This window comes from Microbacterium sp. RURRCA19A, assembly GCF_900156455.1.
GTDB lineage: Bacteria > Actinomycetota > Actinomycetes > Actinomycetales > Microbacteriaceae > Microbacterium.
On sequence record NZ_FTNQ01000001.1, the window covers coordinates 227,743 to 283,311 of the forward strand.

Annotated in this window: 59 protein-coding genes and 2 tRNA genes (2 of these 61 cut by a window edge); 40 read left to right on the plus strand and 21 right to left on the minus strand. The window is 70.5% G+C overall.

The features are described from left to right. Together rimM and trmD are read left to right on the plus strand one after the other, a co-directional pair. Positions 1 to 334 carry the 3' portion of a ribosome maturation factor RimM gene (gene rimM / locus BW982_RS01080; RefSeq protein ID WP_076490267.1) on the plus strand. Its footprint begins 314 nt before the window's first position, so 334 of the gene's 648 nt are visible here — the last part of the coding sequence; its start codon lies beyond the left edge, outside the window; the stop codon is at positions 332 to 334. A 1-nt stretch (position 335) separates the two neighbouring features. Continuing rightward, entirely contained in the window at positions 336 to 1,025 is a 690-nt protein-coding gene (trmD, locus tag BW982_RS01085; RefSeq protein ID WP_076490268.1) for a tRNA (guanosine(37)-N1)-methyltransferase TrmD, read from the plus strand. 84 nt (positions 1,026 to 1,109) lie between these two features. Here the strand turns inward: trmD and map are convergent, their stop codons facing one another. After that, on the minus strand, positions 1,110 to 1,892 hold the full coding sequence (map, locus tag BW982_RS01090) for a type I methionyl aminopeptidase (protein WP_076490269.1): 783 nt from the start codon (positions 1,890 to 1,892) through the stop codon (positions 1,110 to 1,112). A 149-nt stretch (positions 1,893 to 2,041) separates the two neighbouring features. Here map and BW982_RS01095 point away from each other — a divergent pair, with 149 nt between their 5' ends. The 10 genes from BW982_RS01095 (at position 2,042) to BW982_RS01140 (ending at position 9,824) form a co-directional block, all read left to right on the plus strand. Next, positions 2,042 to 2,533, plus strand: coding sequence for an MFS transporter permease (locus tag BW982_RS01095; protein ID WP_076490270.1), 492 nt, complete (start codon positions 2,042 to 2,044; stop codon positions 2,531 to 2,533). 159 nt (positions 2,534 to 2,692) lie between these two features. After that, positions 2,693 to 3,040, plus strand: a complete 348-nt coding sequence (gene rplS / locus BW982_RS01100; protein ID WP_076491715.1) for a 50S ribosomal protein L19 — start codon at positions 2,693 to 2,695, stop codon at positions 3,038 to 3,040. A 192-nt stretch (positions 3,041 to 3,232) separates the two neighbouring features. Continuing rightward, positions 3,233 to 3,970, plus strand: a complete 738-nt coding sequence (gene lepB, locus BW982_RS01105; protein ID WP_076490271.1) for a signal peptidase I — start codon at positions 3,233 to 3,235, stop codon at positions 3,968 to 3,970. Beyond that, the gene (locus tag BW982_RS01110; RefSeq protein ID WP_076490272.1) at positions 3,967 to 4,620 is read left to right on the plus strand and encodes a ribonuclease HII; all 654 of its coding nucleotides are present in this window, start codon (positions 3,967 to 3,969) and stop codon (positions 4,618 to 4,620) included. The genes lepB and BW982_RS01110 overlap by 4 nt, the downstream gene beginning before the upstream one ends. 73 nt (positions 4,621 to 4,693) lie before the next feature. Then, positions 4,694 to 5,017 carry a DUF2469 family protein gene (locus BW982_RS01115; RefSeq protein ID WP_022878868.1) on the plus strand — a complete coding sequence of 108 codons (324 nt, stop codon included), beginning with the start codon at positions 4,694 to 4,696 and terminating at the stop codon, positions 5,015 to 5,017. A gap of 93 nt (positions 5,018 to 5,110) precedes the next feature. Next, a complete protein-coding gene (locus BW982_RS01120; protein ID WP_076490273.1) occupies positions 5,111 to 5,473 on the plus strand; it encodes a YraN family protein in 363 nt (120 codons plus the stop codon). Then, on the plus strand, positions 5,470 to 6,993 hold the full coding sequence (locus BW982_RS01125) for a YifB family Mg chelatase-like AAA ATPase (RefSeq protein WP_076490274.1): 1,524 nt from the start codon (positions 5,470 to 5,472) through the stop codon (positions 6,991 to 6,993). Before BW982_RS01120 ends, BW982_RS01125 begins: the two co-directional genes overlap by 4 nt. Next, positions 6,990 to 8,147 (plus strand): DNA-processing protein DprA, encoded by a 1,158-nt coding sequence (dprA, locus tag BW982_RS01130; RefSeq protein WP_254845504.1) that lies wholly within the window; start codon positions 6,990 to 6,992, stop codon positions 8,145 to 8,147. Before BW982_RS01125 ends, dprA begins: the two co-directional genes overlap by 4 nt. 94 nt (positions 8,148 to 8,241) lie before the next feature. Further along, positions 8,242 to 9,144 (plus strand): tyrosine recombinase XerC, encoded by a 903-nt coding sequence (locus BW982_RS01135; protein ID WP_076490275.1) that lies wholly within the window; start codon positions 8,242 to 8,244, stop codon positions 9,142 to 9,144. 59 nt (positions 9,145 to 9,203) lie between these two features. Then, complete coding sequence (locus BW982_RS01140) at positions 9,204 to 9,824, plus strand: DUF3060 domain-containing protein (protein WP_076490276.1); 621 nt, start codon at positions 9,204 to 9,206, stop codon at positions 9,822 to 9,824. A gap of 33 nt (positions 9,825 to 9,857) precedes the next feature. Here the strand turns inward: BW982_RS01140 and BW982_RS01145 are convergent, their stop codons facing one another. Further along, on the minus strand, positions 9,858 to 10,361 hold the full coding sequence (locus BW982_RS01145; RefSeq protein ID WP_076490277.1) for a murein hydrolase activator EnvC family protein: 504 nt from the start codon (positions 10,359 to 10,361) through the stop codon (positions 9,858 to 9,860). Positions 10,362 to 10,677: 316 nt separating this feature from the next. Between BW982_RS01145 and rpsB the strand changes: the two genes are divergently transcribed. From rpsB to BW982_RS01190, 9 genes are all read left to right on the plus strand, one after another. Continuing rightward, on the plus strand, positions 10,678 to 11,583 hold the full coding sequence (gene rpsB / locus BW982_RS01150) for a 30S ribosomal protein S2 (protein WP_076490278.1): 906 nt from the start codon (positions 10,678 to 10,680) through the stop codon (positions 11,581 to 11,583). Positions 11,584 to 11,715: 132 nt separating this feature from the next. Then, positions 11,716 to 12,543: a translation elongation factor Ts gene (gene tsf, locus BW982_RS01155; protein WP_076490279.1), complete on the plus strand. Its 828-nt coding sequence runs from the start codon at positions 11,716 to 11,718 to the stop codon at positions 12,541 to 12,543. Positions 12,544 to 12,658: 115 nt separating this feature from the next. Next, positions 12,659 to 13,378, plus strand: coding sequence for a UMP kinase (gene pyrH / locus BW982_RS01160; RefSeq protein ID WP_076490280.1), 720 nt, complete (start codon positions 12,659 to 12,661; stop codon positions 13,376 to 13,378). A 74-nt stretch (positions 13,379 to 13,452) separates the two neighbouring features. Continuing rightward, positions 13,453 to 14,007, plus strand: coding sequence for a ribosome recycling factor (frr, locus tag BW982_RS01165; protein WP_076490281.1), 555 nt, complete (start codon positions 13,453 to 13,455; stop codon positions 14,005 to 14,007). A gap of 3 nt (positions 14,008 to 14,010) precedes the next feature. Further along, positions 14,011 to 15,060 (plus strand): phosphatidate cytidylyltransferase, encoded by a 1,050-nt coding sequence (locus BW982_RS01170; protein ID WP_076490282.1) that lies wholly within the window; start codon positions 14,011 to 14,013, stop codon positions 15,058 to 15,060. Continuing rightward, positions 15,057 to 15,623 (plus strand): DivIVA domain-containing protein, encoded by a 567-nt coding sequence (locus BW982_RS01175; RefSeq protein ID WP_076490283.1) that lies wholly within the window; start codon positions 15,057 to 15,059, stop codon positions 15,621 to 15,623. Before BW982_RS01170 ends, BW982_RS01175 begins: the two co-directional genes overlap by 4 nt. Before the next feature lie 47 nt (positions 15,624 to 15,670). Further along, a complete protein-coding gene (locus BW982_RS01180; RefSeq protein ID WP_254845505.1) occupies positions 15,671 to 16,381 on the plus strand; it encodes an aggregation-promoting factor C-terminal-like domain-containing protein in 711 nt (236 codons plus the stop codon). Between the two features lie 7 nt (positions 16,382 to 16,388). Further along, positions 16,389 to 16,676 (plus strand): hypothetical protein, encoded by a 288-nt coding sequence (locus BW982_RS01185; RefSeq protein WP_076490284.1) that lies wholly within the window; start codon positions 16,389 to 16,391, stop codon positions 16,674 to 16,676. Continuing rightward, positions 16,676 to 17,398: an alpha/beta hydrolase gene (locus tag BW982_RS01190; RefSeq protein ID WP_076490285.1), complete on the plus strand. Its 723-nt coding sequence runs from the start codon at positions 16,676 to 16,678 to the stop codon at positions 17,396 to 17,398. Before BW982_RS01185 ends, BW982_RS01190 begins: the two co-directional genes overlap by 1 nt. Before the next feature lie 3 nt (positions 17,399 to 17,401). Here BW982_RS01190 and BW982_RS01195 read toward each other — a convergent pair whose 3' ends face one another. Then, positions 17,402 to 18,475, minus strand: coding sequence for an AI-2E family transporter (locus BW982_RS01195; RefSeq protein WP_076490286.1), 1,074 nt, complete (start codon positions 18,473 to 18,475; stop codon positions 17,402 to 17,404). A gap of 173 nt (positions 18,476 to 18,648) precedes the next feature. On the opposite strand from BW982_RS01195, the gene BW982_RS01200 reads away from it, so the two are divergent. Together BW982_RS01200 and BW982_RS01205 are read left to right on the plus strand one after the other, a co-directional pair. Then, on the plus strand, positions 18,649 to 20,451 hold the full coding sequence (locus tag BW982_RS01200; RefSeq protein ID WP_175611004.1) for a DUF8094 domain-containing protein: 1,803 nt from the start codon (positions 18,649 to 18,651) through the stop codon (positions 20,449 to 20,451). Then, a complete protein-coding gene (locus tag BW982_RS01205; RefSeq protein ID WP_076490288.1) occupies positions 20,448 to 21,395 on the plus strand; it encodes a tetratricopeptide repeat protein in 948 nt (315 codons plus the stop codon). Before BW982_RS01200 ends, BW982_RS01205 begins: the two co-directional genes overlap by 4 nt. 52 nt (positions 21,396 to 21,447) lie before the next feature. Here BW982_RS01205 and glgB read toward each other — a convergent pair whose 3' ends face one another. The 3 genes from glgB to glgX form a co-directional block, all read right to left on the minus strand. Then, entirely contained in the window at positions 21,448 to 23,586 is a 2,139-nt protein-coding gene (glgB, locus tag BW982_RS01210; RefSeq protein ID WP_076490289.1) for a 1,4-alpha-glucan branching protein GlgB, read from the minus strand. Continuing rightward, positions 23,583 to 25,550 carry an alpha-1,4-glucan--maltose-1-phosphate maltosyltransferase gene (locus BW982_RS01215; protein ID WP_076491721.1) on the minus strand — a complete coding sequence of 656 codons (1,968 nt, stop codon included), beginning with the start codon at positions 25,548 to 25,550 and terminating at the stop codon, positions 23,583 to 23,585. The genes glgB and BW982_RS01215 overlap by 4 nt, the downstream gene beginning before the upstream one ends. A 201-nt stretch (positions 25,551 to 25,751) precedes the next feature. After that, on the minus strand, positions 25,752 to 27,842 hold the full coding sequence (glgX, locus tag BW982_RS01220) for a glycogen debranching protein GlgX (RefSeq protein WP_076490290.1): 2,091 nt from the start codon (positions 27,840 to 27,842) through the stop codon (positions 25,752 to 25,754). A gap of 45 nt (positions 27,843 to 27,887) precedes the next feature. Between glgX and BW982_RS01225 the strand changes: the two genes are divergently transcribed. The 3 genes from BW982_RS01225 to ligA all read left to right on the plus strand — a co-directional run bounded on the left by BW982_RS01225 (position 27,888) and on the right by ligA (position 32,749). Next, the gene (locus BW982_RS01225) at positions 27,888 to 29,072 is read left to right on the plus strand and encodes a cysteine desulfurase family protein (RefSeq protein ID WP_076490291.1); all 1,185 of its coding nucleotides are present in this window, start codon (positions 27,888 to 27,890) and stop codon (positions 29,070 to 29,072) included. Positions 29,073 to 29,081: 9 nt separating this feature from the next. Next, entirely contained in the window at positions 29,082 to 30,179 is a 1,098-nt protein-coding gene (gene mnmA / locus BW982_RS01230; protein ID WP_076490292.1) for a tRNA 2-thiouridine(34) synthase MnmA, read from the plus strand. Positions 30,180 to 30,343: 164 nt separating this feature from the next. After that, positions 30,344 to 32,749, plus strand: coding sequence for an NAD-dependent DNA ligase LigA (gene ligA / locus BW982_RS01235; protein WP_076490293.1), 2,406 nt, complete (start codon positions 30,344 to 30,346; stop codon positions 32,747 to 32,749). A 71-nt stretch (positions 32,750 to 32,820) separates the two neighbouring features. On the opposite strand, the gene BW982_RS18060 is transcribed toward ligA, so the two are convergent. Continuing rightward, positions 32,821 to 33,300, minus strand: a complete 480-nt coding sequence (locus BW982_RS18060) for a hypothetical protein (RefSeq protein ID WP_175611005.1) — start codon at positions 33,298 to 33,300, stop codon at positions 32,821 to 32,823. A 123-nt stretch (positions 33,301 to 33,423) separates the two neighbouring features. After that, positions 33,424 to 35,112 carry a long-chain-fatty-acid--CoA ligase gene (locus tag BW982_RS01250; RefSeq protein WP_076490296.1) on the minus strand — a complete coding sequence of 563 codons (1,689 nt, stop codon included), beginning with the start codon at positions 35,110 to 35,112 and terminating at the stop codon, positions 33,424 to 33,426. 60 nt (positions 35,113 to 35,172) lie between these two features. Between BW982_RS01250 and gatC the strand changes: the two genes are divergently transcribed. The 6 genes from gatC (at position 35,173) to BW982_RS01280 (ending at position 41,053) form a co-directional block, all read left to right on the plus strand. Beyond that, a complete protein-coding gene (gene gatC / locus BW982_RS01255; RefSeq protein ID WP_076490297.1) occupies positions 35,173 to 35,472 on the plus strand; it encodes an Asp-tRNA(Asn)/Glu-tRNA(Gln) amidotransferase subunit GatC in 300 nt (99 codons plus the stop codon). Beyond that, complete coding sequence (gene gatA / locus BW982_RS01260; RefSeq protein WP_076490298.1) at positions 35,469 to 36,989, plus strand: Asp-tRNA(Asn)/Glu-tRNA(Gln) amidotransferase subunit GatA; 1,521 nt, start codon at positions 35,469 to 35,471, stop codon at positions 36,987 to 36,989. Before gatC ends, gatA begins: the two co-directional genes overlap by 4 nt. After that, positions 36,989 to 38,506, plus strand: coding sequence for an Asp-tRNA(Asn)/Glu-tRNA(Gln) amidotransferase subunit GatB (gene gatB / locus BW982_RS01265; RefSeq protein ID WP_076490299.1), 1,518 nt, complete (start codon positions 36,989 to 36,991; stop codon positions 38,504 to 38,506). Before gatA ends, gatB begins: the two co-directional genes overlap by 1 nt. A 338-nt stretch (positions 38,507 to 38,844) precedes the next feature. Then, positions 38,845 to 40,101, plus strand: a complete 1,257-nt coding sequence (locus BW982_RS01270; protein ID WP_076490300.1) for a DNA polymerase IV — start codon at positions 38,845 to 38,847, stop codon at positions 40,099 to 40,101. 63 nt (positions 40,102 to 40,164) lie between these two features. Beyond that, the gene (locus BW982_RS01275; protein WP_076490301.1) at positions 40,165 to 40,485 is read left to right on the plus strand and encodes a hypothetical protein; all 321 of its coding nucleotides are present in this window, start codon (positions 40,165 to 40,167) and stop codon (positions 40,483 to 40,485) included. Next, a complete protein-coding gene (locus BW982_RS01280; RefSeq protein WP_083696471.1) occupies positions 40,460 to 41,053 on the plus strand; it encodes a nucleoside/nucleotide kinase family protein in 594 nt (197 codons plus the stop codon). Before BW982_RS01275 ends, BW982_RS01280 begins: the two co-directional genes overlap by 26 nt. Positions 41,054 to 41,068: 15 nt before the next feature. Here BW982_RS01280 and BW982_RS01285 read toward each other — a convergent pair whose 3' ends face one another. The 6 genes from BW982_RS01285 to BW982_RS01310 all read right to left on the minus strand — a co-directional run bounded on the left by BW982_RS01285 (position 41,069) and on the right by BW982_RS01310 (position 43,212). Continuing rightward, positions 41,069 to 41,572, minus strand: a complete 504-nt coding sequence (locus BW982_RS01285) for a DUF2017 family protein (protein ID WP_076490302.1) — start codon at positions 41,570 to 41,572, stop codon at positions 41,069 to 41,071. After that, positions 41,569 to 41,862, minus strand: coding sequence for an ATP-dependent Clp protease adapter ClpS (gene clpS, locus BW982_RS01290; protein WP_083696569.1), 294 nt, complete (start codon positions 41,860 to 41,862; stop codon positions 41,569 to 41,571). The genes BW982_RS01285 and clpS overlap by 4 nt, the downstream gene beginning before the upstream one ends. Beyond that, positions 41,862 to 42,239, minus strand: a complete 378-nt coding sequence (locus tag BW982_RS01295; protein ID WP_076490304.1) for a metallopeptidase family protein — start codon at positions 42,237 to 42,239, stop codon at positions 41,862 to 41,864. Before BW982_RS01295 ends, clpS begins: the two co-directional genes overlap by 1 nt. 124 nt (positions 42,240 to 42,363) lie before the next feature. Continuing rightward, a tRNA-His gene (locus BW982_RS01300) sits at positions 42,364 to 42,439 on the minus strand. 36 nt (positions 42,440 to 42,475) lie between these two features. Then, entirely contained in the window at positions 42,476 to 43,102 is a 627-nt protein-coding gene (orn, locus tag BW982_RS01305) for an oligoribonuclease (protein ID WP_076490305.1), read from the minus strand. A gap of 37 nt (positions 43,103 to 43,139) precedes the next feature. Next, positions 43,140 to 43,212 (minus strand) — tRNA-Arg (locus BW982_RS01310). Between the two features lie 101 nt (positions 43,213 to 43,313). Between BW982_RS01310 and BW982_RS01315 the strand changes: the two genes are divergently transcribed. Next, positions 43,314 to 43,523 (plus strand): methyltransferase, encoded by a 210-nt coding sequence (locus tag BW982_RS01315; RefSeq protein WP_076490306.1) that lies wholly within the window; start codon positions 43,314 to 43,316, stop codon positions 43,521 to 43,523. Positions 43,524 to 43,573: 50 nt separating this feature from the next. Here BW982_RS01315 and BW982_RS01320 read toward each other — a convergent pair whose 3' ends face one another. Beyond that, the gene (locus BW982_RS01320; protein ID WP_076491725.1) at positions 43,574 to 44,182 is read right to left on the minus strand and encodes a membrane protein YczE; all 609 of its coding nucleotides are present in this window, start codon (positions 44,180 to 44,182) and stop codon (positions 43,574 to 43,576) included. Positions 44,183 to 44,243: 61 nt separating this feature from the next. Here BW982_RS01320 and BW982_RS01325 point away from each other — a divergent pair, with 61 nt between their 5' ends. Beyond that, positions 44,244 to 45,662, plus strand: a complete 1,419-nt coding sequence (locus BW982_RS01325) for a MocR-like transcription factor YczR (RefSeq protein WP_076490307.1) — start codon at positions 44,244 to 44,246, stop codon at positions 45,660 to 45,662. A 56-nt stretch (positions 45,663 to 45,718) separates the two neighbouring features. On the opposite strand, the gene BW982_RS01330 is transcribed toward BW982_RS01325, so the two are convergent. Then, on the minus strand, positions 45,719 to 45,976 hold the full coding sequence (locus BW982_RS01330) for a hypothetical protein (protein ID WP_139327295.1): 258 nt from the start codon (positions 45,974 to 45,976) through the stop codon (positions 45,719 to 45,721). A gap of 190 nt (positions 45,977 to 46,166) precedes the next feature. Between BW982_RS01330 and ssb the strand changes: the two genes are divergently transcribed. From ssb to BW982_RS01350, 4 genes are all read left to right on the plus strand, one after another. Next, a complete protein-coding gene (ssb, locus tag BW982_RS01335; protein ID WP_076490308.1) occupies positions 46,167 to 46,709 on the plus strand; it encodes a single-stranded DNA-binding protein in 543 nt (180 codons plus the stop codon). 43 nt (positions 46,710 to 46,752) lie between these two features. Beyond that, positions 46,753 to 47,247, plus strand: a complete 495-nt coding sequence (locus BW982_RS18065) for a DUF6993 domain-containing protein (protein WP_175611007.1) — start codon at positions 46,753 to 46,755, stop codon at positions 47,245 to 47,247. A gap of 156 nt (positions 47,248 to 47,403) precedes the next feature. Then, positions 47,404 to 49,083, plus strand: a complete 1,680-nt coding sequence (gene ettA / locus BW982_RS01345; RefSeq protein ID WP_076490309.1) for an energy-dependent translational throttle protein EttA — start codon at positions 47,404 to 47,406, stop codon at positions 49,081 to 49,083. After that, positions 49,076 to 49,609, plus strand: a complete 534-nt coding sequence (locus BW982_RS01350; RefSeq protein WP_076490310.1) for an acyl-CoA thioesterase — start codon at positions 49,076 to 49,078, stop codon at positions 49,607 to 49,609. Before ettA ends, BW982_RS01350 begins: the two co-directional genes overlap by 8 nt. 48 nt (positions 49,610 to 49,657) lie before the next feature. Here the strand turns inward: BW982_RS01350 and BW982_RS01355 are convergent, their stop codons facing one another. Then, on the minus strand, positions 49,658 to 50,536 hold the full coding sequence (locus BW982_RS01355) for an acyl-CoA thioesterase (RefSeq protein ID WP_076491731.1): 879 nt from the start codon (positions 50,534 to 50,536) through the stop codon (positions 49,658 to 49,660). Between the two features lie 52 nt (positions 50,537 to 50,588). Here BW982_RS01355 and BW982_RS01360 point away from each other — a divergent pair, with 52 nt between their 5' ends. After that, positions 50,589 to 51,257, plus strand: coding sequence for a DUF8185 domain-containing protein (locus tag BW982_RS01360; protein ID WP_076490311.1), 669 nt, complete (start codon positions 50,589 to 50,591; stop codon positions 51,255 to 51,257). A 169-nt stretch (positions 51,258 to 51,426) separates the two neighbouring features. Then, positions 51,427 to 52,245 (plus strand): cation-transporting ATPase, encoded by an 819-nt coding sequence (locus BW982_RS01365; protein WP_076490312.1) that lies wholly within the window; start codon positions 51,427 to 51,429, stop codon positions 52,243 to 52,245. A gap of 17 nt (positions 52,246 to 52,262) precedes the next feature. Here BW982_RS01365 and BW982_RS01370 read toward each other — a convergent pair whose 3' ends face one another. The 4 genes from BW982_RS01370 to BW982_RS01385 form a co-directional block, all read right to left on the minus strand. Beyond that, on the minus strand, positions 52,263 to 52,733 hold the full coding sequence (locus BW982_RS01370) for a globin (RefSeq protein WP_139327296.1): 471 nt from the start codon (positions 52,731 to 52,733) through the stop codon (positions 52,263 to 52,265). Continuing rightward, a complete protein-coding gene (locus tag BW982_RS01375) occupies positions 52,730 to 53,974 on the minus strand; it encodes a mechanosensitive ion channel family protein (RefSeq protein ID WP_076491735.1) in 1,245 nt (414 codons plus the stop codon). Before BW982_RS01375 ends, BW982_RS01370 begins: the two co-directional genes overlap by 4 nt. A 69-nt stretch (positions 53,975 to 54,043) precedes the next feature. Continuing rightward, positions 54,044 to 54,832, minus strand: coding sequence for an ABC transporter permease subunit (locus BW982_RS01380; protein WP_076490313.1), 789 nt, complete (start codon positions 54,830 to 54,832; stop codon positions 54,044 to 54,046). Continuing rightward, positions 54,829 to 55,569, minus strand: the 3' portion of a protein-coding gene (locus tag BW982_RS01385; RefSeq protein WP_076490314.1) for an ABC transporter ATP-binding protein. Its footprint extends 171 nt past the window's final position; 741 of the gene's 912 nt are visible here — the last part of the coding sequence; its start codon lies off the right edge, out of view; its stop codon occupies positions 54,829 to 54,831. Before BW982_RS01385 ends, BW982_RS01380 begins: the two co-directional genes overlap by 4 nt.

The following is a 55,569-nucleotide window of genomic DNA, read 5'->3' on the forward strand; positions in this document are numbered from 1 at the left end:
GACCGCCCCGGCCGAAGACGACGCCTGGTACGACCACCAGCTCATCGGCCTCGATGTGGTACGCGACGGTGAGGTCATCGGGCGCGTCGTGCGCGTCGATCACTTCCCCGCGCAGGACCTGCTGATCGTGCGTCCGACGGGTCGCGGCGAAGACGCCGACGTCCTGGTCCCCTTCGTGAGCGCGATCGTGCCCGAGGTCGACGTCGAGGCCGGCCGTGTCGTGGTGACGCCTCCCGCCGGTCTCTTCGAGGAACTCCCGGGCGACGACGACACCCCGCAGGAGGAGTCCGGTCCGGACGAGTCCGACGAGGTCGCCGACTCCCGCGAGGACTGACGTGCGCATCGACGTCGTCTCGATCTTCCCGACGATCTTCGACGCCCTCGAGGTGTCGCTCCTGGGCAAGGCCCGCCAGAGCGGGCTGCTCGACGTGCGCGTGCACGATCTCCGCGACTACACGCACGACCGTCACCGCACGGTCGATGACACGCCGTACGGCGGTGGCGCGGGCATGGTCATGAAGCCCGAGCCGTGGGGCGAGGCTCTCGACGACGTCACGCGGGACGCGGCCGCGGCGCCGGTGATCGTGTTCCCGTCGCCGGCGGGGGAGCGCTTCACGCAGAAGATCGCGCGCGAGCTCTCCGAGGAACAGCACCTCGTCTTCGGATGCGGTCGCTACGAGGGCATCGACGAGCGCGTTTTCGACTACGCCGCCGGCCTCGGACGTGTACGACTGCTCAGCCTCGGTGACTACGTGTTGAACGGCGGCGAGGTCGCCGTGATGGCGATGGTCGAAGCGATCGGGCGCCTGATCCCCGGCGTCGTCGGCAACCCGGAGAGCCTCGTCGAGGAGTCGCACGAGGACGGTCTGCTCGAATACCCGTCCTTCACCAAGCCCGCGTCCTGGCGCGGTCACGAGGTGCCGCCGGTCCTCCTGAGCGGCAACCACGGGGCCGTCGCCTCTTGGCGGCGCGAGCAGCAGATCGAGCGCACCCGCCAGCGCCGTCCGGATCTGCTCGCCGACTGAACGGCTCCCCAGCGGGGCGCGCAGCGCTGTCGCAGGCGAGGCGTGGGCCGTGGCATCCACAGTCGGATGCCACGAGCGCCACGGTCAGTCGACGCCGAGGAACCCCCGGTCGGTGAGGACGATCGGCCCGTCGGCCGTGATCGCGACCGTGTGCTCCGAGTGGGAGCCGCGCGAACCGTCCGCGCTGCGGAGGGTCCACCCGTCGGGGTCGGTGATGAGCTCATCGGTCGTCTGCAGGAACCACGGTTCGAGCGCGAGGACGAGACCCGCGCGCAACGGATAGCCCCGTCCGGCCTTGCCGTCGTTGGCGACGTGCGGGTCGCCGTGCATCGTGCGACCCACGCCGTGCCCGCCGAAGTCGGTGTTGATGCTGAGGCCTTCCGCGTGGGCCACGGCGGCGACGGCGGCGGAGATGTCGCCGATCCGGTGGCCGACCGTCGCGGCCTCGATCGCGGCGGCCAGAGCGCGCTGCGTGGTGTCGATGAGGGCGAGGTCTTCGTCGCGCGCGGTGCCCACGACGAACGACACCGCGGAGTCGGCGACCCACCCGTCGACGGACGCGGCGAAGTCGAGCGACACCAGGTCGCCGTCGCGCAACGCGGAGTCGTGGGGGAGTCCGTGGAGCACGGCGTCGTTGATCGACGTGCAGAGGACCTTGCCGAAGGGGCTCGCCCCGAACGACGGGTGGTAGTCGATGTAGCAGGACTCGGCACCTGCCGCACGGATCATGTCGTGCGCGCGACGGTCGAGGTGCAGGAGGTTGGTTCCGACCTTCGCCTCGTCGCGCAGCGTCGCCAGGACTTCCGCGACGAATCGGCCGGCCGGGCGCATGGCGTCGATCTCGGCCGGGGTGCGCAGTTCGATCATCGGGGGTTCCTTTCCTCGAACCTCCATTCTCTCCGATCGCCGCCGTGCTCCGTTCGCGACGTGCGGAGACGGCGGCCCGAGGACGCGTTGGCCGTCGGTCCGGTCGAGGTTCAAAGCGACCGCACAACTGCCGCCCCTACCATCGGTTCATGGTGCTGCGCCGACTCTTCCTCCGCTGGCTCTTCCCGGCCGCCTTCCTGCTGCCCCTGTGGCTGTTCGTCGGATGGATCGTGTTCGGCGGCGGGAGCGGCTGGGCCCTGCTCTGGTTGCTGATCGCGGCCCCCGCGGTCTTCGTGACGCAGATCCTCGTGGCGCTCATCGTCCGCGGGCGGGGCTCGGTCCGCCTCGAGCGAGCGGCGTCGTGGCGCGACGTCGTCGGCGTCGGGCTGTGGCAGGTGGTCGTGATCGCGCTCGGACTCTACGACTCGCGGACCTTCTTCCCGCTGCTGGTCCTGAGTGTCGTCGGCGCGTTCGTCCTGTTGTGGTCCTCGTTGGCGCAGATGTGGAACGAGGCGCGCGCCGGGGTGGCCCTTCTGCACACCTCCGACGGCACCGGCTACATCCCGCCGACGCAGGAGCGGCCGCGCCCGCAGGCCGCCGGTGAGGTCATCGTCATCTCGGAGAAGTCCGCCTCGTCCTGAGCCGGTTTGGTCGGTGTCTCCGTCCGTGGCAGAATGGGCGTTTGTGCCCTGACAGACTCTGCCTCAGGGGAGTCCGCCGCAACCGCGGCCTCGGGTACGCCACTCCTTTTCCCCTTTTATCGTGCGATCGACCTGTGGCGGTCGCAGGAAGTGACGATCATGCAGATCCTCGACTCCGTCGACGCGGCCTCGCTGCGCTCCGACATCCCCGTCTTCGGCCCCGGTGACACCGTCAAGGTGCACGTCAACATCACCGAGGGCAACCGCTCGCGTATCCAGGTCTTCCAGGGCGTCGTCATCGGCCGCTCGGGCGACGGCGTGCGCGAGACCTTCTGCGTCCGCAAGGTCAGCTTCCAGGTCGGTGTCGAGCGCACCTTCCCCGTGCACAGCCCCGTGATCGACCACATCGAGGTCGTCACCCGTGGTGACGTGCGTCGCGCGAAGCTCTACTACCTGCGCAACCTGCGTGGCAAGAAGGCCAAGATCAAGGAGAAGCGCGACCGCTGAGTCCGCCTCCTCGAACGCCCCGCGATCCGTCGCGGGGCGTTCGTCGTTTCCGCGCGTGCTCACCGGCATCGGGATGCCGGCCCCGGGCATTCATAGACGTTCGTTGCCGTGTGACGTTCGGCGGGTGCGGCGGAATGTGCGAGGCTTGTCCAGCGGTCTTCCGGTGTGCGGTGAGCCCGGCGAAGGATCAACATGAGCGACGAAACCGCATCCCCTCCGGCCCCGATCACCCGTCGTCGCCGCGGAGCACTGACGTTCCTGCGCGACGTGGTGGTGATCCTGCTCATCGCCCTGGCGGTGTCGTTCCTGGTCAAGACGTTCGTGGTGCGGTCGTTCTACATCCCGTCCGCGTCGATGAACGACACACTGCTCGTGAACGACCGGATCCTCGTCGACGAGCTGACCCCCCGCTTCGGCGACTACGCCCGCGGCGACGTCGTGGTGTTCCGCGACCCGGGCGGGTGGCTGCCGGCGACGGTCAAGCAGCAACGCCCGCCCCTCGTGGAGGCGACCGACTGGGTGCTGTCGCTCGTGGGCCTGTCGGCGCCCGACAGCGACGACCACCTGATCAAACGCGTCATCGGAATCCCCGGCGATCACGTGGTGTGCTGCAACGCGCTCGGTCAGACCGAGGTGAACGGCGTGCCGCTGGTCGAGCCCTACGTGAAGCTCGCGCCGGGGGCCGCAGCGCCCTCGCCGGTGCCCTACGACATCACGGTTCCGCAGGGCTCGCTGTGGGTGCTCGGAGACAACCGCAACAGCTCGAAGGACTCCCGTTTCAATCAGGATCAGCCCGGGAAGGGCTTCGTGCCGATCGACAACGTCGTGGGCCGCGCCTTCCTTATCACCTGGCCGTTCGACCGCTTCGGTGCGATCGACTTCCATCACGATGTGTTCGCGGGGGTCCCTCAGCCGGACAGCCTGCCGTGATCGAACCGACCCTCACCCTCGAGCGGCGCCTGCTCAAGGAGCACGCGCTGATCATCGCGTGCGATGAGGTCGGTCGTGGTGCTCTCGCCGGCCCGGTCGCGGTGGGCGCGGCGGTCATCGATCCCGTGCGATCCCGCAAGCGGATTCCGGCGGGTCTGCGGGACTCCAAGCTGGTTCCCGAGGCACGCCGGCCCGATGTCGCCGCACGCGCCGCCGCGTTCGTGCAGCACAGCGCGGTGGGTTGGGCCAGTGCCGACGAGATCGACGAGATCGGGATCATCCGCGCCCTGGGTCTCGCCGCCGTCCGCGCGATCGCGGATCTCCGCGCGCACGGCGTCGTCCCCGAGGAGGCACTCGTGATCCTCGACGGCAACCACGACTACATCACCCCGGCGGGGGAGAGCGGGCTGCGTGTGAAGCCGATCATCAAGGCCGATCGGGACTGCGCGAGCGCGGCCGCGGCATCCGTCATCGCCAAGGTCGCCCGCGATGCGGTGATGGTCGGCCTGCACGAAGAACTGCCGGCCTACGGGTGGGCACGCAACAAGGGCTACGCGAGCCTCGACCACCGCGAGGCCATCGGCGTGCACGGCATGAGCGTGCACCACCGTCGTTCCTGGGCGATCGCGCCGGCTCCGACACTGTTCTGACGCGCGAGCGAGGTGGGTTCCGCGCCGTCGCACGGTCGGCGCCGGTGCGCAACGCGCCTAGGATGGGAGAACCATGGATGACGACGTCTTCGAGGACTACGACCGCGAACTCGAGCTGGCCCTGTACCGCGAGTACCGCGACGTGGTCTCGCAGTTCCAGTACGTGATCGAGACCGAACGCCGGTTCTATCTCGCCAACGACGTGAACGTCGTCCGCCGCGACACCGAGCACGATTTCTACTTCGAGATCTCGATGACCGACGTGTGGGTGTGGGACATCTACCGCGCCGACCGCTTCGTGAAGTCGGTGCGCGTGCTGACGTTCAAGGACGTGAACGTCGAGGAACTCTCGCGCCGCGACTTCCAGCTGCCCGAAGAGCTCTCGCTCGACAGCTGACGGTTCCTCCCCAGACGCCCCTGTTTCCGATTCGTCCCCGGATCCCGGATCCGGCCCGTCGGAGCCTGATGACCGGATGCCACGCTCTCGGGCATGGCAGCGAAAGACGACTTCGGGCGAGCCGGTGAAGAACGGGCCGCCCGCCACCTGGCCGCGAACGGTTTCCGCATCCTCGACCGCAACTGGCGGTGTCCGCAGGGCGAACTCGACATCATCGCCGAGACGGCGGGCACCCTCGTCGTGGTCGAGGTGAAGAGCCGCACGAGTGAGGCCTTCGGCCACCCGTTCGAGGCGATCGATCGGCGCAAGGCCGGTCGGCTGTGGCGTCTGGCCATGGCCTGGATCGCGGTGCATCCCGACGAGGCCCGGGGGCGGAGCCTGCGTATCGACGCGATCGCCCTCATCGGCTCCGATCCGCGCACCGCGCGCCTCGAGCACCTCGAGGACGCGCTGTGACCGTCGCACGCACGTGGGCGGTGGCACTGACCGGGGTGCGCGGTGATCTCGTGGAGGTCGAGGCCGATCTGTCGCCCCAGACACCGGAGTTCGCGATCATCGGGCTGCCCGACAAAGCGCTGGGGGAGGCCGGACGCCGGGTGCGGAACGCCTGCACCAATCGCGGCCTCGAACTCCCGAAGCGGCGATTGACCGTCAACCTGTCTCCGGCGAGCCTCCCGAAACGGGGCTCGGCCTTCGACGTCGCGATCGCCGTCGCGGCCCTCGCGACGACGGGGATGATGGATGCCGCCCGCGTCGCCGACACCGTGCACATCGGGGAGCTCGGCCTCGACGGCCGTCTGCGGCCGGTCCCCGGCGTGCTGCCGTCGGTGCTCGCGGCGCGCCGCGCGGGGCGGTCGCGCGTGGTCGTGCCCGCTGCCAACGCCGCCGAGGCCGGGCTCGTCGAGGGGATCGAGGTGCGTGCCGCGACGTGCCTGGCGGAGGTCGTGCGCTGGCACGGCGGTGCGAGCGAGGCGCCGGACCTTCCGCCGGTCCTCACGGCGGAGGTGTCACCGGCGCGGAGCGAGAACCTCGACCTCGCGGACATCATCGGGCAGCCCGATGCCGTCGACGCTCTGATCGTGGCGGCCGCGGGCGGGCACCATCTCCTGATGAGTGGGCCGCCCGGTGCGGGCAAGACGATGCTGGCACGGCGGCTGCCCGGGATCCTGCCGGATCTCGACGACGACGCGGCACTGTCGGTCGCGTCGGTGCGGTCGCTGTCGGGCGAGATCGTCACGCGCTTGAGCCGGACTCCGCCGTTCGAGAGTCCGCACCATGGAGCGAGCGCCGCGGCGCTGATAGGTGGGGGATCGGGTGTGGTGCGGCCCGGGGCCATCGCCCGCGCGAGTGAGGGAGTCCTTTTCCTCGACGAGGGTGGGGAGTTTCCGGCATCCGTGCTCGACGCGCTGCGGCAGCCGTTGGAGAGCGGGGTCATACAGTTGCATCGATCGGGGGTCTCGGCGACCTTTCCGGCGAGGTTCCAACTGGTGATCGCGACGAACCCGTGTCCGTGCGGGCAGTACGGCGTCCCGGGGGGAGTCTGCGAGTGCGCCCCGCAGGCCATCCGGCGCTACACGCGACGTCTCTCGGGCCCGCTGCTCGACCGCATCGACCTCGACCTGCGGCTGCAGCGGGTCTCGAATGCCCGACGCGAGAACGCCGCCCCGGCCGTCACCACGGCCGCGGCGCGCGAGATGGTCCTCCGTGCCCGCGATCGCGCGGCCGCGCGCTGGGCCGCGACCCCGTGGCGTCGGAACGCCGATGTTCCGGGCACGTGGTTGCGGGGCGCGGCAGCTCCCGACGCCGACGTCCTGCGGCCGCTCGACATCGCGCTCCGTCGCGGCTCCCTCACTCTGCGCGGCTACGACCGCCTGCTCCGCGTCGCCTGGACCGTCGCCGACATCGCCGGACGCGATCGACTCCACCCCGACGACGTGGGGCGCGCGCTGTTCCTCCGGCAGGGGAGTGTCGCGTGAAGATCCCCGACCTGAGTCCGGATGCGGCCGGCGCGGCGCTCGCGGGGCTGGGAGTCCCGACGGACGTCGACATGGTCGACGCCTACACGCGGGTGTGGTGGACGGTCCTCACCGAGCCGGGCGACGGAGCAGCGGGCGACCTGATCTCCCGGTTCGGCGCGGCGGCTGCACTCCGGCGCGCGCTGGCCGATCACGATGACGAGTGGAGCCCGGCCCGCGCGCGATGGCGTCCGCGGGCGGATGCCGGGGCGGTGCGTCAGGCGCTGGATGCCGGCCGACGGGCGGGGGCGACGCTCGTCGTCCCCGCGGATCCCCGGTGGCCGGCGCGGCTGGACGACCTCGCCGTCCACGCCCCGCACGCCCTGTGGTTGCGTGGTGACCCGGGGCGGCTGTGCGACGCCCCGACTGTGGCGATCGTCGGTGCGCGCGCGGCGACGCCCTATGGCGAGGCCGTCGCCGCCGATTTGGCGGCCGACCTCGCCGACGCGGGGGTGACCATCGTGTCGGGAGCCGCGTACGGGATCGACGGGGCTGCCCACCGGGCGGCGCTCTCCAGCGGCGGGAGGACGATCGCCTTCCTCGCGGGTGGCGTGGACCGGGCCTATCCGCGGGGACACGAGGGTCTGCTCGCGCGCATCTCCGCATCCGGTTCCGTCGTGAGCGAGACGCCGTGCGGTGCGGCTCCGACCAAGTGGCGGTTCCTGGCGCGCAACCGGCTGATCGCGTCGCTCGCGGATGCCGTCGTCATCGTGGAGGCGGGCCATCGCAGCGGTTCCCTCAACACCGCGGCCCACGCCGCCCAGCTCGGGCGCGCGCTCGGTGCCGTGCCCGGCCCCGTGACGAGCGCCGCCTCCGCGGGCAGTCACCGGGTGCTCCGCGAGTTCGATGGCGTCTGCGTGACGTCCGCGGCGGATGTCCGGGAAATGCTCGGTGCGGCGGGGGAGTCGCCCCCGAGAGCGGCCGGTCGCACCGACGACACCAGCCGATTGCGGGACGCGCTCTCCCCGCGCATCGGTCGCGGTGTCGGCGAGATCGCACGGCGCGCGGGGTTCTCGGAGTCCGAGACCCGGACCCTCCTGGGGTTCGCCGAACTCGAGGGACACGTGCGCCGCGAAGAGGACGGCCTCTGGCGATCCGCGGTCCCCGAGAGGTGAGGAGCGGTGAGTTCGCCTCGCCTCGACAGGACGACTCGGGCGGCCCGCGCGCGTCGCGAGTGCGCTCGGCGGGCGTCGGCGGCAGTCTTGTCGCATGCGCATTTCGGAGGCGGTCGAGGGGTACCTGTCCCACCTCGGCAGCGTGCGGCGGCTCTCGCCGGCGACGGTCCGCGCCTACCGCTCCGACCTCGCCGACCTCGCGCGGGCCTCCGGCGACCCCGACGTCCGCGAACTCGACATCGAGACCCTCCGAGAATGGCAGTGGGATGCCACCGCGGCCGGTCTCAGCAAGGCCACGGCCGCGCGCCGCACCTCGACCGTGAAGGGATTCCTGGCGTGGGCCTGCGAGGAGGGCGTCATCGACGCCGACCCGTCGCAGCGTCTCGTCGCTCCCAAACGGGGGCGTACGCTCCCCACCGTCGCCACCGCATCCGCGCTGGAGGCGCTGCTGTCGGAGGCGGAGGCGGCCGCGCAGGCGGGCGATCCGGTGGCCCTGCGCGACCACGCGCTCCTCGAGCTGCTGTACGGCACCGGCGCACGCGTGTCGGAGATCTGCGGACTCGACGTCGACGACGTCGACCACGAGCGTCGCACGCTGCGCCTGCGCGGCAAGGGCGACAAAGAGCGCGTCGTGCCCTACGGCTCACCGGCCGCCCACGCTCTCAACGGCTACCTCGTGCGGGGACGCCCCGTGCTGCGGGCGCGCGCGGACGACCCCGACGCCGCCGTCTTCCTCGGAGCCCGGGGCGGTCGACTCGGCCCTCGCGCCGTGCACGCGCTCGTGTCACGGGTCGTCGCGCCGGCGGTGGGCGCGGAGACACTCGGCCCGCACGCGCTCCGTCACTCGGCCGCGACGCATCTTCTCGACGGCGGCGCCGATCTGCGCTCGGTGCAGGAGATCCTCGGACACGCCAGCCTCGGTACCACCCAGATCTACACGCACGTGTCCGCCGAACGCCTGCGCGAGGCCTACCGGCTCGCGCACCCACGCGCGTAGCGGCGCACACGCCGCACATCGTCGTGGCGCGGGACCAGCCGCGGTCGTAGCGTGGAGGCGTGGTGCATCGTGCTCGACTCGTCTGGGCGACGGGAGGGGTTGTCCTCTCCCTGACGCTGCTCGTCGGCTGCGGTCTCGCGGCACAACCGGTGGTGACCCGCCTGCCGCCGGCGGCATCCGGAACATCCGCCGTCCCGAGCGCGAGTCCGACGTCGAACGGCGCGTCGACCGACGAATCGCCCACGAGCCCTTCCCCGGGGGCGACCGCATCCGTCGCACCGGGGGACGCGTCGGTCACCGCGTGCGGCGAGGGAGGCTCCGCGACGGTGAACGGCTCCGAGCGATCGGTCCGCGTGGAGGGGACGTGCGCGCAGCTCTCCGTCTCGGGATCGGCCCTCACCGTCGACGCGAGCGCCGCCACGATCGGCGCGTTGACCATGTCGGGGGATCGCATCCGCGTCACGGCCTCGGCGGTCGACGACGCCACCGTGCAGGGGAACGACACGTCGCTCACCGTCGCGGGCACCCTCGGTCGCCTCGACCTCAGCGGCGATCGTGCGGCGGTCGCCGTCGAATGGTCGCTCGGTTCGGTCATCGTGCGCGGGCAGGACAGTGTGATCACGGCGCGCGGGGGTATCGGCGACAGCACCATCGACGGGCGCGGCAACAGCGTCGGCTGACCCCCTCCGCCGTCGGTCAGGTGAGACCGCGGCTCAGCAGCACGGCAGGAGGATCGCGCGCGGCACCCCGCCCAGCAGCCGCAGCGGGTTGACGTACTCGCCGTTCCACCGCACGCCGAAGTGCAGCGCACCCGCGCCGACGTGCCCGCCGAGCGCGACATCGCCGACCGGGTCGCCGCGGATGACGCCCGCGCCCACGTCGAGTTCGGTCGTGACCGGCTCGAAGGTGGTGACGAGCCCGTCCCCGTGGTCGATGGTGACGACGGGGCGCCCCGCGACGGCGCCCGCGAACGCCACCCGTCCGTCGGCGGGAGAGCGCACGCGCTCGACATCGCCGAGATCGAGGCCGCGGTGCCCGGGGGCGTACGGGCTCGCCGGAGCCACGAACGGACGCACCACGTGCACGACGGTCACAGGCCACAGCCAGTCACGCCCCGCGAGCGGGTCGGCTCCGGCGGCGGTCGCGGTCGGGGCGGGTGTCAGGGCCACCGCGACCATGATCAGCAGGGAAAGACCGGCGACGAAACGACTCCTCATGGCGACGAGCGTGCCCGCCGGGACGACGGGACCGTGTGTGGCATCGCACGTTCGGTGGGGGAAGCGCGTACCGGACGGCGTGGGGAGGAGCCGTCCTGTATGCTGGAGACCGCATCCCGTGTATCGGGATGACTCCGCGTGCCCACAGCGCACCGCACTGGTCCTCGGATCAGCGCACCGCGCGGCATCCACACCCCATGGTCCTCCGCTCCGGCGGAAGGCGGGTGTGCGCCGGGCACCAGGCTCGCCGGTCACTCGACCGGCGCGGAACAACCACAACCATGGCGCGAGAGCGCCGCAGAACAGGAGTACGACCATGGCCGTCGTCACCATCCGCCAGCTGCTCGACAGCGGCGTTCACTTCGGACACCAGACCCGCCGGTGGAACCCGAAGGTCAAGCGCTTCATCCTGACCGAGCGCTCCGGCATCCACATCATCGACCTCCAGCAGTCGCTGTCGTACATCGACAAGGCGTACGAGTTCGTCAAGGAGACCGTCGCGCACGGCGGCACCATCCTCTTCGTCGGCACCAAGAAGCAGGCGCAGGAAGTCCTCGCCGAGCAGGCGACGCGTGTGGGCCAGCCCTACGTCAACCAGCGCTGGCTCGGTGGCCTCCTCACCAACTTCTCGACCGTCTCCAAGCGCCTCGCTCGCATGAAGGAGCTCGAGGAGCTCGACTACGAGAACCCGGCCGAGAGCGGCTTCACCAAGAAGGAGCTGCTGCTCAAGAAGCGCGAGCTCGACAAGCTGCACAAGTCGCTGGGCGGTATCCGCAACCTGCAGAAGACGCCCTCCGCGATCTGGGTCGTCGACGCCAAGCGCGAGCACCTCGCCATCGACGAGGCCAAGAAGCTCGGCATCCCCGTGATCGGCATCCTCGACACCAACGCCGACCCCGACGAGTTCCAGTACCCGATCCCCGGCAACGACGACGCGATCCGTTCCGTGAGCCTGCTCACGCGCATCATCGCCGACGCCGCCGCCGAGGGTCTGATCCAGCGTCACCAGCCCGCCGGTGAGGACGAGGCCGCCGAGCCCCTCGCCGAGTGGGAGCGCGAGCTGCTCGAGACCCCCGCCGAGACCGGTGCCGAGGCCGTCGAGGCGGCGACCGAGTCCGCTGACGACGCCGCCGGCGCCGAGGCTCACGACGAGGCCGTCGCCGCCGCTTCGGGCGAGGAGACCGCTGAGGTCGCCGAGGCCGAGGCCACCGACAGCAAGTAAGCGCGCCGCCGCGACACCGCGGCGTCACCCGCACAGGCTACGATCCGGCGGGGTCGTGACCGCATCCCTCGGGGTGCGCACGGCCCCGCCGGTCTCACATCAGAACGCACAACGACAAGGAGACGCCACACCATGGCAAACTTCACGATCGCCGACATCAAGGCCCTGCGCGAGCAGCTCGGCACCGGCATGGTCGACACCAAGAAGGCGCTCGAAGAGGCCGACGGCGACGTCGAGAAGGCCGTCGAGATCCTGCGCCTCAAGGGCGCGAAGGGCAACGCGAAGCGCGCCGACCGCTCCACGAGCGAGGGCCTGGTCACCGCTCGCGAGTCCGCGGGCGCCGTGACGCTGCTCGAGCTCGCCTGCGAGACCGACTTCGTGGCGAAGAACGACCGCTTCATCGCGCTGGCCGACAAGGTCGTCACCGCGGCCGCCGCCGCCGGTGCCGACTCGGTCGAGGCCGCCCTCGCCGCCGACGCCGACGGTCAGACCGTCGAGCAGCTCATCTCGGACGAGGCCGCCATCATCGGCGAGAAGGTCGAGCTGCGTCGCGTCCGCACCATCCGCGGCGACAAGTTCGAGGTCTACCTGCACAAGACCAGCAAGGACCTCCCGCCGCAGGTCGGCGTCGTCCTCGCCTACACCGGCGACGACGCGGAGACGGCGCGCTCCATCGCGCAGCACATCTCGTTCGCCAACCCGTCGTACCTCACCCGTGACGCCGTGCCCGAGGCCGACGTCGAGAAGGAGCGCGAGATCGTCACCGAGATCTCCCGCAACGAGGGCAAGCCCGAGGCCGCGCTCCCGAAGATCGTAGAGGGTCGCGTGAACGCGTTCTTCAAGCAGGTCGCGCTCCTCGACCAGGACTACGCGAAGGACAACAAGCTGTCCGTCGCGAAGGTCGCGTCCGACGCCGGTCTCACCCTGACCGACTTCGCCCGCTTCAAGGTCGGCGCGTAAGCACCGATGACGAGGCCCGGGATGCCATGGCATCCCGGGCCTTTTCCCTGCGCGCGTGGCGTATCGGTCGCGTCCGCGGGGGAGATAGTTTGAACCAGACGAGAGGACATGACACGTGATCGATGAAGCGACCCGGCGCCGCCGCGTTCTGCTCAAACTGTCCGGTGAGGCCTTCGGCGGGGGACAGCTCGGGGTCAACCCCGACGTCGTCAGCCAGATCGCTCGAGAGATCGCCGAGGCGGTGGATCGCGTGGAGATCGCGATCGTCGTCGGCGGTGGCAACTTCTTCCGCGGCGCGGAGCTCAGCCAGCGCGGCATGGACCGTGGCCGCGCCGACTACATGGGCATGCTCGGCACCGTGATGAACGCGCTCGCGCTGCAGGACTTCCTCGAGCAGGCCGGAGCCGCCACGCGCGTGCAGTCCGCGATCTCGATGACGCAGGTCGCGGAGCCCTACATCCCGCGTCGCGCGCAGCGGCACATGGAGAAGGGCCGCGTCGTCATCTTCGGCGCCGGCGCCGGCCTGCCGTACTTCTCCACCGACACCGTCGCCGCGCAGCGTGCCCTCGAGATCGGTGCGTCCGAGGTGCTGGTCGCCAAGAACGGCGTCGACGGCGTCTACACCGCCGATCCCCGCGTGGACGCGACAGCCACGAAGCTCGACCACCTCACCTACAACGACGCCCTGCAGAAGGGCCTCAAGGTCGTGGACTCGACGGCGTTCAGCCTGTGCATGGACAACGGCATGGACATGCGGGTGTTCGGCATGGAGCCCGCGGGCAACGTCACCCGAGCCCTTCTCGGCGAGACCATCGGTACGCTCGTCACTTCGTGACGCGCGGCGCGGGCCCGGGTCCCGGGCCCGCGCGCGACTAGACTGGGAAGCCAGTTCCAACGAATGGAGTCACCGTGATCGCCGATGTCCTCGCCGATGCCGGAGCGCGCATGGATCGCGCCGTGGAGGCCGCGAAGGAGGACTTCGCGACCGTCCGCACCGGACGCGCGAACCCCCAGATGTTCCAGAAGGTCCTGGTCGACTACTACGGCTCTCCGACGCCCCTCGCGCAGCTCGCTTCGCTGAACAACCCCGAGGCGCGCACCCTCGTGGTGAACCCCTACGACAAGTCCGCGCTCAAGGCCATCGAGCAGGCGATCCGCGACATGCCGAACCTCGGCGTCAACCCGACGAACGACGGCAACATCGTGCGCGTCACGATGCCCGAGCTGACCGAGGATCGCCGCAAGGAGTACGTCAAGATCGTGCGCGGCAAGGGCGAGGACGCGAAGGTCCAGGTGCGCAACCTCCGCCGCAAGGCCAAGGACGACCTGGATGCGCTCAAGAGCGACGTCGGAGAAGACGAGCTCGTCCGCGCCGAGAAGGAGCTCGACGGTGTGACCCGAGCGCACGTCGACGCGATCGACGAGGCGCTCAAGCGCAAAGAGGCCGAGCTGCTCGAGGTCTGACCCATGCCCCAGGCCCCCGACGACGACGTGACGGCGCCCGCCGAGCCGCCCTCCGGACGGAGGAGCGACCCGGCGCGGCGCGCAGCGAACACCGGTGAGACGGTGACCGCGATCGAGTCGCAGTTGCGCGCCATGCGGACGGATGCCGAGCAGCACATCGCCCATGCCCGGGCGGAGTTCGACCAGGCCAACGAACGTATCAAGCAGCGCACCGGACGCGATCTGATCGTGGCCAGCCTCATCGGTGTGGCGATCGGCGTCGTCGTCATCGCTTCGCTGATCTTCGTCAAATGGCTCTTCGCGTTCTTCGCGCTCGGCGCCATGGTGCTGGCGGTGCTGGAGTTCTCGCGCGCCCTGCAGGTGGCGGGGCGTCGCGTCGACGTCGTCCCCCAGCTGGTGGCGGGCGTCCTCCTGCTGGCCAGCGGTTTCCTGGCGGGTCTGTGGCTGCACTGGGTGGCCGCGCTCGTGGCCGTCGCGTTCGTCGTCGTCTGGCGCCTCACCGCGCAGCTCCACGCGCATGACGGACGCGCGCGGACCGAGGTCCTCGCCGATGTCCTCGTCGCGGCCTTCGTGCAGATGTACGTGCCGTTCCTCACCAGCATGGCGATGGTCCTGCTCGCCGAGGACGGTGGGGAGTGGTGGGTCCTGGCCTTCCTGGTGCTCGCGGTCGTGGCCGACACCGGCGCCTACGTCTCGGGTCTGACCTTCGGCCGAGGCGGGCGGCATCCGATGGCCCCGCGGATCAGCCCGAAGAAGACCTGGGAGGGTTTCGCCGGTGCGTGCGTCGCCGCCCTCGCGGCCGGAGTCCTGCTCGCCGTGTTCATGCTGCAGGTCCCGTGGTGGACCGGCCTCATCTTCGGGGCCGTCGTTCTCGCCACGGCGACCGTGGGCGACCTCGGTGAGTCGATGCTCAAGCGCGATCTCGGCATCAAGGACATGAGTTCGTGGCTGCCGGGCCACGGCGGCGTGCTCGATCGCCTGGACTCGATCCTGCCGTCCGCCACGGCAGCGCTGGCGATGTACTACCTCCTCGCGCCCCTGGGAGCGTCATGACAGATACCCGCACCGACCGCTCGGCCCCGTTCCCCGACGCTCCGCGCCGCAAGCGGGGATACGAGAAGCGGGCCGTCGACGCCTTCCTCGAGAAGGCGCGGGAAGCCTTCGAGGCGGACGAGCCCGGCGCCCTCCGCTCCGCCGAGGTGCGTTCGGCATCCTTCCCGCTCGTGCGCGGCGGTTACGCCATCGGACCGGTGGATGCCGCGCTCGGACGCGTCGAGGACGCCTTCGCCGCCCGTGAGCGCGAGTACGCCCTCTCTCGTCTCGGCGCTCGTGCCTGGGTGGCCGAGACGCGCGACACCGCGCAGGTCGTCCTGGACCGCCTTGCACGACCGCGCGGAAAGCGCTTCGACCGGGTCGGTTTCCTTCACTACGGCTACAGCGTCCACGAGGTCGACATCGTCGCCGACCGCATCGCGCGCTACCTCGCGACGGGCGACGCGATCACGGCGGAACAGGTCCGTTCGGTCGCGTTCCGCACGCAGCGCGGGGGGTACCGCGAGACGCAGGTCGACGCGGTGCTCGACGCCGTCGTCGAGGTCATGCTCGCGGTCGGCTGAGCCTCGCGTAGCCGTCGACCGAACCGATCGGTAGAATCGGACGCACTGTGACTTCCGGATCCGATCTCACGCGTACGTCCTCGCGGCGCGTGGCCCGACGCGCCCACGCTCCAGCGGACGTGGTGCATCCGGCTCCGTCGGGCCGCCGCGGGCCGCACTGGTCCCGGCGTCGCGGTGTCGTCGCGGTGTTCGCCGCCTGCGCCGCCCTCGCGTTCACCGGCGCCTACGTCGGTCCGATGGGCGGCGCGATGCTCCGCGCTCAGGCCGAAGAACCGCGGACGGTGACGCTGTACGCCGAAGGGCTCGACGACGCGCAGCAGGTCTCCACCGGGGGAGAGAAGCAGACGCCGACCCTCGACCGGTCGAGTTACAACGTCTACGTCACGCCCAAGCCCACCCCGACCCCGACGCCCACGAAAGAATCGTCTTCCTCCGGGTCGAACGCCTCGAGCAGTGCGGGTCCGCTGTTCTACACCGGCGGTGGCGCACCGGCCGAGTGGATGGCCGCCGCGGGCATCTCCGGCGACGACATGGGCTACGTCGACTACATCGTCAGCCGCGAGAGCGGCTGGAACCCGAACGCGACGAACCGCTCGTCCGGCGCCTGCGGACTGGTTCAGGCGTTGCCGTGCAGCAAGGTGCCCGGCAACGGATACGACCCGGTCGACAACCTGCGGTGGGCCACCGGCTACGCCGTCGGCCGGTACGGCAGCTGGGCCGGCGCGTACGCGTTCTGGACCAGCAACCACTGGTGGTGACGGGAACGTGCCCCGTTCCCGGAAGCGGCGTCCGTCCAGCGACCGCGCCGACGTCTCGCTCGATCGTCTGATCGCCGGCTGGAAGCGCGTCGAGGTCAAGCGCGGTGTCGAGTGGACCGTCCAACCGATCTCGGCGCCGCAGGCGCAGAAGACCTATGTCTGCCCCGGATGCGGGCGCACCGTCGAGGTGGGTGTCGCCCACGTCGTGGTGTGGCGCGCCGATGGAGTCCTGGGCGACTCGGCGGATCTCGCCGCTCGTCGTCACTGGCACACGCCCTGTTGGAGGATCGCCTGATGGAGATACGCGGACCCGTGCTGCTCCCCGCCCGCCGCGAGGATGTCGAACTGACCACCGTCGACGATCTGACTCTGGTCGGCGAACTGGCGCTCCCCGAGGGACGCGAGCCCGTGGCCACCCTCGTGACGCTGCATCCGCTCCCGACGGCGGGTGGGTTCATGGACTCCCACATCCTGCGCAAGGCGGCGGGGCGGCTGCCGGCCCTCGCCGATCTCGCGGTCCTCCGCTTCAACACCCGCGGCACCACTTCACCGCGGGGGACGAGTGCGGGGACGTTCGACGGGGGAGCGTCGGAGGTTTTCGACGTGGCGGCGGCGATGGACTTCGTGCGCGAGCGCGGCCTCCCGCGCCCGTGGCTGGTCGGTTGGTCGTTCGGGACGGAGCTCGCGCTGAAGTACGGCCGCGACCACGACATCGAGGGCGTCATCCTGCTCTCGCCGCCGTTGCACCGCGCGGCGGCGGACGAGGTTGCCGCCTGGGCGGGCGACGAGCGCCGGATGGTGGTCCTGGTGCCGGAGTTCGACGACTACCTGCGCCCCGACGAGGCACGGGAGCGTTTCGCGTCCGTTCCCCACGCGCACCTCATCGCGGTCGAGGGCGGTAAGCACCTGTGGGTCGGTGAGACGCAGACGCGTCGTGTGCTCACCGAGATCGTCGCGGCGGTGAACCCCGACGCCCTGCCGCTGCCGGTGGAGTGGGACGGTCCCGTCGCCGGCTGAGGCTCAGCGCTCGTTCTGGCGCGGGATGATGACCTCGCGGTAGATGATGAGGATGCTCGCGGCGACGGGGATCGCGATCAGCGCACCCAGCAGGTTCAGCAACGCGCCGCCGGCCAGCGCCGAGATGACCACGACCGACCCGGGCACGGACACGGCGCGGTTCATGATGCGCGGTGAGATCACGTACGCCTCGATCTGCATGTAGATCAGGTAGTAGATCGCGGCGATGATCGCCGTCGTGGGCGAGCCGAGACCGGGGATGAGGCAGGTCAGCACGATGATCGTCGATCCGGTGAGCGTTCCGACCAGCGGGATCAGTGAGAAGAAGAATGCGATCACGGCGAGCACCGCGGGGAAGGGCGCGGCGATGATCGAGAGGAAGATCGCGCTCAGGATGCCGTTGATGACACCGAGGCTGACCTGACCCATGACGTAGTAGCCGACGGAGTCGGTGATCTTCTCGGACAACTCGATGAAGCGGGCACGCTTGGATGCCGGGACGAGCTGGTAGACCGCGGACTTCAGCGACGGCGTGGAGGCCGTGAAGTAGATCGTCAGGATGAGGACGATGAACGCGCCGCCGAGGCCGGCGGCGACGGCACCGCCGATGGTGAGCAGGCTGTTGCCCACCATGGTCGAGATGGATCCGACGTCGAGCGTCGAGAACCAGTGCTGGATGCCCGCCCACACTTCGTCCAGGCGCAGCCAGGGGAAGTTGGCCGTGGCCCATTCCTCGACGCCGGTGACGATCTCGTTCCACTTGCCCGGCTGCAGCAGACCCTCGATCTGTGCGATCAACTGCGTGATCTGACTCACGATGATCGGGACGACCATGAAGATGATGCCGGCGAAGACGCCGAGGACCCCGAGGATCGTCAGGAGGACGGCTGCCCAGCGCGGCAGTCCGCGCCGCTCGAGGAACGAGACCACCGGGTCGAGGCCCAGAGAGAGGAACAGCGCCGTCCCCACGTACAGGAGGATCGTCGACAGGTTCTGGATGCTCACGATCACCAGGAGCCCGACGCCGACGCCGAGGGTCGCGAGGATCGCGACCCGGAAAGGATTGTGGATCTTCATCCTGATCGACTCCTGCCTCCGCCGGGCGAGCATGCCCGTGTCGAAAGGATACTGAGCGGGGGCGCTTCGTCCAGACCGCCGCACCTCGCCGCGAACTTTCAGCCGGGCTCGGCTAGTCTGAAACGTCGATTCTTCGGTGGCCGCCCGAGTCGCCGGTGGGGATGGTGTGTAGCGTGAGATTCGTCTGGGCCGTGGTGGCGTTCGTCATCGCCGCCGCCATGATCGGCGCGGGCATCGCCCAGCGCACCGTCTTCCAGGGACCTTCGGAGGCGACGGAATCGATCCAGACCGACGGGTCGACGGCCTACACCCTGATCGACGGCTCTGTCCTCGGCAGCCTCCCCGGTGCTCAGGCGCTCCGCGTCGCCGGAGACGGTGAGGTGTTCGTCTCGTACGGGCGAACGTCCGACATGCAGGCGTGGCTCGCCGACGTCCCGTACACCGCGGTCACCCTCGGCCAGGAGAATGCCGTGCAGACGGCGGTCGTGCCGGCGTCGGTCTCTGCGCCGGCAGCCGAGACGACCACCGCGCGCACGCCCGTGGGATCAGACCTGTGGCTCGACGAGTATCAGCAGACGGGGTCCCTCAGTACGACCCTGCAGCTCCCGGCCGACATGAGCGTGCTCGTCGCCAGTGACGGCACGGCCCCCGCTCCCTCCGACATCTCGGTGACCTGGCCGATCGACAACTCCACCCCCTGGGCCGGTCCGCTGATCGCCGGGGGAGCTGTCGCTCTCATGGCCGGCATCGTGCTGTACCTGCTCGGCATCCGTCATGTGCGCCGCTCGCGCCGTCCGCGACGCAAGGGGCTGCCGCTGCCCGTCACCGAGCCGATCTCGATCGCCGACGCCGACGCGGCCGACAAGGGCGTCATCAGCTCCTCCCCGTCGCGTCGTGGTCGCGGTGCGCTCGGACCCGGGCGACGTGCCCTGATCGCGGTGCCCGCCCTGGGGATCTCGGCAGCGCTCTTCGCCGGGTGCTCCGCCGACGCCTGGCCGCAGTTCACCGCGAGCGACAGCCCGAGCCCGACGCCGACGGTGATCGTCCCCGAGGGGCAGTTCCCGCCCGCGGTCACCGAGAATCAAGCCGCGAAGATCGTGTCGCGGATCGCGACGACGGTGGCCCAGGCGGACTCGGCTCTCGACGCGACGGCCGCCGAGACACGACTGACCGGTCCGGCGCTGGCCGAGCGGAAGACCAACTACACCCTGCGCGCGGCGCTGCCCGATCGCCCCGCGCTTCCGGCCATCCCCGCCGAACCCGTGCAGATCACCCTCCCGCAGACGACGGGCACGTGGCCGCGCACGGTGATGACGGTGGTCGAGTCCGCGGATGCCACGTCACCGACGACCTCGATCATGATGATGACGCAGGCCGACCCGTGGTCGCAGTACCGCGTGTCGTACATCGGGAACCTCGAGGCATCCACCAATCTCCCCGAGCTCGCGGCTCCCTACGTCGGCGCGACGCAGGTCCCGCCGGACTCCTCGTTCCTGGTCATGCAGCCCGACCAGGTGGCGACCGCCTACGCCGACCTGATCAACAACGGGCAGAACAGCACGTCATGGGCCGCGTTCGACACGGCCAACGACCTGCTGCTCCCCGCGATCGAAGAGAACAAGAAGAACCGCACCGACGAGCTCAACCAGACAGGTCAGGGCACGGCGGAGATCAGCTTCTCGGCGACCGCGGGCGCGGCCGGGCCGATCGCCCTCGCCACGCTCGACACGGGCGCGATCGTCGCGGTCAACGTCTACGAGAGCGACACGGCGAAACCGACGAACAAGGATGCCGTGATCAAGCTCGACAACAACCCCGCGGTGAAGGCCCTGACCGGCGTCGACCAGTCGGCGACCGGGTTCACCACCACCTACACCGACCAGATCTTCTTCTACGTGCCCAGTCAGGGTTCCAGCGACAAGATCCGACTGCTGGGCTACCGTTCCAGCCTCCTCGAAGCGAAGGTGTCTCCGTGAGCACTCCCACCCCCGGTTCCGTCCTCCGCGGCGCCGTCGACCTGTCGTCGCTGCGCAACCGTCCCCAGCCTCCCGCAGCGCCCACCGACGGTTCGGCTGCGGCCGCCGCGGCGGGTGCGGCTCCCTCGCTCGTGTTCGACGTCACGGATGCCTCGTTCGGACAGGTCCTCGAGCTGTCGCGCACGGTGCCGGTGGTCGTCGACCTGTGGGCCGAGTGGTGCGCTCCCTGCAAGCAGCTCAGCCCGATCCTCGAGAAGGTCGTCGCGGAACTCGCCGGCAAGGTCGTGCTCGCGAAGGTCGACGTCGACGCCAATCCGCAGCTGGCGCAGGGCTTCCGGGCCCAGTCGATCCCGATGGTCGTGGCGCTCGTCGCCGGACAGCCCGTACCGCTGTTCACCGGCGCCGTACCGGAGCAGCAGGTCCGCGAGGTCTTCGGCCAGCTCCTGCAACTCGCGGCACAGCACGGCGTGACCGGCACCGTGCCGGTCGACGGCGCCGAAGCCGGTTCCGCCGAGCCGGAGGAACAGCCCCTCCCGCCCCTGCACGCGGAAGCGTTCGCCGCCATCGAAGAGGGCGACTACCCTCGGGCCATCTCGGCGTACGAACAGGCCCTCGCCGAGAACCCCCGCGACGCCGACGCCCGCGCCGGTCTCGGCCAGGTGCGTCTTCTCGACCGCGTCCAGGGTGTCGATCTTCAGGCGGCCCGCGCCGCGGCCGCTGCGGCCCCGACGGACGTCGAGGCGCAGTTCGTCGTCGCCGACCTCGACATCGCCGGCGGACACGTCGACGACGCCTTCGCGCGTCTGCTCGACCTGTTCGCGGCGCTGCCCGCCGACGAGCGCGCGCCCGTACGCGAGCGCCTCCTGGAGCACTTCGGGCTCATCGGCGACGAGGACGCGCGCGTCATCCGCGCGCGTTCGCGACTGGCATCCCTGCTCTTCTGATCCCATGAGGAACGGCCCCGTCTTCTGACGGGGCCGTTCCTCGTTCGCGGGCTCAGCCGGCGCGGTGATGCAACCAGAGCACGCCGAGCGGGGGGAGCGTCAGCACGGCACTGCCGCGGGCGTCGGTGGTGACCGAGCCGAGGTTGCCCTGGCCCGATCCACCGAACGCCTCGGCGTCGCTGTTGAGCACCTCGGTCCACGTGCCCGCCTCGGGCAGGTCGAGGGGGAAGTCGCTCAGCGGAACGCCCGAGAAGTTGCACACCACGGCCACGGTATTGCCGTGGTGGTCGCGCCGCGCGAACGCGAGCACGTTCGGGTTCCAGGCGGGCGCGCCCAGTCGCGAGAACGCGGCACCATCGTGATCGCGGGACCACAGGGCAGCCTGATCCTTGTAGACGCTGTTGAGCTCGGCGACGAACGCGTGCAGCTGCGCGTGCGAGGGCTGGTCCAGCATCCACCAGTCGAGGGAACGCGATTCGGACCACTCGGACATCTGGCCGAACTCCTGGCCCATGAACAGGAGCTGCTTGCCGGGGTGTCCCCACATGTACGCCAGGAACGCGCGCATGTTGGCGAGTTTCTGCCAGTGGTCGCCCGGCATCCGGCCGAAGAGACTGCCCTTCCCGTGGACGACCTCGTCGTGACTGATGGGCAGGATGAAGTTCTCGCTGAACGCGTAGACGAACGAGAACGACAGCTCGCCCTCGTGGTGCGAGCGGTACATCGGGTCGCGAGAGATGTACTGGAGCGAGTCGTTCATCCAGCCCATGTTCCACTTGAAACCGAAGCCGAGCCCGGCGTGCGCCGTGGGCGCCGTGACGCCGGGGAAGCTCGTCGATTCCTCGGCGATCATCGCGATGCCGGGGTACCTCTTGTACGCGGTGGCGTTGACCTCCTGGAGGAACCGGATGGCCTCGAGGTTCTCCCGTCCGCCGAACTGGTTCGGTGCCCACTCGCCGTCGTTGCGGGAGTAGTCCAGGTAGAGCATGGAGGCCACGGCATCCACACGGAGCCCGTCGACGTGGAACTCCTCGAACCAGTACAGCGCGTTCGCGACGAGGAAGTTGCGCACCTCGTTGCGGCCGTAGTCGAAGATCAGCGTTCCCCAGTCCTTGTGCTCGCCGCGCCGCGGGTCGGGGTGCTCGTAGAGCGGCTCGCCGTCGAACCGGGCGAGGGCGAACTCGTCCTTGGGGAAGTGCCCGGGGACCCAGTCCATGATCACGCCGAGACCGGCCTGGTGCAGACGGTCGATCAGGTAGCGGAGGTCGTCGGGATCGCCGAACCGGCTCGTCGGGGCGTAGTAACCCGAGACCTGGTATCCCCACGATCCGCCGAACGGATGCTCGGCGAGAGGCAGGAACTCCACGTGCGTGAAACCCTGCGCGCCGACGTAGTCGATGATCGCGTCGGCGGCGTCGCGGTACGACAGTCCCGGACGCCACGAACCGAGGTGGAGCTCGTAGATCGACATGGGCCGGTCGATGGGAGCCGTCCGCGACCTCTCCGTGATCCACGCGTCGTCGGCCCACCGGTAGGTGGATGCCGTCACGACCGATGCCGTCGCGGGCGGGACCTCGGCGAGCCGCGCCATCGGGTCGGCCTTCTGGATCCACGCACCCGAACGCGTGAGGATCTCGAACTTGTAGCGTGCGCCGACACCGACCTCGGGGACGAAGAGCTCCCAGACGCCGCTGCCCCCCATCGAGCGCAGCGCGCTGCCGGCGCCGTCCCACCCGTTGAAGTCGCCGATCACGCGAACCGCGCGGGCATCGGGTGCCCACACCGTGAACGCCGTGCCGCTCGAACCGTCCAGCTCCCGGACGTGCGCGCCGAGCACGCGCCACAGCTCCTCGTGGCGCCCCTCCGAGATGAGATGGAGGTCGAGCTCCCCGACCGCGGGAAGATGCCGGTAGGGATCGTCCGCGACGTGGTCCGTGCCGTCGTCGTAGGTGGCGCGCACGCGATACGCACCGGGCGCGTCGGTGTGCACGCCTTCCCAGATGCCCGCGCGCGAGTGCGAGAGTTCGACGGTCGCCCCGTCCGCGAGCTCGGCCACGACCTCGCGCGCCAGCGGCCGACGGGTGCGGATGACCCAGCCGTCCGCCGTCTCGTGCGCGCCGAGGATGCTGTGCGGATCGTGGTGGGCGCCGTGGGCCACGGCATCCAGGAGTTCGGGAGGGAGAGCGGTCATCGTGACTCCTTCACGTGCAGGATGTGCACGGGTTCGTCGAATGCGTCCAGGCGCACGAAGTTGTGATCGGCCCAGGTCCAGACCGCACCGGTGATGAGGTCTTCGACCTCGTACGGGGTGCCGGGTTCGACGCCCCACAGGGTCGTGTCGAGGTGCACCGTCGTCTCGCGCGTCGAGTGCGGGTCGACGTTCGCGACGACGACGACGGTGTCGGACACACCCGTGGGCGACAGGGCCGCGTCGAGGTGCTTCGCGTAGACGAGGATCGCGTCGTCATCGCTCCACTGGACGTGAAGGTTGCGCAACTGGCGCAGGGCCGGGTGGTCGCGACGGATGCCGTTGAGGCGACGCAGATACGGAGCGAGGGAGTCGCCCGCCGACTCGGCGCCGGCCCAGTCACGGAACTTGTACTCGTACTTCTCGTTGTCGATGTTCTCCTCGGAGCCCGGCCGCGCGACGTTCTCGTACAGCTCGTAACCCGCGTAGACGCCGTAGGTCGGCGCGGCGGTCGCCGCCAGCGCGGCACGGATCTTGTACGCCGGTCGCCCGCCGAACTGCAGGTACTCGGTGAGGATGTCGGGGGTGTTCACGAACAGGTTGGGTCGCAGGAAATCGGCGGTCTCGTGCGCCAACCCGTCGAAGAACTCCTCGAGCTCCTCCTTGGTGTTCCGCCACGTGAAGTACGTGTAGCTCTGTTGGAAGCCGGCCATCGCGAGTCCCTGCAGCGGCGCGGGTCGCGTGAACGCCTCGGCGAGGAACACCGCGTCGGGCTCTTCGGCGCTCACCGTGGCGATCAGCCACTCCCAGAACTGCAGCGGCTTGGTGTGGGGGTTGTCGACGCGGAAGATGCGCACGCCCTGGGCGATCCAGTGCCGCACGATACGCAGGACCTCGGCGCGGATGCCATCCGGGTCGTTGTCGAAGTTGACGGGGTAGATGTCCTGGTACTTCTTCGGCGGGTTCTCGGCGTACGCGATCGAACCGTCGGGGAGGGTCGTGAACCACTCGGGGTGCTCGGCGACCCACGGGTGATCCGGCGACGCCTGCAGCGCGAGGTCGAGGGCGACCTCGATGCCGTTGCCGCGCGCGGCGTCGACGAAGGCGCGGAAGTCCTCCAGCGTGCCGAGGTCGGGGTGGACGGCATCGTGCCCGCCGGCCGGACCACCGATCGCCCAGGGCGAGCCCGGATCGCCGGGGGACGTCACGAGAGTGTTGTTGGGCCCCTTGCGGTTCTGCTCACCGATCGGATGGATCGGCGGGAGGTACAGGACGTCGAATCCCATCGCGGCGACGCCGGGCAGGCGATCCACGGCCGTACGGAAGGTGCCGCTGATCACGGATCCGTCCTCGGCGCGGGTGGCGCCCTCGGAACGCGGGAAGAACTCGTACCACGCGCCCACGCCGGCGCGTTCGCGCTCGACCAGCAGCTCGGCATCCTTGCCCGCCGATGCCAGCGCCATGACCGGCCGCAGCGCGAAGAGTGCCGCGATCGCGGGGTCGCGCACGACCTGCAGCGCGATGTCGTCGTGCGTATCGGGGTCGCGCAGTGTGCGGGCCGCGGTGTAGAGCAGGTCTTTGTCGCTGCCGGGACGCTTCTTCTCGCCCCGGGCCCGATCGAACAGCTGGGCCCCCATCTCGCGCATGAGCGCGGAGTCGACGCCGGCCGCGATCTTCACCTCGGCGGCGTGCTCCCAGGTGGCGAACTCGTCGGCGAAGGCCTCGAAACGGAACCGCCACACCCCCTGCTCGAGCGGGGCGATGAGGGTGGACCAACGGTCGAACCCGTCGTTCAGCGGCGACAGCCGGTGCAGCGATTCGTCCCCTGACGGGGAGAAGAGCCGGACGTGGACACCGATGCGGTCGTGCCCCTCGCGGAACGCGGTGACGGTGAACGGCACCGCCTCGCCGACGTAGGCCGAGGGGCGGAACCGGCCCCCCGGCACATGCGGATGGGGGAGCGCCAGCGGGATGCGCGGCGTCACCACGCCCTTCGCGGGTGTCGGTTTGAGGGGGCGAACGGGGATCGAGGCGGCGCTGCGCCAGTGGTGAGCGGGCGTGGGGGTCGTCGTCGTGGTGGCCACGGTCCGAACCTACCGTGGGCCGACGAGGTTCCCCCAGGCCTTGCCCCGGGTCTTGACAGACCGATGCCGTCCGTCGTGGGCGACTCAGTCCACGGACTCCACGCGGAACAGCCGCATCGACGTGCCGACGAACGGCACGACCTCGCCCGGCGCGAGGCGCGGAGTGTCCTCCGCGGGCGCCTCATCGGCGCTCGACCACAGAGAGACGTATTCCACTTCCTCGGCCAGGACCGGCAGGGTCACCTCGACGGGGCTCTCGTTGCCGTGCACGACGAGCAGGATGCGATTGAGCTCTTCGTTCTCGGGTGTCGACGTCGCGAGGTACTGCAGCGTGCGGTGGGAGGGATCGGTCCACCGGTCGCTGGACATCGTCTCGCCGTGCTCGTCGAACCAGTCCATGAGCGACGCGGAGGGGATCCGCTCGCCGAGGCGGGCGAAACGCACCGGGCGCAGAGCGGGGTTCTCCCGGCGCAGGGCCAAGAGGCGTTGCGTGTGCGCGAAGAGCTCCTGCTGCCAGGGGGCGAGGTCCCACGACAGCCACGTCAGCGGCGAGTCGTGGCAGTACGCGTTGTTGTTGCCGCGCTGCGTGCGCCCCATCTCGTCGCCGGCGGTGATCATCGGCACGCCCGCCGACAGCAGCAGCGTGCCGAGGAGGTTGCGCATCGCCTTGCGACGGGTGGCGAGGATGCGCGCGTCGTCGGTCTTGCCCTCCGCGCCATGGTTGTACGAGCGGTTCGTGTCGGCCCCGTCACGGTTCTGCTCGCCGTTCCCGAGGTTGTGCTTGACGTCGTACGAGACGAGGTCGCGCAGCGTGAAGCCGTCGTGGGCCGTGACGAAGTTGACGCTCGCGAGCGGTCCGCGCTCTTCCGAGAACGTGTTCGACGACCCTGCCAGCCGCGTCGCGAAGCCCCCGATCCCCACGGGCGCCGTGCTCGCACGTCGGGCGTAGTCGACGTCGCTCAACCAGAAGTTGCGCACGCGGTCGCGATACCGGTCGTTCCACTCGTGCCAGCCTTCGCCGAAGTTGCCGGTCTGCCAGCCGCCCATGCCGACGTCCCACGGCTCGGCGATGAGCTTGGTCCCCGCCAGCACCTCGTCGTCGCGGATCGCGCGGAGCAGCGGATGATCCGGATCGAACGAATGGTTCTCGTCGCGGCCCAGGGTGACGGCGAGGTCGAACCGGAAGCCGTCGATCTGCACGTCGTCGGCCCAGTAGCGCAGCGAGTCCAGGACGAGCCGGGCCGCGGCATCCGTCGACGTGTTCACGGCGTTCCCGCATCCGGTCTCGTCGATGTAGGCGCCCTCGTCGGTCTGCCGGTAGTAGCCGCGGTTGTCGAGTCCGCGGAGGCTCGTCCGCGGGCCGCCGAGGCCCTCCTCCGCGGTGTGGTTGTACACGACGTCGAGGAGGACCTCCAGGCCCGCCTCGTGCAGCAGCCGTACCATGCCCTTGAACTCGCGCAGCACCGCCTCCGGGCCCTCGGCGCGACTCGCCGCGGTGGCGTAGGCGGCGTGCGGCGAGAAGAAGTTCAGCGAGTTGTAGCCCCAGTAGTTCGTCAGCCCCAGCTGCAGCAGGCGCGGCTCGGTCGCGAACGCGTGCACCGGGAGCAACTCGACGCTCGTGATGCCGAGGGACAGGAAGTGGTCGATCATCGCGGGGTGCGCCAGGCCCGCGTAGGTGCCGTGCAGGGCGGGAGGCACGAGTGGATGCCGCTTGCTGAGGCCCTTCACGTGCCCCTCGTAGATGACGGTCCGATCCATCGGGACGCGGGGCTTGGCCACCCCTCCCCAGTCGAACCCGCCGTCCACGACGACACCGCGCCAGTCGCCGTAGCCGCCCGACACCAGACCCCGCGCGTAAGGGTCGAGGAGCAGCGTCTCGGGGTTGAAGGTGTTGCCGGGGCCGTGCGGGCCGCCGGCCCGCACGGCGTAGCGCGCCCCGGGGCGCAGCAGCGGGCTCGCGGCCTCGAACACCCCGCCCCCGACGGCGGTCATCGGGACGGTCTCGACGGCCCAGTCGAGGTCGACGTCGTCGAACACGACCAGGTGCATGCTGTCGGCGTTGCCGGACCAGACCCGCAGTGTCCCGCCGTCGGCGCCGAGCCGCACGCCGAGGTCGTCGAGAGACGGAGCGAGGAGCGCAGGGCGGGGCGACAGGGCCGCTTCGGGTGGGACCATGCGTCCTAGGGTAGTGAAGGACACGGACGGGAAGCGGGAGGGTGCATGTCGGTCTATCTCGACCACGCCGCGACCACCCCGCTGCGACCGGAGGCACGCGACGCGTGGCTGGCCGCCCACGAGGTGCTGGGCAACCCGTCGTCCATCCACGGCGCGGGGCAGGCGGCGCGGCGACTGCTCGAAGACGCGCGCGAGCGGGTGGCGGAGGTCCTCGGATGCCAGCCCATCGAGGTCGTGCTCACGTCCGGCGGCACCGAGGCGATCAATCTCGCGCTCAAGGGTCTGTGGTGGTCGCGGGAGGATTCGGCCGACACGGTCGTCCTGCCCGACGGCGAGCACCACGCGACGCTCGACACCGTGGCCTGGCTGGCGCGGGCGGAGCACGCCCGTGTCCGTCCGGTGGGGGTGAACCCGCTCGGTCGGATCCCCGTCCCGGATTTCGCCGCGGCCCTCCCCGGCGCCGCCCTCGCGACCGCCCTGGTGGCCAACAACGAGGTCGGCACCGTGCAGGATGCCGCGTGCCTCGCGCGCGCGGCCGCGGAGACCGGCGTGCCGCTGCACCTGGACGCGGTGTCGGCGCTCGGCCAGATCGCGGTCGACTTCGCGGACTGGCGCGGATCCGGGAACGATCCCGGCGGTCTGGTCGCGCTGTCCGTCTCGGCGCACAAGGTCGGCGGTCCCGTCGGCGTCGGCGCGGCGGTGATCTCACGACACGCCCGCCTGACGGCGCTGCAGCACGGGGGCGGTCAGCAGCGGGGCCTGCGCGCCGGCACGCAGGACGCGGCCGGGGCCGCCGCGTTCGCCGCCGCCGCGGTCGCGGCCGAGATCGAGCGCGACCGCGAGACCGCGCGGCTCGAAGGGCTGCGCCGACGTCTCGTGCGCGGCATCCTCGCGGCGGTCCCGACCGCGCGCCTGCTCGGCGATCCGGAGGACAGACTCCCCGGCAACGCGCACGTGCTCTTCCCCGGGGCGGCGGGGGAGACGCTGCTGTTCCTGCTCGACATGGCGGGGATCTCGGTGTCCACCGGCTCGGCGTGCCAGGCGGGTGTGGCGGAACCGTCCCACGTCGTGCTCGCCCTCGGACTCGACGACCGCGCCGCACGCTCGGTCCTGCGGATGACGCTCGGACGCACCTCCACCGACGACGACGTGGATGCCGTGCTGGCGGCCCTGCCGTCCGCGTACGAGCGGGCCGTGGCATCCGGCGCCCGTTCAGCGGGTGGTTCGTAGACTGGGACGATGCGAGTTCTGGCGGCGATGAGCGGTGGCGTCGACTCCGCAGTGGCGGCGGCGCGCGCTGTCGAGGCGGGGCACGACGTGGTCGGCGTGCACCTGGCCCTGTCACGCGCGGGCGGAACGCTCCGTGCCGGAAGCCGCGGCTGCTGCACGATCGAGGACGCCATGGACGCGCGACGCGCCGCGGACAAGCTCGGCATCCCGTTCTACGTGTGGGATTTCTCGGAGCGGTTCCGCGACGACGTCATCGAGGACTTCGTGTCCGAGTACCGCGCCGGTCGCACCCCCAACCCCTGCATGCGCTGCAACGAGAAGATCAAGTTCGCCGCCCTCCTCGAGCGCGCCATCGAGCTCGGCTTCGACGCCGTGTGCACCGGCCACTACGCCACGCTGATCGACACGCCCGACGGACGCGAGCTGCACCGGGCCTCGGACGCCGCGAAAGACCAGTCGTACGTCCTGGGCGTGCTGACCGAGGCGCAGCTCGCGCACACCTACTTCCCGCTGGGCTCCACGCCGTCCAAGGCCGTCGTCCGTGCCGAGGCCGAAGAGCGCGGGCTGTCGGTCGCGCAGAAGCCCGACAGCCACGACATCTGTTTCATCCCCGACGGTGACACGCGCGGCTGGCTCGCCGAGCGCGTCGGTGCCGAGACCGGCGACATCCTCGATCGGTCCGGCGCGGTCGTGGGACGGCACGAGGGTGCCCACGCCTTCACCGTCGGCCAGCGACGCGGACTGCAGCTCGGCGTGCCCGCGTCCGACGGCAAGCCGCGCTTCGTGCTCGAGGTGCGGCCCGTGAACAACACCGTGGTCGTGGGACCCAAGGAAGCACTGGCGTGCGCCGAGATCTCGGGCGACCGCTTCACGTGGGCCGGACGCGCGCCGGCGGACACGACCTTCGCCTGCCACGCCCAGATCCGCGCGCACGCCGAGCCGGTGCCCGCGATCGCGACGCTCGAGGACGGCGTGCTCACCGTGCGCCCCGACGACCCCTTCGACGGTGTCGCCCCCGGGCAGACGGCGGTGCTCTACGACGGGACGCGCGTGATCGGCCAGTTCACGATCGCGCGCACGGTGTCGGCCGTACCCGTCGAGGCCTGAGCCGCTTTCTGTCGGCACCTTCGGCGTCGCGGAGCGGAGGGGATTCGGGCTGGGGAGGACCGAGGCCCCGGCATCCGTCCTCCCCTCGCGTGATCTCCTCCCGTCCGGGCGCGCGCCGTCGCAACCCCGCGGGGGATGTCGGGGGCCCTGCCTAAGCTGGATCCGTGACCGAGCACGACCAGCTTCCCGACCTCACCCTCGACGAAGCGCGCACCGAAGCGGCCGATCTGACCGAGCGGATCGTCGGGGCGCGTGACGCGTACTACGGGCGGGATGCCGAGCTCGTCGACGACGCGACCTACGACGGCTGGATGCACCGGCTCGAGGCCATCGAGCGGCTGTACCCCGAGTTGCAGGGGCAGGACAGCCCGACGCTGTCGGTGGGCGCCGCCGAGGCGACCGACCTCGTCACGATCGAGCACGCCGAGCGGATGCTGAGCCTCGACAACGTGTTCTCGCCCGAGGAACTGCGCGATTGGGCGGTCAAGACCCAGGCGTCCGCCGGGCGGCCGGTGAACTGGCTGAGCGAGCTCAAGATCGACGGTCTGGCGATCAGCCTGCGCTACGAGGACGGGGTGCTCACCTCGGCCGCGACGCGCGGCGACGGACGCGTGGGCGAGATCGTGACCGACAACGCCTTGCGCGTCGCCGGCATCCCCCGACAGCTCTCGGGCGACGGCCACCCGTCACTGGTCGAGGTGCGGGGCGAGGTCTTCATCCCGGTCGCGGCGTTCGAGAACCTCAACCGGCTGCAGGGCGAGTACCGGGAGCGCGCCGTCGCCGAGGCGCGGGAGCGCGCCGCCACCCGCCGCGGCGGCGCGAAGGCGTTCGACCTCGAGAAGGCCGAGCAGGCGGCGGCACGACGCTTCCCGGCGTTCGCCAACCCGCGCAACGCCGCGAGCGGCGGACTGCGCCAGCAGATCGAGAAGAAGTCGGGGCTGGAGCTCGAGGCCGGCCTGGCACGCATCGACTCGCTCGCGCTGTACGTCCACGGCATCGGGGCGTGGCCCGACCCACCGGTCGCCGCGCAGAGCGAGATCTACGACCTGCTGGCGTCGTGGGGGCTGCCGACGTCTCCGTACAGCAAGGTCGAGCCGAGCGTCGACGGGGTCCTCGACTTCGTCGCGTACTACGGCGAGCATCGTCACGACGTCGAGCACGAGATCGACGGCGTCGTCGTGAAGATCGACGAGCTGGCTCTGCACGACGAGCTCGGTGCCACCAGCCGCGCCCCGCGGTGGGCGATCGCGTACAAGTACCCGCCCGAGCAGGTGAACACGAAGCTCCTCGACATCGTCGTGTCGGTCGGCCGCACCGGGCGCGCGACGCCGTTCGCCGTCATGGAGCCCGCCCGCGTCGCGGGCAGCGTGGTCCGGCAGGCCACCCTGCACAACCAGGACGTCGTCAAGGTCAAGGGCGTGCTGATCGGCGACACGGTGGTGCTGCGCAAGGCGGGTGACGTGATCCCCGAGGTGCTCGGGCCCGTGGTGGAGCTGCGCGACGGCACCGAGCGCGCGTTCGTCATGCCCAAGGACTGCCCAGAATGCGGGACCGAGCTGCGCCCCGCGAAAGAGGGCGACATCGACCTCCGCTGCCCGAACGCGCGGTCCTGCCCCGCGCAGGTGCGAGGGCGGGTGGAGCACATCGGTTCGCGGGGCGCGCTCGACATCGAAGCACTCGGCGAGGTCACCGCTGCCGCGCTGACGCAGCCCGACATCCCCGCCGAGCCACCGCTCGACACCGAGGCCGGGCTCTTCGATCTCACGGTCGAACAGCTCGTCCCGATCGAGGTCATCGTGCGCGACGCCGAGACGGGGGAGCGCAAGGTCGATGAGAAGACGGGCGACGAGGTGCGCCGCGCCCCGTTCCAGAAGCTGGGACCGGCGACGTATCCGCCCGGTTCCGAGGACCTCGATCCCGCTGAACGCCGTCGCCGAGGCATCCGGAAGGACCACCGCGAGGTCCTGCCGTCCGAGCAGGCGTTGAAGCTCATCGCCGAACTCGAGAAGGCGAAGTCGAAAGACCTCTGGCGCCTGCTCGTCTCACTGAACATCCGCCACGTGGGCCCGGTCGCCGCTCGAGCTCTGGCGCAGTGGTTCGGATCGCTGGATGCCATCCGGGCGGCATCGCGCGACGAACTCGCCGCGGTCGAGGGCGTGGGCGGCATCATCGCCGACGCGGTCATCGACTGGTTCGAGGTCGACTGGCACCGGGAGATCGTCGATCGCTGGGCGGCGGCGGGCGTCCGCTTCTCGATCCCCGGTCATCCCGGCCCGGGGGCCGCGGCGGCAGCCGGCGGGGTCCTGTCCGGCCTCACCGTGGTCGCGACGGGATCGCTCGAGGGATACTCCCGCGAGGGCGCGCAGGAAGCGATCATCGCAGCGGGCGGCAAGGCGGCGTCGAGCGTCTCGAAGAAGACCGACTTCGTCGCCGCCGGTCCGGGCGCCGGCTCCAAGCTCGCGAAGGCGGAAGAGCTCGGCATCCGGATCCTGGATGCCGCGCAGTTCCGCGTCCTGGTCGAGCAGGGGCCGGACGCTCTCGAGCCCGCGCCCGCAGCCGACGCCCCGTGACCGCAACCGCCGCGCCACGAGCAGCGGGGGCGGGGCGCTGATCGCCCCACCCCCGCTCGCTCTGCAGGCGATCAGCCCTGGCAGGCGGTGCCGGCGGCGGTGAAGCTGTTCTGCAGGGCCGTCACCTGGGTGCCGAGTTCGCTGGCCTTGCTCGGGTCCGCCGTGATCTGCTCGAGGAACGTGACGTAGTTGCTGAGCGCGGTGCTCGCATCCTGGGCGAGCGGGGCGATCTCCGCGTTCGTGATGCCCGCGAAGTCGCTCTGCACCTTCGCGGTCAGGTCCGTGAACGTCGCCATCGCCGCTGCGGGGTCGGACGACGACATCGAGCTGCTCGCCTGCGACACATCGGTGAACGAGTCGATGATGATCTTGCAGGCATCGGCCTTCGACTGATCGGTCGCGGGCGCGGCGGCCTCCGACGTGCTCGATGCGGCCGAGCTCGGCGCGGCGGCATCGCCCTGGTCCGAGGTCGAACCGCCGCCGGAGCAGCCGGCGAGAAGCAGCAGGACGGCGGCGGTGCCGAAGGCGAAAGGTGCGCGGATGGTCTTCATGTGATGCCCCCAAGAGTCACATCGGGGCGCGGATCGACCCCGATGCCACCGTAGCGGGGCGTCGGCGTTCCGCCGGATCTCGGCGCCTGCCCTTGCGGGGACCACCACCACCCCGCTAGAAGGTCACTCCGCGAGGAGCTGTTCCTTCACCTGACGCCGCAGGACCTTCCCGATCAGGGACTTCGGCAGCTCGTCGACGACGACGATCCGGCGGGGCACTTTGTACGGCGTCAGGATGCCACGCGCGAACGCCGTGACCTCGTCCGCGTCGAGCCGGCATCCGTCCGCCACGACGACCGCGGCGACGACCTCTTCACCGGAGTGCTCGTTCGGGAGCCCCACGACCGCGACGTCGGCGATCGACGGATGCTGTCGCAGGACGTTCTCGACCTCGGTCGGCGCGACGTTGAAACCGCCCGTGATGATGAGCTCCTTGATCCGGTCCACGATGCGGACGAACCCGCCCTCGTCGATCGTCACGATGTCGCCGGTACGGAACCAGCCGTCGACGAACACCTCCTCGGTCGCCTCGGGCTTGCCGTAGTAGCCCGAGAAGACCTGCGGTCCGCGGACCACGAGCTCCCCGCGGCCGCCGGGCTCGACGTCCGTGTGCGGGTCGTCGGGGTCCACGACGCGGCATTCGGTGCCGGGGAGCGGGAGCCCCACGGTGCCCGGCACGCGGTTCTCCGCCACCGGATTCGCCATCAGCACCGGGGAGCATTCGCTGAGGCCGTAGCCCTCCACGAGATACCCGCCGGTCGCCTTCTCGAAGGGGACCACGAGCTCGTGGGGGAGCGCCATGGCGCCCGAGATCGCGATGTCGGTGCCGGCGAGGGACACGCCCTGCGCCTCGGCAGCGGCGAGAAGGCGCTCGGCGATGGGCGGGACGAGCGGCAAGAACGTGGCGGGATGCCGCTTGGTCACCGCGAGCACCAGATCGGGGTCGAATTTGGGGAACAGCACGAGCCGCGCGCCCATCGACATCGCGAACGTGAGACACAGGGTGAGGCCGTAGGCGTGGAACATCGGCAGCACGGCGTACACGACGCACCCCTCGCCGCGGACGATCGACGGGACCCACGCGCGTGACTGCGCCGCATTGGCGAGGAGGTTCGCGTGCGTGAGCATCGCCCCCTTCGGCGTGCCGGTGGTGCCGCTGGTGTACTGGATGATCGCCAGATCGCCGGCGGCGGGGCGCGGGTGCGCCGAGGGAAGCGGGTCGTGGCGGAGGAGCTGCGCCCACGGCGTGGCATCCGTCGTCTTCTCGGTCAGCGCGGACCGCGCCTCCCGCGCCTTCGCGACGGGCAGGCGCAGCGCCAGCCGCGTGCGCAGCGGCATCGCCTGGGTCACGTCGACGGACACGAGAGTCCGCACGCGCAGGTCGGCCGGGAACTCCTGCACGGTCTTCACGACCTTGCTCCAGACGATGGCATGCTTCGCGCCGTGGTCCTCGAACTGCTTGCGCAGCTCGCGGGCCGTGTAGAGCGGGTTGTGCTCCACGACGACGGCCCCGAGCCGCAGCACCGCGTAGAACGCGACGATGTGCTGCGGGCAGTTCGGCAGCACGATCGCCACGGGATCCCCGGCACGCACACCCTGGGCGGCGAGGGCCGCGGCGGCACGGGCGACCTCGGCCGACAGGTCGGCGTACGACGTCGTGCGCCCGAAGAACTCCAGCGCGGGGGCGTCGGGGTAGTCGCGCGTGGACGCGTCGAGGATGTCGACGAGTGAGCCCGTCTGGGGGTCGAGATCCTCGGGCACCCCCGCGGCGTAGCTGGCGGTCCAGGGGCGAGGCGGGTCGAAGCTCGTCACCGTCCCAGCGTAGGCCGGGGCCGGTCTCGGCGCGCGGTGCCCGCGAACTAGACTTGGCGGGTGTCTGAAATCACCCCTGATCTCGTGCGCCATCTCGGTGTGCTCGCTCGGATCGAGTTGAGCGACGAAGAGATCCAGAGCCTCACCGGGCAGCTGGATGCCATCGTCGACAACATCGCGAAGGTGTCCGAGGTGGCAACGCCCGACGTCGTCGCGACGAGCCACCCGATCCCGCTGCAGAACGTGTTCCGCCCCGACGTCGTGCAGCAGCAGCTCACCCGTGAGCAGGTGCTGCAGAACGCGCCCGACCAGGCCGACGGCCGGTTCCGCGTGACCGCGATCCTGGGGGAGGAACAGTGAGCGATCTCACGCGCCTGAGCGCCGCCGACCTCGCCGCCGCGCTGGCCGCGAAGGAGGTGTCCAGCGTCGACGCGACGCGCGCGCACCTCGATCGCATCGCCGCCGTCGACGGCGACGTCCACGCCTTCCTGCACGTCAGCGACCACGCCCTCGAGGTCGCGGCCGACATCGACCGCCGCCGTGCGGCCGGAGAAGAGCTCGGCGAACTCGCCGGCGTGCCCCTCGCCGTCAAGGACGTGCTCGTCACGACCGACATGCCCTCCACGAGCGGATCGAGGATCCTTGAGGGGTACATGTCGCCGTACGACGCGACCGTCGTGGCGCGTTCGCGTGCCGCGGGCCTCGTGCCGCTCGGCAAGACGAACATGGACGAGTTCGCGATGGGGTCCTCGACCGAGTTCTCCGCCTACGGCCCGACCCGCAACCCCTGGGACCTCGACCGGATCCCGGGCGGGTCCGGTGGAGGTTCGGCCGCGGCCGTCGCCGCGTTCGAGGCGCCGCTCGCCCTCGGCTCCGACACCGGCGGCTCGATCCGGCAGCCCGCGCACGTGACGGGCACCGTGGGTGTGAAGCCGACGTACGGCGGCGTCAGCCGCTACGGCGCGATCGCCCTGGCATCCAGCCTCGATCAGGTCGGCCCCGTGACCCGCACCGTCCTCGACGCCGGCCTCCTGCACGACGTCATCGGCGGGCACGACCCGCACGACTCGACCTCGCTCTCCGACGCCTGGCCCTCGTTCGCCGCCGCCGCCCGCGAGGGCGCCACCGGCGAGGTCCTGAAGGGCCTGCGAGTCGGCGTCATCCGCGAGCTCGACGACCGCGGCTTCCAGAAGGGCGTGTCGGACTCGTTCCGCGCATCGCTCGCCGTGATGGAGGCCCAGGGCGCGGAGATCGTCGAGATCAGCGCCCCGCACTTCGAGTACGGGGTAGCCGCGTACTACCTGATCCTCCCCGCCGAGGCATCCAGCAACCTGGCCAAGTTCGACTCGGTCCGCTTCGGCCTGCGCGTCACCCCGCAGGGCGCCCCGACGGTCGAGAACGTGATGGCCGCGACGCGCGACGCCGGGTTCGGCCCCGAGGTGAAGCGCCGCATCATCCTGGGCACCTACGCCCTGTCGGCCGGGTACTACGACGCCTACTACGGCAGCGCGCAGAAGGTCCGCACGCTCATCCAGCAGGACTTCGACGCCGCGTTCGCCGACGTCGACGTCATCGCGACGCCGTCGGCACCGACCACGGCGTTCCGCCTGGGCGAGAAACTCGACGACCCACTGCAGATGTACCTCAACGACGTCACGACGATCCCGGCGAACCTCGCCGGCGTCCCCGGGATCTCGATCCCGAGCGGCCTGGCCGAAGAGGATGGGCTGCCGGTCGGCATCCAGTTCCTCGCCCCCGCCCGCGAGGACGCCCGCCTGTACCGCGTCGGTGCGGCGCTCGAGGCGCTGCTCGTCGACCAGTGGGGCGGTCCGCTCCTGGATCGAGCCCCCTCCCTCACGAACGGAGCGACGCGCTGATGGCGAAAGACGCGCTGATGGACTTCGACAAGGCCCTCGAGATGTTCGAGCCGGTCCTCGGGTTCGAGGTCCACGTCGAGTTGAACACCGCGACGAAGATGTTCTCCGCCGCACCCAATCCCGCGAACGAGGCGAATCACGGCGCCGAGCCGAACACGCTCGTCGCGCCCGTCGACATGGGCCTTCCGGGCGCACTGCCGGTCGTGAACGCCGAGGCGATCCGCTCGTCGATCAGCCTGGGCCTCGCGCTCGGCTGCTCGATCGCTCCGTCGAGCCGGTTCGCGCGGAAGAACTACTTCTACCCCGACCTGGGCAAGAACTACCAGATCTCGCAGTACGACGAGCCCATCGCCTTCGAGGGCTCGGTCGAGGTCGAGCTCGAAGACGGCTCGATCGTCACCGTGCCGATCGAGCGCGCGCACATGGAAGAGGATGCCGGCAAGCTCACCCACATGGGCGGGTCGACCGGTCGCATCCAGGGCGCCGAATACTCGCTCGTCGACTACAACCGCGCCGGTGTCCCGCTCGTCGAGATCGTCACGAAGCCGATCTTCGGCGCCGAGCACTCGGCCCCCGCGCTCGCGAAAGCGTACGTCGCCACGATCCGCGACATCGTGCGCGCCCTGGGTATCTCCGAGGCGAGGCTCGAGCGCGGAAACCTCCGCTGCGACGCGAACGTCTCGCTGCGCCCGCGCGGGCAGGAGAAGCTCGGCACCCGCACCGAGACGAAGAACGTCAACTCCATGCGCTCCGTCGAGCGCGCGGTGCGGTACGAGATCCAGCGGCAGGCCGCGATCCTCGCCGCCGGCGGCACGATCACCCAGGAGACGCGGCACTGGCACGAGGACACCGGGCGCACGTCGCCGGGTCGCCCGAAGTCGGATGCCGACGACTACCGCTACTTCCCCGAGCCCGACCTGCTGCCCGTCGTCCCGGCGCCGGAACTGATCGAGGAGCTGCGCGCTGCTCTGCCCGAGCCCCCCGCGGCCCGCCGTCGCCGGCTCAAGGCCGACTGGGGCTTCGCCGACATCGACTTCCAGGGCGTCGTGAACGCGGGCCTGCTCGACGAGGTCGAGGCCACGATCGCGGCCGGCGCGACTCCCGCCGCCGCCCGCAAGTGGTGGCTCAGCGAGATCAGCCGCATCGCCAACGCCGAGGAGCGCGAACCGGCCGAGCTCGTCAGCCCCGAGAACGTCGCGGCGCTGCAGCAGCTCGTCGACGCCGGCACGCTGACGGACAAGCTCGCGCGCCAGGTGCTCGAGGGCGTCATCGCGGGCGAGGGCACGCCGCAGGAGGTCGTGGACGCCCGCGGTCTCGCGGTCGTCTCCGACGACGGCGCGCTCATCGCCGCGATCGACGAGGCCCTGGCCGCGCAGCCCGACGTACTGGCGAAGATCCGCGACGGCAAGGTCCAGGCCGCCGGTGCCGTCATCGGCGCCGTGATGAAGGCGATGAAGGGCCAGGCCGACGCCGCGCGCGTGCGCGAGCTCGTTCTGGAGCGCGCCGCCGCACAGTAAGCGCCGTGGATGCCACGGCCCTGCCGGTCCTCGCGACCGGGGGCCGTGGCATCCGTTGTCTCGGGGGTGTCTGCGGCCCGCTGCGGCACGACTTCGGTGATCCGCGTCGGGCGGGTCCACTTCGGTGAGCTCTCGCTGAGGTCGTGCAGATCGCCGATGTTCCGCGGATCGCTGAGCTGGTGCGGCCGCGCTTCTCGCGTGTGCGCAACCTCAGCGATCCGCACTCGATCCGGCGGCTTCGGCGACTCTCGGCTGAGCTTGTGCGGATCGCTGAGCTTGTGCCCATGGCACAGCCCGAGCCGGCCGCGATGTCGGAGGCCCGGGGGAGAATGGATGCCATGGGACGCGGAGACGGCACGGGACGCATCGTGTCGCCGCCCGACGCCGACGACACGGGTGCGGGGATCCTGCACGTCGACATGGACGCGTTCTTCGCATCGGTAGCCGTCCTCGACGACCCGTCGCTCGCCGGGAAGCCGCTCATCATCGGTGGATCCGAGGGGCGCGGTGTCGTCTCGAGCGCGTCGTACGAGGCGCGGCGCTACGGCGTGAAGTCGGCGATGCCGGTCGCGATCGCCCTGCGCCTGTGTCCTAACGCGATCGTCGTCAATCCGCCGTACTCGCGGTACACCGAGATGTCGCGACAGGTCATGGCGATCTTCGACGAGATCACGCCGCTCGTGGAGCCGCTGTCGATCGACGAGGCGTTCCTCGACGTACGCGGAGCACGGCGTCTGTGGGGGAGCCCCGGCAAGATCGCCCGCGACCTGCGGGCGCGCGTGAAGGAGCGGACGGGGCTGACCTGCAGTGTGGGGGTCGCCGCGACCAAGCACGTCGCGAAGATGGCGTCGACGATCTCCAAACCCGACGGCCTGCTGATCGTCGCCGAGGCGGACACCGACGCGTTCCTGCGGCCGCGCTCGGTCCGCGCGCTCTGGGGCGTCGGCCCCAAAGCCGCCGAAGCGCTGGAGTCGCGCGGCATCCGCCTGATCTCCGACGTGCTCGACACGCCCCGGCCCGCGCTCGAACGGGTGCTCGGGCCGGCGATGGGTGAGCGGATCTGGCATCTCGCGCGCGGCATCGACGCCCGCGAGGTGCACACCGCCCGCACGGAGAAGAGCGTCGGCCACGAAGAGACGTTCCACACCGACATCTCTGACACCCAGACCCTTCACGTCGAGCTTCGGCGGCTCGCCGACCGTGTCGGCGCGCGCCTGCGGAGCCAAGAGTTCGAGGCATCCACGATCTCCATCAAAGTCCGCTTCAGCGACTTCACGACGCTGAGTCGCTCGCGGACGCTCCCCGACCCCACGTCGGTCGGTCAGCGGATCGGGGATGCCGCGATCGAGCTGTTCGACGGGATCGACCGTCGTCAGGCGGTCCGGCTCGTCGGCGTGCGCGGCGAGAAGCTCCGAGCGACGTCCGCTGCCGCGACGCTGTGGGACGACGACGCCGAGTGGCGCCGGGTGGAGGGAGCACTCGACGGCGCGACCGCGCGGTTCGGGCGCGGCGCGGTCACCCGCGGATCACTGCTCGGTCCCACGCGCGGCGGCGGCGCGCTGCCGACGAATCCGCGCCCGTCGTACGACCACTGACACGGCCACGCACGGTGCGCAACGCCCCTGGGCGTGTCCACGGTCGGCGGGTACGGTGGGGGCATGCCCAACATCGCATTGGAACTCGGCAAGCAGGCCACCAGCTTCGGCGTCACATCCGCCTACGGGGAGCAGCAGGACGTCGACGGGGTGCGCATCGTCCCCGTCGCCCTGACCTGGGCCGGATTCGGCGGCGGCTCGGACGAGCAGGGCAACGGCGGCGGCGGTGGCGGCGGGTACACCCTGCCTCTCGGTGCGTACATTCGTCGTGGCGACGATCTGCGGTTCGACCCGAACCTCGTGTCGTTGCTCGCCGTCGGCATCCCGTTCGTGTGGGTCGCCGGTCGTGCACTCAGCCGTGTCATCCGCGCCCTCAAGAAGTAGCGCCGATCCCCTCGACGACGCTCTGACCACAGCGGTCGGGGCGGTTTCGTCGCGGGTGACCGCGGTCGGGGCGCCTAACCCCGTCGTGCTCATCGACGGCCGGAGCGGCGCCGGCAAGAGTTCGCTCGCACGCCGCCTGGTCACCGCTTGGCCGGGCCGAGATCGTGTGCAGCTCGTCGCCCTGGACGACGTCTACCCGGGATGGGGCGGGCTGGCCGAGGGGGCGGAGTACGCCCGGGAATCGATCCTTCTCCCGCACGCCAAGGGAACGATCGGTGTGTGGCAGCGATGGGACTGGGAGACGGGGGAGCGCGCGGAGGCGCACGCCGTCGATCCCTCGCTTCCCCTCGTCGTGGAAGGGGCGGGGATTCTCACCCCGGCGGCGGCGGCACTGGCCGACGTCCGGGTGTGGGTCGACGCACCGGACGGGCCGCGCAAGGACCGGGCACTGAACCGCGACGGCGAGACCTATCGTCCGCACTGGGACCGCTGGGCCGCGCAGGAGGCCGCGCATCTGGCAGACCACGAGCCGCAGGCCCTGGCATCCGTCGTCGTGTTCCTCCCGTGACGCGCACGTGAGCCGTCAGCGGCGCGGAGGATCCTCGAGGTTCCGGTCGAGCGCCGCGACCAGACCGTCCAGTCGGTAGCCGATCCAGTCGTAGATCCCGAAGCGCGCGTCGTTCGGGCGGTGGTCGTCGTCGTCCTGGATGCCGAGGCGTGTGGCCAGCACGAGTCGGACCGCGGACAGGGTCCTCATCCAGGCGCGAGCCTCGGTCTCTCCGAGGGCCACCGTGATCGTCGTGTCGGGGTCGCTCGCCGGATCGAGCTCGCCGCCGTCCATGCCGAGGGTGTCCAGGACCGTGCGGGCGTCCTGCGCACGCCGGTCGAGCATGTCGGAGCCGGTGAGCCGACGGAACTCCCGGCTCGCGGATTCGTCGTCGGGATACGCATCGGGGAGCAGTCGCAGCACCGCAGGGTCGTCCTCGCGTCCGGCGTCGACGATGAGGTCGCGGAACTGGCCGACGATCCCTGCCAGGTGGAGCGCCTCGAGGCCGCTGACCTCGAGGACGACGATGCGGTCGTTCATCGCGGGTCCTCTCTCACCGTGGCCCACAGACCGTAGTCGTGCATGGCGTGCGCGTGCGCTTCCATGACCTCGCGAGGACCGCGGGCGACGACGGCGTGTCCGTCGTGGTGGACCGCCAGCATCAGTCGGTGGGCGGTGGCGGCGTCGAACCCGAAGTACGTGCGGAACACGTGGACGACGTAGCTCATCAGGTTCACGGGGTCGTTCCAGACGACCGTCTGCCACGACGTCGGGGGAGCGACATCGATCGCGGTGACCTCATCGAGGTCGGGGGCGGCGGTACCGGCCATCACGCCCACCCGAGTTCATGGAGGCGCGCGTCATCGATTCCGTAGAAGTGGGCGATCTCGTGGACGAGCGTCGTGTGGATCTCGTCGCGGAGTTCGTCCTCGTCGGCGCACGCGGCGAGGTGCGGTTCGCGATAGACGATGATCCGGTCGGGCAGCTCGCCCACGCCGTAGCGCTCGCGCTCGGTCAGGGCCCAGCCGTCGTAGAGGCCGAGAAGGTCGAGCGATCCGTCCTCCGGGCGGTCTTCGACGACGAACACGACGTTGTCGAGCCCTTCGACCATGTCATCCGGGAGACGGTCCAGCTCGTCGACGACGAGAGCCTCGAACGCGTCACGGTCGAGGTCGAGCCGCGCGTGCTCCTCCACCTCGTCGTGCATGCTTCTCCCGTGTCTGCGGCCGCCTGAGGGGGATGCCACCCGCTCACCGGTTCGATTCTATGAGCCCTCGCGACACGCGGGCCGGAACGACGAAGGCCCGCCGGGGAGGCGGGCCTTCGTGTACTGGGGTGGCTAACGGGACTTGAACCCGCGACCCCCGCGACCACAACGCGGTGCTCTACCAACTGAGCTATAGCCACCATGTGACCGCCGCAGCGGACAACTGAACGATTATGTCATACGTCCCGCGCGAACGACGAAACGACCGACGATGCGGCGCCCTTCGCCTCGTCGCTCGTGGGGCCCGGCTCCGGAACGAAGACCGCCTTGCGGTAGTACGCCAGCTCACGGATCGACTCCAGGATGTCGGCGAGCGCCCGGTGTCCGCCGTTCTTGGCAGGCGCGTTGAAGTAGGCGCGTGGGTACCAGCGCCGCGACAGCTCCTTGATGCTCGACACGTCCACGTTGCGGTAGTGCAGCCAGCGGTCGACCCGGGGCATGTACTTCGCGAGGAACATGCGGTCCGTGCCGATGGTGTTGCCCGCGAGGGGCGCCTTCCCCTCGAGCGGCGCGAAGCGCTGGATGTACTCGAGCGCCTGGAACTCGGCATCCGCGAGACTCACCCCGTTCGGGATCTCGTCGAGGAGACCCGACGAGCGGTGCATCTCGGTGACGAACTCGCCCATGTTCTCCATCGCCGAAGCGTCGGGCTTGATCACGACCTGGAAGCCGGGGTCGAGGACGTTGAGCTCGAAATCGGTGACGACGATCGCGATCTCCACCAGCTCGTCGACCGCGAGGTCGAGTCCTGTCATCTCGCAGTCGATCCAGACGAGCCGGTCGTTCTCAGAGGCGCTTACCATCCCGTCATCCTACTGAGGGGGTGAGACGCGCAGTCGGTCCCCCAGACACGATTCGAACGTGTGACCGGCGGATTAGAAGGCCGCTGCTCTATCCACTGAGCTACTGGGGGTCGTCACCAGGATATCGGTGACGGCCCTCGGCGTGGTCGACCCCCTGGCGGGGGTGGGCGGGCGGGCGTACGCTCCGGCCAGACCGAACGAAAGGAGCACCATGTCCGATACGACGACACGACGTCTGTGGGTCGCTTACGGTCCGGGGGGTGTGGTCGGCACCATCCAGAAGGATGCCGAGGGCTACGCCGTGCACATGACCGGCCGGGACGAGCGACTGGGGATCTACCCGACCATGGAGATCGCCAAGAACGCGGTCCATTCGCACCTGAAGCCCGGGAGCGAGCGGCCCGAGTTCCGCGAGCACTGAGCTCGTCGCCGTGTCGCGGGGCGAGGATGCTGCCGCGACACGGCCACCGCTCACACCCGCGCGGGACGGCGCGGACGCGACCGGGCCTCGGGAGCGGCCAACAGGGGCAGGGCGACGTGGACGAGGGGGCCGATCCCCAGCGCGAACACGACCGTCCCGATCCCGACCGTGCCACCGAGCAGCCACCCCGCGACCAGAACCGTCCCCTCCACGCCGAGCCGAGCCGCCCAGATCGGCCAGCCGTACCTCGCGTGGATGCCCGTCATCAGCCCGTCGCGCGGCCCGGGGCCGAAATGCGCTCCGATGTACAGGCCGGATGCCGCGGCCACGGTGACGACCCCGGCCACCAGCATCAGTGCCTGCCAGACCAGTGCGTCGGGATGCGGCAGGAAGGTCAAGGACAGCTGGATGCTGGTCCCGACCAGGAGGATGTTGGCGACCGTTCCGATCCCGGGCCGCTGCCGGAGCGGAATCCACAGGAGCAGCACGCCGAGACCGACGATGTTGGTGATCCAACCGACCCCGAGCCCGGTCACGCGCGAGAGTCCCTCGGCGAACACCGTCCACGGATCGACGCCGAGGCCGGCGGCGATGGTGAGGGCGCAGCCGAAACCGTAGAGAGCGAGGCCGACGAGCAGGCGAAGGATCCGGGAAGTCACGAACAGATCCAATCACGCGATTGGGCCTTTCCAACCGATCCAATTCGTCTAATCTGGCTTCATGGACTCCCGCATCTCCGCGCGTGCCCTCGCCGAAGCGCTCGGTGGGTGGCGCGGCCGCGGCCCCGCATATGAAGCGCTGGCCGACGGCATCCGCCTTCTGTGCCTCGACAACCGCATCGCCGCGCGCACAACTCTGCCGGCGGAGCGCGAGCTCGCCACGGCCCTGGGCTTGAGCCGCACCACCGTGGCCGCCACCTATCGGAGCCTGCGCGACAGCGGTCACATCGAGAGCCTGCGGGGGAGTGGAAGCGTCACCCTGCCGCTGCGACGCAACGACCCGGGCGCGGGCGAACGGCGCGACGGCGTCATCGACCTGCAGCAGGCCAGCCCCGCCGCCTGGCCCGGTCTGCCGGCGGTCATCACCGACGTGGCTCAGGATGCCACCGCACTCGTCGCCCGCACCGGCTACGACGTCGTCGGGGAGCCGGGGCTGCGCGAGGAGATCGCGCAGCATTATCGCGATCGTGGACTTGCGACCGACCCCGAGCAGATCCTCGTCACGACGGGGGCGCAGAGCGCGCTGCATCTCATCGCCTCGGTGCTGCTGTCGCGTGCCGACCGCGTCCTGATCGAGACGCCGACCTACCCGCACGGCGCGGACGCCTTCCGCGCCGCCGGCGCCCGCCTCGTCGGCGTTCCCGTCTCGCCGCACGACGGGTGGGATCTCGACCGGGCGGCGCAGACCTTCGCGCGGGTCCTGCCCGCGCTGGCGTACCTCATGCCCGAGTTCCAGAACCCGACCGGTCGCACCATGGGTGATGCGGAGGTGGCGGCGTTCGTCGACGGCGCGCAGCGCGCGGGGACCTACCTCGTACTCGACGAGACGACCGCGGGGCTGGACATCGACCGACCGACCGCACCCGTCGCGTTCCCCGATCTCGGTCGGATCCTGCGGGTCGGGTCGCTCGGCAAGACCGTGTGGGGCGGCTTGCGCGTCGGATGGGTCCGGGCGGAGTCGGACATCATCCGGCGCCTCGCGAGTGGACGCTCAGTACACGACCTGGGCACCCCCGAGTTCGAGCAGGCCGTGGCGGCGAAGGTGCTGCACCGCCTCGATGAGATCAGTGCGCAGCGCGCCGACCTGCTGCGCGACGGCCGCGACGCGCTCACCCGCGCCTTGACGGAGCACTTCCCCGAATGGGAGATCCCGACCGTGCACGGCGGTGTGTCGCTCTGGGTAGGTCTCGGAGAACCGGTCAGCACGCCGCTCGTGATGAGTGCGCGGGCGCGCGGGCTCCTCCTCTCGGCCGGCTCGCGATTCGCCGTCGAAGGGGGACACGACCGACGCTTGCGCATCCCCTTCACCGCCGCACCGCACACCCTCGAGCGGGCCGTCGGCATCTTGCGGACGGCGTGGGACGACGTCCGCGGGACGGCCGCGGGCGCGGCGCTCGACGACCTCGCGACCGTGGTCTGACACACGGCGCCTCATACGCTGCGCCGCCGGGGTCGATGCGCCGCGGCGACGTCGCCTCAGCGCGCATAGCGCAGGCATTCGAGGGCGTCGGCAGACGACCAGAACTCGCCCAGTCGACGGAAGCGGCCCGTCGTCGCGTGGAAGCGCTCCGCCGCGTAGCGCCACCCCTCATCGGCGGCGATGGCACGTACGTGGCCCACGACGACGCCACGCGGGTCTGCAATGCGCCAGAGACCGGCGGCGACGTGAGTCGCCGCTCCCCATCCGGCCGGGCGCGGGGCCGGGGCCAGGTCGTTCCACAGTGCGGTGGTCATGACGCCACGGTAGGGCGGGCCTCCGACATCGGCGGTGCGGTACTCCTCCCCATCCGAAGGATCACCGGACTTGTCCACCGAACGGCTTTCGAGCCTCTCGGACGTCCCATCCGCGCGGTCATCCTGTCCTTGGCTCCGGCGTCCGTCGGGCACGCGGATGCCGGAGCCCGAACCCAGAGAGGACACACCCATGAGCGACCACATCACCCTCGTCGGCAACATCGTCGGAGACCCTGAAGAGCGGGCCACCCGCGGCGGCGATCCGATCGCGGCCTTCCGCCTCGCCGTGAGCGAACGACGGTTCGACCGGGAACGCGGCCAGTGGGTCGACGGCCATACGAACTACTACGCGGTCTCCGTCTTCGGCGAGCTCGGGAGGAACGCACTGGCGTCGCTACAGAAGGGAGAACGCGTCTTCGTGGCCGGTCGCCTCCGCCTCCGAGAGTGGGAGACGGACGCGAAACGCGGGGTGAGCGCCGACGTCACGGCGGACGCCGTCGGACACGATCTGAGGTGGGGAGTATCCACGTTCCGCCGATCAACGCGACGCGACGACACCCCCTCCGCCGACGCGGGAGGACACGACGATGAACCGTCGTCGGGCGGCCAGGATGCGTGGGCCGTGCCGGGCGGGTCGCCGGCCGCTCTCGATTCGTCTCCTGCCGGCGAGCCGCCCCGCGCCGACTCGACGAGTCCAGCCCTGGTGGAGGTCGGTGACGCGACGCCGTTCTGATGGACAAGCGGGCCGCGGCCGGCCGGTACGTAGACTCGGCTGGGTGATCCGCCTGACCCCCCGACCGGCCGCCGTCGTCGCGGCGGCAGCCGTGCTCGTGCTCGCGGGGTGCACCCCGACGCCCCCGGCCGCCCCTTCCGGCCCGGCGACGACACCGACGGCGTCGTCGTCGTCCGCCGTGGCCTCGCCTGCGCCCGATGCGGCTCCGTCGCTGAGGCCCGAAGGCTCGGCGGCCGACAATCTGCCCTTGTTCGCCCAGATCGTGAGCGCGGTATGGAGCGGACCGGAGCAGGTGTCGGGTCGCGCGTACGTCGATGCGCTCGCCGCCGCCGGATTCGACAAGGCGGCGATGCAGCTGACGCCCGACGACACGACGATCGGCAACCCGGCTGAGAGCATCGAGTTCTCCGTCCGCTGGGGCGAGGAGTGCCTCGTCGGACAGGTGGGACCCTCGATCGGCGCCCCCGTCGCCACGGTGCTGCCGGGGCTGTCCACCGGTGGGTGCCTGATCGGCCAGACTCGCGCGATCGACTGGTAGCGGATACCGGGGCGGCGTCCCGCGTCCGACGGCGGCGGCGCGAGCGGCGTTGATAGGCTGGAGGGGACTTCCGCGCACCCGGGTGCTCCGCCGAGATCGAGTCGGCGAACCGGGCGGGCGCGGCCCTCATCCCCGATCGAAGGTGGTACGTCCTCGATGGCTGAATACATCTACTCCATGGTCCGCGCGCGTAAGGCCGTGGGCGACAAGCTGATCCTCGACGACGTCACGATGTCGTTCCTCCCGGGTGCCAAGATCGGCATGGTCGGGCCGAACGGCGCGGGTAAGTCCACGATCCTGAAGATCATGGCCGGTCTCGACAACCCGTCCAACGGCGAAGCGCGGCTCAGCCCCGGATACACGGTCGGCATCCTGATGCAGGAGCCCGAGCTCGACGACAGCAAGACCGTGCTGGAGAACATCCAGGACGGCGTCGCCATCAAGCCGAAGCTCGACCGCTTCAACGAGATCTCGGCGCTCATGGCCGACCCCGATGCGGACTTCGACGCGCTGCTGGCCGAGATGGGCACCCTCCAGGAAGAGATCGACGCCGCCGACGGCTGGGACCTCGACTCCCAGCTCGAACAGGCCATGGACGCCCTGCGCACGCCGCCGGCCGACGCCAGTGTCGTCCCGCTCTCGGGTGGTGAGCGTCGCCGCGTCGCGCTCGCGAAGCTGCTGCTGCAGAAGCCCGACCTCCTGCTGCTCGACGAGCCCACCAACCACCTCGACGCCGAGAGCGTGCTGTGGCTCGAGCAGCACCTGAAGGCGTACAAGGGTGCCGTCATCGCCATCACCCACGACCGGTACTTCCTCGACAACGTCGCGGAGTGGATCGCCGAGGTCGACCGCGGGCACCTGTACCCGTACGAGGGCAACTACTCCACGTACCTCGACAAGAAGGCCCAGCGCCTCGACGTCCAGGGCAAGAAGGATGCCAAGCTCGCGAAGCGTCTGAAGGAAGAGCTCGAGTGGGTCCGCTCGAACGCCAAGGGACGTCAGGTCAAGTCCAAGGCACGCCTCGCCCGCTACGAAGAGATGGCCGCCGAGGCGGAGCGCACGCGGAAGCTCGACTTCGACGAGATCCAGATCCCCGCGGGCCCGCGTCTCGGCAGCATCGTGATCGACGCCAAGAAGCTCGAGAAGCGCTTCGGCGATCGCTCGCTCATCAGCAACCTGAGCTTCAACCTGCCGCCCAACGGCATCGTCGGTGTGATCGGACCCAACGGTGTCGGAAAGACGACGCTGTTCAAGACGATCGTCGGTCTGGAGCCGCTCGACGGCGGGACGCTGAAGATGGGTGAGACCGTCAAGATCAGCTACGTCGACCAGTCGCGCGCGAACATCGACCCCGAGAAGACGCTCTGGGAGGTCGTGTCGGACGGCCTCGACATCATCACGGTCGGGAAGACCGAGATCCCGTCGCGAGCGTACGTGTCGAAGTTCGGTTTCAAGGGACCCGACCAGCAGAAGAAGGCCGGTGTCCTCTCCGGCGGTGAGCGCAACCGTCTGAACCTCGCGCTGACGCTGAAGGAGGGGGGAAACCTCCTGCTCCTCGACGAGCCGACCAACGACCTCGACGTCGAGACGCTGAGCTCGCTCGAGAACGCTCTGCTCGAGTTCCCGGGTTGCGCCGTGGTCATCACCCACGACCGGTGGTTCCTGGACCGGATCGCAACGCACATCCTGGCCTACGAGGGCACGGAGGAGCACCCCGACCAGTGGCACTGGTTCGAGGGCAACTTCGAGGCGTACGAAGCGAACAAGATCGAGCGTCTCGGTGCCGACGCCGCGAACCCGTCGCGCTCGACCTACCGCAAGCTCACGCGTGACTGACTCGACCACGACCGCGGGTCCGGCTCCGTCCGGGCCCGCGCGGCTGCACGTCCCCATCCATCTCCGGTGGGGCGACCTCGACGCGCTCGGGCACGTCAACAACACCTCGATGCTCAAGCTCCTCGAGGAGGCACGTCTCCGTGCGTTCTGGCGCGGCGACGACGACGGCCAGGCGCTGCCCACCGCGGTCTTCGACATGTCCGTCCTCGAGAGCGGCGGAGAGCGGGCGACCCTCATCGCCCGCCAGGAGATCGAGTACCTCCGGCCCGTGCCGTACAGCCAGCGACCGCTGGACGTCCGTCTGTGGATCGGGGCGATGGGCGGCTCCAGCGCCGACATCTGCTTCGAGGTCTTCAGCCCGGCCGGTCAGCCCGAGCCCGTGCTGTACGCCCGCGCGACGGCCGTCGTCGTGCTCGTCGACACCGCGAGCGGACGCCCCATCCGCTGGAGCGAGACGGAGCGCCACGCGTGGGCGCCGTACATCGGTGATCCGATCGAATACCGCCGTCGCGCCGCCGGACGCTGACGTGCCTCTGCTCGCCCGGCTCTGACACGCGCCCGGTCCTCGGGCGCCTTACTCGCTCGGGACCCGCACCATGACCTCCTGCGCCACACTGGCCAGGAGGCTCCCTTCGCGCGTGTAGATGCGGCCGGTCGACAGGCCGCGCCCCCCGCGGGCGTTGGGTGACTCCTGCACGTACAGGAGCCAGTCGTCGACCCGACCCGGGCGGTGCCACCACATCGCGTGGTCGAGACTCGCGACCCGCAACCCGCGTGTGCTCCACGGCACGCCGTGACCGCGCAGGATCGGCTCCTGGATGGTGAGGTCGCTCAGATACGCGAGCGCAGCTCTATGCACCGCCGGATCGTCGGGCAGCGCGCGCCGCGTGCGCATCCACACCGCCTGGCGGGGAACGTGGGGGCCCTCCACCGCGGTGTACACCGGCGACGGGACGTGCACGACCTCGACGGGGCTGTCCGCGATCGCGCGTCGGCTCAGGGGGTGGAGCGACGCGGCGTCGAGGGGCGGCAGATCCTCGGGTCGGGGGATGCCCTCCGGCATCGGCTCGGCGTGCTCGAGGCCCGGATCGTCGTCCTGGAACGACGCGATCATCGAGAAGATCGGAACGCCCGCCTGGAACGCCTGCGTCCGGCGGGTCGAGAAGGATCGACCGTCGTGGATGCGGTCCACCGAGAACGTGATGCCGTCGGCCGGGTCACCCGGCCGGAGGAAGTACCCGTGCATCGAATGGACGGTGCGCTCCGGGGGGAGGGTCCTCGACGCGGCCACGATCGACTGCGCGAGCACCTGGCCGCCGTAGACCCGCCCGAACGGCATGGGTTGCGAGACCCCGGTGAAGATGTCTTCGGTGGTCCGTGCGCCGGCGTCGCGGAGATCGAGCACCGCGAGCAGTGAGGCGACGGGGTCGATGGCGTCGATGGCGTCGGTCACGCTCACTCCCGTTCCGCCGCAGAAGTCTGCGTCGCTTGATAGTTTAGGGCGGGTGTCCGCGCGCCTGATGTTCCCCGACCCGCAGGCGGCAGCCGACCTGCTCACGTTCGCCTCCCGTGCCGTCCGGCTCGGTGACGGGACGGTTCGTCTTCGCGCCGACGGCGGAGTTCTGGTGACGACGGCCGCCCCTCTCGCCCCTCGCGGTCTCCTGGATGCCACGCCCACCGTGCTGGGCCTTCGGGTGTCGGCGATCGACCCGGAGCTCGAGTGCGACCTCGTCGTGGAGGCTGCTGCCCTTCTGCCGGCGCCCGACGATGCGCAGGCCGTCGTGCTCCCCGACACCGCGACCTCACCCGCCTGGGCGGGGATCTCGCCACCGCGCGGCGGATGGGAGCAGAAGGATGCCATCGACGCCGCCGTTCTGGCATCCCGCGCGCAGTACGGTGTCGCCGCCGTGGCCGACGCACTTCCCGAGAACGCGGGCGAGGACGTCGTCCGCGTCGTCCGGGGCCAGGTGTGGGGGCAGCCCGACGAGGCACTGGGAGGACTCCCGCTCGGTACGGCGTTCGCCGCCTTCGCCCTCGGATTCATCGCGGGCGGTGAGGAGGCGGTGGTCCGCACGAGCGGTTCCTGGACGAGGGTGACCCTCGCCCGCGGACACGTGCTCGTCCGCGGGCCGGTGCGCTCCGGCCTCACGCCGGTGCGATCCACCGGCGCTTAGTTCAGGGGGCTCATAGGCTCTCCGACTACCGTGAGGGCTCGCAAGGGGAGTATTCCTCAGCGGCGCCCCCGTCATCACGGGTCCACGATTGGGCCCCGGGCGCGCCGGTTCTCCGGAACGGAAGAGACCTTGACGCCGCGGCTCCGTGCCGCCGTCGAAAGGTGCCTCCATGGCCAAGCTCTCCCGTCTTCTCGATCTCGCCACCCGCGCCGCCGGCAAGGCGGCTTCGTCCCGCTCGGCCTCGGGCTCATCGTCCGGGGGCCGCGACTGGCGCGATATGGTCCGAACGGCCGCCGACGCGGTGACAGGTGAGCGCCGCGACGCCCCCGCGCTGTCCTCGCCGCCTTCGCCCACCGCGGCACCGGGCGCTCGCTACGCGCCGCCTGCCGGCTCGACGAACCTGACCGCCGAGGATCGGGCTGCGATCGCCCGCTACGACTACCTCCTCCGCACGGCCGACCCCGATCAGGTGGAGCGTCTGCATCGCGAGTCGTTCGACCGGCTGACGCCGGCGCAGCGCGCCGAGGTGCGACGGCGGATGGATGCCGAGTTCGCCCCGCACGAGCGACCGCGCTCGGACGCGTCCGGCGATCTCGCCCGCGCGGCCGGGCGCGCGGAGGCCCGGCGTCCGGGACGGATGTCGGGCCTTCTCGCCCGCGCGGGCGCCGGAGGGCTGGTCGGCGCGGGCGTCGTGGGCGCCGAAGGGCTCCTCGCCGTGGTCGCGGGCGGCGCCGTCGTCAGCGCCGTGGCCGGCCCGCTGCTCGCCCAGGCTGCGCAGCTGGGCACCGACTTCACGGGGCTGGCTGCGGGCGTCGACCTGGAGGCGCTGGCATCCGGAGCGGACCTGGCGTCGTTGGTCCCCGGTACCGAGGCGCTGGGCGACGCCGTCGGCGGCGTGCAGGAAACGGTCGGCGAGCAGGTCAGCGGCCTCGGCGACCGTCTCGGAGGGTTCGAGATCCCCGGACTCGGAGACTTCTTCGGGCGCTGAGTCCGGCCCCGCGGGGCTCAGACGGGGTCGGATGCCGGCGGGCCGATGGGACGGATCGGGAGACCGGTCTCGGGGCGGCCGTCGCGGATGGGCCCGATGCCGCGCGGTTCGAAGGTGTTGACCATGGCGTGGGCCGCACGCTCGAGGTAGTCCCACAACGGAGCCTCGAGCACCGGCGGCAGCGCGACCTCGGCGACGGCCGCGCGCATGTGCCGCAGCCAGCGGTCGCGCGCGTCCGGATCGACGTGGAACGGCATGTGTCGCATCCGCAGGCGCGGATGACCGCGCGTCTCCCCGTAGGTCGTGGGCCCTCCCCAGTACTGTGCGAGGAACAGCGTGAGGCGCTCGGCGGCGGGGCCGAGATCTTCCTCGGGGTACATGGGCTTCAACACCTCGTCCTCGGCGACCCCGCGGTAGAACGCGTCGACGAGCCGACGGAACGTGTCCATCCCGCCGGCCTGATCGTAGAAGCTGATCGGTTCGCTCACGCGGGTGCTCCATCGTCGTCGGCCCGCACGGCGGGGGGAGTCGGTTTGCCGGCGCCGGCGTCATCCGCGGAGGGCGATGTGTCTTCGGTCTTGGGCTTCTTCGGGCGTGCCTTCTCCGCCGCGATCTCGGCGGCCACGGCATCCGCGTCCAACACCGTGTCGGACACCGCGAGCTTCTTGCGCCGGGGGCGCCAGACGGGGCGCTCGGGTGTGGTCGCCACGGGGGTGGGCTTGGTCTTCGGGGGGTGGGCGCCGCGGACGCTCTGGGCTCCCTCCGCACCGGTCAGGACGATGGAGTTGAGCTGCGGGAGGGTGACACCCAGTGCGTCGATCGCGCGCTTCAGGCGGACACGCAGCTCACGGGCGACGTCGTCCTTCGCCCCGGAGCGTGTCTTCATGACCAGGCGGATGACCAGCGCGTCGCCGCTGATGGACTCCAGGCCCCAGATCTCGGGCTGCTCGATGATGCGGGAACGCCACTTCGTCTCTTTCGCGAGCCCCTTGGCCGCGGCGAGCATGGCCTTCTCGACCTCGTCGATGTCGGCGTCCGCGGGCACCGCGAGGTCGATGATGACCCGGGCCCACCCCTGGGACATGTTGCCGATGCGGGTGATCTCACCGTTGCGGACGTACCAGAGCGTGCCGTTGACGTCGCGGACGTGCGTGATGCGGACGCTGACGAACTCCACGATGCCGGTCGCAAGGCCGAGGTCGACGACGTCGCCGATCCCGATCTGGTCTTCCGCGACGATGAAGATCCCGTTCAGCACGTCTTTGACGATGTTCTGCGCGCCGAAGCCGAGTCCGGCTCCGACCGCCGCCGTGAGGAGAGTGAGGGATGCCAGGGCATTCGGAGCCACGATCCCGGCGATCCACACCAGGGCGACGATGACCAGGACGACGTTGACGATGTTCTGCAGGATCGTGCCGAGCGTCCGTGTGCGCTGCACGACGCGGACGGCCGCGAGCGGCGAGCGGTCGAGCGCCTGGGTGTCGTCGACCCTTGCGTTCTTCTTCGCGCCGTTGACGATCCGATCGACGACGCGGCGGATGATGACACGCAGGACCCACGCGGCGACGACGACGCCCACGATGATCCCCAGGATCCGCAAGATGACCCCACCGAATCCGAGTAATTGCGCACCGATCCACGCCCACGTCGAGGGGTCGGCGAGCTGTTCGATGGTCGCGGGCGGCGAAGGTGTCGGGGACGGTTCAGGTGCAGAGGCGAGAACAGACATCGTGTTCATGCTAACGACGGATGCCTCGGTGCCGCCTGGGCATCGAGGCATCCGTCCTGTGTGCGCAGCTCAGGCGTCGCGTCGCTGGAGGAGGACGGTTCCCGCCCCCATGAGGACGACGACCCACCCGACGAGCGTGAGCGCGGGGACCAGGATGTCGCCGGTGGGAATGGCCGTCAGCTCGGTTCCGGCGGAGACCGGCAGATACTCCCGGAGGTCGGCGATCCACTGCAGCGACGGTCCGCCGAGCTGCAGCAGGCTGAAGGCGACCGGGGCGACGAAGAGCACCCCGACGGTGGCGGCGATGGCGCCGGCCCCGTTGCGGATGACGAGACCGAAGCCCATGCCGATGAGGGCGTACGCCACGATGGCGGCGACGCCGAGCAGGAGGGGGAAGGCCGCCTCGCTGGGGGTCTCCCACGCGATCGCGGTCGAGCTCAGCGGCGCCGTGACGGCGAGGGAGATCAACGAGGTGATCGCGGTCGCGGCGCCGACGACGAGCGTGATCGCGAGGCCCTTTGCCAGCGCGACCTGGGTGCGGCGCGGAGTGGCGGTGAGCGTCGAGCGGATCATCCCGGTCGCGTACTCGCCGGTGATGGCGATCGCCCCGAGGATCCCGGCGACGAGCATCGTGAACTGCGCCGAGATCAGGACACCGAACACCGGGGATCCGCCGTCCGCGTTGGTCACGAAGAGGAAAGCGATGCCGATCGAGAGGACCGCTGCGATCGCGAGCGACCACCAGGTGGACCGCAGAGTCGTGAGCTTGAGTAGTTCGCTGTGCAGCGTCCGCAGGAAGGTGGGCGCCTGCGCGGTACCGGTGAACGTGGCGCGGCGAGGTGAAGCCAGCGAGGTCATGCGATTTCCTTCGTCTTGTATTCGACGGCGTCGTCGGTGAGCGCCAGGTAGGCGTCTTCCAGCGAGCCACGGCGCGGGGTGAGTTCGTGCAGGGGGATGCCGTAACGGGCCGCCAGGTCGCCGATGTCGGTGGCGGAGGCGCCGGTGACGCTCACGGCGCCCGGCTCCACCGCGGTCGCCGACGCGCCCTCGGGAAGCAGAACCTCGACGAGGCGCGAGAGCTCGGGCGAGCGCACGAGGACGGTCTCCGACGTCCAGGACCGCACGAGATCGGCGATCGGAGCGTCGGCGAGCACCTGTCCGCGGCCGAGGACGATCACGTGGTCTGCGGTCAGCGCCATCTCGCTCATGAGGTGGCTCGAGAGCAGAACGGTGCGTCCCTCGGCGGCGATGTGGCGGACGAACTCGCGCACCCACCGCACGCCCTCGGGGTCGAGCCCGTTCACCGGCTCGTCCAGGATCAGCGTGTGCGGGTCGCCGAGCAGCGCGGCGGCGATCCCGAGCCTCTGGCCCATGCCGAGCGAGAACCCGCCGGCCCGCTTGTCGGCGACGGATCCGATACCGGTGATCTCGATCACCTCGTCGACCCGGCGGCGCGGCAGACCGTGCGTGGCGGCGAGGGCGCGGAGATGGTTCCGGGCCGAGCGGCCGGTGTGCACGGCTTTCGCGTCGAGGAGCACGCCGACCTCCGACAGCGGGGCGGACAGATGCGCGTAGGGTGCGCCGTTGACGGTGAC

Excerpts from the sequence above, each read along its gene's own strand:
- BW982_RS01330 (WP_139327295.1), bottom strand. The coding sequence starts at position 45,976 with ATGACCACCGCACTGTGGAACGACCTGGCCCCGGCCCCGCGCCCGGCC.
- mnmA (WP_076490292.1), top strand. The coding sequence starts at position 29,082 with ATGCGAGTTCTGGCGGCGATGAGCGGTGGCGTCGACTCCGCAGTGGCG.
- BW982_RS01225 (WP_076490291.1), top strand. The coding sequence starts at position 27,888 with ATGTCGGTCTATCTCGACCACGCCGCGACCACCCCGCTGCGACCGGAG.
- tsf (WP_076490279.1), top strand. The coding sequence starts at position 11,716 with ATGGCAAACTTCACGATCGCCGACATCAAGGCCCTGCGCGAGCAGCTC.
- BW982_RS18060 (WP_175611005.1), bottom strand. The coding sequence starts at position 33,300 with ATGAAGACCATCCGCGCACCTTTCGCCTTCGGCACCGCCGCCGTCCTG.
- clpS (WP_083696569.1), bottom strand. The coding sequence starts at position 41,862 with ATGGCCGGTACCGCCGCCCCCGACCTCGATGAGGTCACCGCGATCGAT.
- glgB (WP_076490289.1), bottom strand. The coding sequence starts at position 23,586 with ATGACCGCTCTCCCTCCCGAACTCCTGGATGCCGTGGCCCACGGCGCC.
- BW982_RS01145 (WP_076490277.1), bottom strand. The coding sequence starts at position 10,361 with ATGAGGAGTCGTTTCGTCGCCGGTCTTTCCCTGCTGATCATGGTCGCG.
- rplS (WP_076491715.1), top strand. The coding sequence starts at position 2,693 with ATGCAGATCCTCGACTCCGTCGACGCGGCCTCGCTGCGCTCCGACATC.
- BW982_RS01120 (WP_076490273.1), top strand. The coding sequence starts at position 5,111 with ATGGCAGCGAAAGACGACTTCGGGCGAGCCGGTGAAGAACGGGCCGCC.
- BW982_RS01380 (WP_076490313.1), bottom strand. The coding sequence starts at position 54,832 with ATGACCTCGCTGGCTTCACCTCGCCGCGCCACGTTCACCGGTACCGCG.
- gatB (WP_076490299.1), top strand. The coding sequence starts at position 36,989 with ATGGCGAAAGACGCGCTGATGGACTTCGACAAGGCCCTCGAGATGTTC.
- BW982_RS01270 (WP_076490300.1), top strand. The coding sequence starts at position 38,845 with ATGGGACGCGGAGACGGCACGGGACGCATCGTGTCGCCGCCCGACGCC.
- BW982_RS01115 (WP_022878868.1), top strand. The coding sequence starts at position 4,694 with ATGGATGACGACGTCTTCGAGGACTACGACCGCGAACTCGAGCTGGCC.
- lepB (WP_076490271.1), top strand. The coding sequence starts at position 3,233 with ATGAGCGACGAAACCGCATCCCCTCCGGCCCCGATCACCCGTCGTCGC.
- BW982_RS01135 (WP_076490275.1), top strand. The coding sequence starts at position 8,242 with ATGCGCATTTCGGAGGCGGTCGAGGGGTACCTGTCCCACCTCGGCAGC.
- BW982_RS01195 (WP_076490286.1), bottom strand. The coding sequence starts at position 18,475 with ATGAAGATCCACAATCCTTTCCGGGTCGCGATCCTCGCGACCCTCGGC.
- BW982_RS01275 (WP_076490301.1), top strand. The coding sequence starts at position 40,165 with ATGCCCAACATCGCATTGGAACTCGGCAAGCAGGCCACCAGCTTCGGC.
- BW982_RS01170 (WP_076490282.1), top strand. The coding sequence starts at position 14,011 with ATGCCCCAGGCCCCCGACGACGACGTGACGGCGCCCGCCGAGCCGCCC.
- BW982_RS01285 (WP_076490302.1), bottom strand. The coding sequence starts at position 41,572 with ATGAACGACCGCATCGTCGTCCTCGAGGTCAGCGGCCTCGAGGCGCTC.
- rpsB (WP_076490278.1), top strand. The coding sequence starts at position 10,678 with ATGGCCGTCGTCACCATCCGCCAGCTGCTCGACAGCGGCGTTCACTTC.
- BW982_RS01190 (WP_076490285.1), top strand. The coding sequence starts at position 16,676 with ATGGAGATACGCGGACCCGTGCTGCTCCCCGCCCGCCGCGAGGATGTC.
- BW982_RS01375 (WP_076491735.1), bottom strand. The coding sequence starts at position 53,974 with ATGTCTGTTCTCGCCTCTGCACCTGAACCGTCCCCGACACCTTCGCCG.
- BW982_RS01325 (WP_076490307.1), top strand. The coding sequence starts at position 44,244 with ATGGACTCCCGCATCTCCGCGCGTGCCCTCGCCGAAGCGCTCGGTGGG.
- orn (WP_076490305.1), bottom strand. The coding sequence starts at position 43,102 with ATGGTAAGCGCCTCTGAGAACGACCGGCTCGTCTGGATCGACTGCGAG.
- ettA (WP_076490309.1), top strand. The coding sequence starts at position 47,404 with ATGGCTGAATACATCTACTCCATGGTCCGCGCGCGTAAGGCCGTGGGC.
- map (WP_076490269.1), bottom strand. The coding sequence starts at position 1,892 with ATGATCGAACTGCGCACCCCGGCCGAGATCGACGCCATGCGCCCGGCC.
- BW982_RS01365 (WP_076490312.1), top strand. The coding sequence starts at position 51,427 with ATGGCCAAGCTCTCCCGTCTTCTCGATCTCGCCACCCGCGCCGCCGGC.
- BW982_RS01315 (WP_076490306.1), top strand. The coding sequence starts at position 43,314 with ATGTCCGATACGACGACACGACGTCTGTGGGTCGCTTACGGTCCGGGG.
- BW982_RS01175 (WP_076490283.1), top strand. The coding sequence starts at position 15,057 with ATGACAGATACCCGCACCGACCGCTCGGCCCCGTTCCCCGACGCTCCG.
- ssb (WP_076490308.1), top strand. The coding sequence starts at position 46,167 with ATGAGCGACCACATCACCCTCGTCGGCAACATCGTCGGAGACCCTGAA.
- glgX (WP_076490290.1), bottom strand. The coding sequence starts at position 27,842 with ATGGTCCCACCCGAAGCGGCCCTGTCGCCCCGCCCTGCGCTCCTCGCT.
- BW982_RS01095 (WP_076490270.1), top strand. The coding sequence starts at position 2,042 with ATGGTGCTGCGCCGACTCTTCCTCCGCTGGCTCTTCCCGGCCGCCTTC.
- BW982_RS01295 (WP_076490304.1), bottom strand. The coding sequence starts at position 42,239 with ATGCACGACGAGGTGGAGGAGCACGCGCGGCTCGACCTCGACCGTGAC.